The sequence below is a fragment of the Paenibacillus sp. sgz302191 genome (assembly GCF_057749925.1).
The window spans coordinates 289,314-346,367 of the sequence record NZ_JBYLHY010000001.1 but is presented as its reverse complement, the minus strand read 5'-3'; the positions used below and the strand labels follow the sequence as shown (position 1 = coordinate 346,367).

Sequence of the window (57,054 nt, the reverse complement as noted above, 5' to 3'; positions counted from 1 at the left end):
AAGCTCGAATCAAACATTGAGCAAAAACAAATAGCGGCAGCCACCCGGTAACCGTAAACCCGCTTTACGGTTACCGTATTCTTATAGCGAAGGCGGATACGATTATGAATTCATCAACCACTTCCATCGCGTCGGCTGCACAATTGCAGGCGAGAGCGAAACGGCGTTACCGGCAAAACGGAATTGCCGCATTGTTTCTGGCCCCCTGGTTTATCGGGGTGCTTGTTCTGACGGTAGGCCCTATGCTGGCATCGCTTTATTTTTCGTTTACCGACTATACGATTTTAAACAGTCCGACATGGGTCGGCAGCTCCAACTACACGACGCTGTTCACTCAAGACCCGCTGTTTTTGACATCGCTCAAGGTGACTTTTATCTATGTATTTTTGTCGGTTCCCTTCAAGCTGGCGATTGCCCTTGGGGTAGCCGTGCTGCTGAATAAAGGCATCCGCGGCCTCGGCATATACCGGACTGTGTACTACATTCCTTCGCTGCTCGGCGGTAGCGTGGCCATTGCGATTCTATGGCGCAAAATGCTCGGCGGCGACGGCCTGCTGAACCAACTGCTGCTGCATGTCGGCATTCAAGCTCCGGATTGGGTGTCCAACCCGAAATATGCGCTGTATTCGATCATCATGCTATCGGTCTGGCAGTTTGGATCTTCCATGATCATTTTCCTGGCCGGTTTGAAGCAAATTCCCGTAGAGCTCTATGAAGCTTCGGCTGTCGACGGCGCCAAGCCCGCAAGGCAGTTTTTTTCGATTACGATTCCGATTCTTACTCCGGTTATATTCTTTAATCTCGTCATGCAGATCATCTCTTCCTTCCAATCGTTCACTCAGGCATATGTCATCAGCAACGGCACTGGCGGACCGATCAATGCGACCTTGATGTATTCCTTGTATTTATACAAAAAAGGATTTTCGTTTTTCCAAATGGGATATGCCTCGGCCATGGCCTGGGTGCTGCTCGTCATTATCGGCGTTATGACCGTGTTCGTGTTTAAAACGAGTCAATCCTGGGTGCACTATGAGGATGGAGGGAAATAGCTTATGGAAACGACAACGGGCAGACTGCCCATTCTCAAGCATGCGCTGATCATCGTCATCGCTTTCGTCATGCTGTATCCCGTGCTGTGGATGCTCGGCAGCTCCTTCAAGCCGGCCAACCAGATTTTCACGGAAACATGGATCTGGCCCCGGCAGTGGGTGCTGGACAATTACTCGAAAGGCTGGGCAGGCGCAGCCGGCAATCCGTTTTCCACCTTTTTGACCAATTCGTTGATCGTCTCTATATTCGCTGTGCTCGGCAACGTCATTTCCTGCTCCATGGCAGCTTACGCCTTTGCTAGACTTGACTTCCGCTTTAAGGCGCTGTGCTTCGGACTGATGCTAATGACCATTATGCTGCCGCATCATGTTACTTTGATCCCGCAATATATTTTGTTCAACAAGCTGGGCTGGGTGAACACCTTTTTGCCGTTAATCGTGCCCAAATGGCTTGCGACGGACGCGTTTTTTATTTTTTTGACGATCCAGTTTATCCGCGGTTTACCCAGGGAACTCGACGAATCGGCGACGATCGACGGCTGCGGACCGATCCGGATTTACACCCGAATCATCATTCCTTTGGCGCTTCCGGCGCTGATTACGACGGCCATCTTCACCTTTTTATGGACGTGGGACGATTTTTTCAGCCAGCTCATTTATTTGAGCGAAGTGAGCCGTTACACGGTTCCGCTCGGTTTGCGGCTGTTTCTGGATGCAAGCTCGCAGTCGGATTGGGGACCTATGTTCGCGATGTCCGTCCTGTCGCTGATCCCGTGCTTCGTTATTTTTATCGTCTGTCAAAAATACTTTGTCGAAGGAATTGCGACATCCGGCATTAAGGGCTAAAATCGAAAGTAATTTGCCAACAAGATTAATTGCCTACAAGAATGGATGATGCTTAGATGATGCGAGCGCTCTGGATGCAGATGAAGGCCGTTTTGAAGCGGAGCAAGCTTTCCACGTTGATGATTACCTGTTTTATATGCTTGAACCTGCTCGTGCTGATCGGCATTATCGGTCTGGCCTATCAGGCCTTTTCCGGGGTTACTTTTACCGAAATCAGCAAGGCCAGGCTTGCGCTGCTCAACGAAAGCACCCGCCGGGGCTTCGATTTTATTACGAACGTCTCCGGCATCGCCTACTCCACGGTAAGCAACAAGGAAATCGTCGAAAAGCTGGAGTCACCGCATCCGACCAAATTCGAAATCGTCAGCAACCGGCGGGACATATCGGACATTTTGCATCATTCGCTTGTGGTCAACAACGGCATTTCTTCACTTGAAATATATTCCGACGCCTTCAACGCCGCTCCCTACAGCGCCACGGATCTCGTCTTTCCGATCAGTCACATATCGGGGAAATTTTGGTTCGACAAACTGAAACAGGCGGACGCGATCTGGCTGTCGGAGCAGGAAAACGACGTGCCCAATTCGCTGATCGGCTACGTCCAGCATCTGTTCAACAGCAAGGGCGAGACGATCGGCTACGTGCTGATCCGCATGTCGGCCGCCGATGTGATGCACAAATTCGCCGACGTTCCGATGTCGCTCGACGGGCAGGTGCTGCTCGTCGACACAGCCGGCAAAGTGATCGTGCAGGTCAACGATTCGACGGCGTTCGATAAAGAGCCCGTGCTGGACGCCGGCTGGCTGTCCAAGCATTCGGACGGGCTTAGCGACGGCTCGGAAATTTATCAAAAGGGCGGCCAGTCATATTTGGTCATGTTCTCCAAGCCAAGCACGGTGCAGTGGCGGCTCGTCCAGATCATTCCGGTGAGCATGCTGCTGGCCAGCACTCAAAAAGCCGGCTGGTACGTACTCGGCATCGGCGGGCTCAGCCTGCTCGTCTCCGGCGTGCTGGCCTACGTGTTCGTCAAAAACATGATCACACCGCTGCGCCGGATGATGATCGAGATGAAAAAGCTGGAGCGCGGGGATTTCCGGGCCCAAGTGAAAAGCTCGTTTACCGAGGAATACGTCCAGCTGTCCTTCGGCTTCAATCACATGGTAACCCGGCTGCAGGACTTGATGGAGAGCGTGCGCACGGAAAGCAAGGCGAAGCGCGAGGCGCAGACGAGCCTGCTGGAAGCGCAGATCAAGCCGCATTTTTTATACAATACGCTGGATATGATCCACTGGCGGGCGCTGGATTACAACGCGCATGATATCAGCTTTATGATCAATCAGCTCGGCAAACTGCTGCATATCGGCTTAAGCGGGGGCAAGCTGTTCATCCGGCTGCGGGACGAGCTTGAGCACGCCCGCTGCTACGTCAGCATCCAGAAGGAGCGGCTGCCTTTTGCCATCATCTTTACCGAGCATATAGAGCCGCACATGAAGAGCTACTATATACCTAAAATTATTTTGCAGCCGATCATTGAAAATGCCGCCATTCACGGCAAGCCCAAAGATCCGGCCGAACCTCTCGAAATCCGGCTGGAAATTCGCGAAATCCAGGGGCCCGGCCATTCGAAAATGCTGGAAATCCGCTTAAGCGACAACGGCGAAGGCTTCCCGGAAGGTTGGGATATGGAGAAGTCCAAAGGGATCGGAATCCGCAATGTGCACAACCGCATCCAGCTGTTTTGCGGCCCGCGCTTTGGTTTGCAAATGTCCAACAGGGAGCCCCGCGGGGCTCTCGTCACGATCCTGCTGCCGGTCATCGAGAGCGAAGAGCAGTTAAAACAATGGTTGGATGGTGAGAATTCATGAGATCAATTTTGCTTGTCGATGATGAGGAAGCTATTCTCAAAGCCTTGTCCAAGCATGTCGATTGGGCCTCGATGAATATCCGCATTGCCGGAACGGCGAAGGACGGCATAGAAGCTTTTGAAGCTTACAAAACGCTCCGGCCCGATATGCTGATGACCGATGTGTTCATGCCGGGCATGGACGGCATCCAGCTCGTGCAATCGATCCGGGGAGAAAACGCGCACATCCCGATCATTATCCTGAGCGGCTACGAGGAATTCGAAAATGCGCGCCAGGCGATGCGCTGGGGCGTGAATCATTTTTTGACGAAGCCTTCCAGCGTAAGCGAAATTGAAGCGGTTGTGAAGGAAATTAACCAGGAGCTGGATGTGATTGAGCAAAAGCAGCGGCTGGAGGAGCACTACAGACGGGAAATCGGCCTGATGCTGCCCTACCTTCGGGAGAAGCTGTTTTTTGAAATTTTAACGACCCGCTATTCCCCTGGCGAGCTTCCACCTGAACGATTGGAATATTTGGAAATCCCCCGGCCGCAAAAGGTGATTGCCGTCAGCCTGCGCATCGCGCGCCCCTCCTTCGCCTCGAAGCTAAAGGAACGCGACTGGCAGCTGCTGAAATTCGGCGCAGGCAATATTGTCCGGGAAATGATCAAGGAAGAGCTTGCCGCCTATCCAAGCCTGAGCGGTCATGTGCTCGATTATTCCGATCACCTGTTTGTTCTGCCGCTGCTCAGCGGGACGGCCGATCAGGAAATTTTGTACGGCGCGGCTGAAATGATTGCCCAAAAGACGATCGAGAAAATCAGAATTTATTTGAAAATCGAAGCTTCCGCCGGGATCGGCTCGGTAAAAAACGGCCTGAACGAGCTGATCGACTCGTATCTGGAGAGCCGGGAAGCGCTCGAAGCGCTGGAGTTTCACGATTCCAGCACCGTGTACCAGTTCCGCGATTACGCCGAGTACCAGACGGCTGCGGATCATTTGGCGCCGCTGCTGCATCATTGGGGCGAAGCGCTGGCCGCAAAAGATTGGAACAAAGCCGGCGAAATCTGGCAGTCGATTTATGACCGCATGCTGGGCAGCCCGGGGATTTCCCTCACCGATATCCAAACGGTATGCGTGACCTTGTTCAGTTCCTTGACCCACTATTGGAACGATCAGTTTCCGCTGATCGAGCCGCCGCGCACGATGTCGCAATTTTTGCAGGAAATCCAGCAGCACTATACGCTGAAGCCTTTGGCCATGTGGATGAACGGTTTGGTGAGCGAGTGGATGCAGTGCGCGGCGCAGGAGCTGTCGGGGAAAAAGAGCAATCCGCTGGTGAGCAGCGTCAAACAGTATGTGGAGCAAAATTACATGCGGGAGATCAGCTTTGCGGCCATCGCCAAAGATTTGTTCGTCCATCCGAAATATTTGAGCGCGCTGTTCAAGCGGGTGACCGGGGAAAATTTCGTCACCTATTTGAACCGTTACCGCATCGGCAAAGCGATCGAACATCTGCAATCCGGCCAGCACATGGTCTACGAAGTAAGCGAAATGGTCGGCTTCAACAACACGACATATTTCAGCCAGGTGTGCAAGCTGATTACGGGCAAAAGCCCGTCCGATTTTTTCAAGCCATAGGCTTGCCGCCAGCCGCCGCCCAATGGCGGCACTGGCTTGTAAAGGCTCTATTACTGCATATACTGCATGCGATAATTCGCTAACAATGTACTCTCAATAGGCGCTTTTAGTGTGTTTAATTCTTGAAGCAGTGCTTCATATGTTTCTTGTTTCAATTCATATAAAGGCTGTGAATCATCTAATGATTGAATATAGGTTATTCGGAAACCTGTAGGCGGATGGGATGCATCCAGTCTTGAACCGGATGCTGCTTTGATACGTTTAATTCTTTCCAACTCTTTAGCGGGCATATTATGGATGTACTCCTGCAGCGTTTCAAAAAAATGGCCATCTTGCTTCGTATTGATCACCTTTAATACGGAAAATTGAAACATTTCTCGCAAATGCAGCTTGTGAAGCAAGGACATCTTGAATGTTTTACCTGCAGTTATTGCTGCATACTGATCAGCCAAATACTCGGCACGCTGGGAATTACGCCAGTTCAGATGGCAAAGGATATAAAGCCATAGTTCAATCACTTTGGTTGCGAACCAAAGTACGGCATTAGGAATTATCATAAAGATGCTGCCCCTTACATCAAGAGGACGCATTATTTCATGCCAACCGTTCAATGTATCAATGGCGGTGCCAACCACAAGTCCACGCTTCGAGTCCCCATTGATTCCATGAGCGAGTTCGTGAGCAACCAGTGCGACGAATTCTTGCTTATCAAGTATCAATAACAATGGCAGGCCGAGGCGTACGATTTTTTTTCGTTTAAATCCTGCTTGGTAAAATGATGCATTGAACTCCTCGTTGATGATAATTCCGGAAACCTTGTTCGAATTCATGCTGATTGCAATATCATCGATTACTTTATACAAAACCGGAAAGTCGGCTCTTGAGTGTGTGTTTCTTTCCAGCTTTGGCAATTGAGGTTTCGCATACCAAGCGAACAAAAGAATCACAAAGCTTAACAACATCATTATCCAGTTGGGGTAACTTTGCACAAGCAGGTAAACACCACTCAAAAATGCACCAATACTTAATACATGAACACAAGCTGCTAATAGCAGCGTGCATATTTTGCTCAATGACATAGAAGAAACTTGATGTTTTGATTCAATAAATGAGTTAAGCAAATTGAGACCAAGCTTATTCCCGATTGATAGATAAACTTTTTCAAATAGATCAGCAGGCTTAGTCAAGAAAGAATCAGCTTGCAGATTCCAGTTACAGTGTTCACACCACAGGGCATAACCTTTTGTAAATGCTATAGGCTTTTGACATTCGGGGCACTGCTTCTCAGATGTGGATTCTGACGATTTTGACATGGAAGGCTCCTTTCTCGACAGCAGATATCACTTCATCGAATTTCTATTTATGCCAAGCTTATTCCTCCCAAAAAGATTCAAACTTATAGAGACTTTTCTCATCCAAGAATTGAATAATAATTCGTTATTGTGTATATTTATTCATCATAAACAATTAGGAGGAGCCCCCATGTCTCTTGTCATAAGAAACGCCGAGCCGGATGACGTAAACAATTTAACCGAGTTAATGTATGAATACATAGTTGGTTTTTATCGAAAACCTAGACCGGACATTGAAAAGATACATCGTTTGATTCAAACTCTTTTAGAAACTCAACTGGGTATACAATTTGTAGCGGAAAAAGACGGAAAATTAGTCGGATTCGCTACGTTGTACTTTACATTCAGCACAATGAAAGCAGATAAAATTGCTTTAATGAACGATCTTTTTCTCATTGAGCCATACAGAGATACAGAAGTTGAATCACAATTGTTTTTAAAATGTCAAAATTACTCGCGGGAACACGGCTACGCTCATATGACTTGGATAACAGGTACTGATAATAAACGAGCTCAACGTTTTTTTGAAAGAATGGGGGGCGTTCAAGGGGATTGGATTAATTATTCCATAATCTAGGAAAGGCGTTGCGGTTCCGGGCCATATATGCGAATTAATACGCTGTTTTAAAGCCATCCGGCGGTCTTGAAACGTATTTCAGCATCTTCCATTACCGAGAGCATCTAACCGCCATAGAAAAGCAGATGGATGCCCTCGCTAATAAAATGGAAGAGTATACAATTATTCAATCCATTCCCGGGTAACAGCCCCGATCCCCGATCCCGACATCAATTCTAATCCAGTTTCACTTGGACCGGGTTCGTACGTGAAGTCGTGGTTCCATCCCCCAATTGACCGGAACTGTTCACGCCCCAAGTCCAGACGGTTCCGTCCTTCTTAACCGCAACGGTGTGGCTGAATGAGCCGGCGATAGCAACTACATCCTTCAAACCCTCGACACGCTTCGGTTCTGTCGGGAATGAAGTGGGGTTACTCTCAAGGCGGCCCCCCGACACCACGTTATTGGGCCCAAGTGTCCAGACGGTTCCGTCTTTCTTAAGTACGCTGGAGAAATCGATATCAGCGACGATATCGACCACATCCTTTAGACCCGGAACCGGTGTCGGCTCATAAATTTTCGGTTCGCTGAGGCCTAGTTGACCTGTATTGGTACCCCAACTTAAGACGGATCCGTCCTTCTTGATTGCAAATTGGCCGTACCCTCCGGATATTACTTTCGCTACATCCCTCAATCCGGGTATCGGTTCGGCGACATCATAAAACTTGTGCTCTTTAAGGCCGATTCGGCCAAGATCATTACTGCCCCAGCCCCAGACGGTTCCATCCTTCTTCAAAGCCAATACGGCATCTTGACCGACGAAGAAACTTTGAACCGCAATACTCGCGACATTGCTAAAGCCTTCGATTTGTGAAATTTTGGCAGGGTCAATGTTCAACAAGTTGGGAATTGACGTATCCTTATTCCATTGCCATACCGTACCGTCTTTCTTCAGAATGATCAATTTATTATTCGTTTGTGCGATGGAAACCGCATCATGGACGCCTTCAAGCTTCACTGGCTTTCCGTGGCCTGCAGCATATTCCGAAGACAAAGAAGGAATCGGCACCCAGACCCAGACGGTACCGTCTTTGAGCATGGCTGCTTGAAAGCCGAATCCGGCTTCAAACCTGCTTACATCGTGTAATTCGGGAAGTTGCTGCGGTTCCTTTCCTTTCTCGGAGTAGGAGCGGTTCGGATCCGGACTCGTCATCCAGCTCCATACCGTTCCATCCTTTTTAACAAACATACTGAGCCCTCCGGGATACACTTGGGCAATATCTTTCATCTGACCCACTCGGACAGGAGTGCTCCCATTCGGAGACCCTCCCCAGTACCAAATGTCTCCGTTGTCGTTATATGCAACGTCGACACCCCCTGTTTCTACATGCATGCGATCGGTAGCCTGCACTCCGGCGGGTGTCGATTCGGCATAGGCCGAAGAACCGAACGCAGCGGTCAGTACCGCGGCCAACAGCAATGGTCGTACAAACCGATTGTTACTTTTACTTTTTGCTTGCATGAAATGCTCCTCCTAATTGGGTGGTATAAATTCCCATAAGCAAAATCCAAATATTTAGACGCGACATATATGGAAAAAGTTTCATTGTAGTGAGTGCTCGTTCTCATGCAGAAGTAGATGCTATCGTAATCGATCTGAATTTTTCTTTCTTTTCCGCAAAAATGACCAGATGATATATGTACAAATCGAACTTATTAGCAGAGCCAAACTAATCAGGAAAAAACGATCGGCCAAATTTGTCGCATTGTTTTGTTGTATTAACATCTCTGGAGTTGGATCCTGGTAAGGGATTAATGGGTGTATATTCATACCGGTAATGAAAGTGAGTACAGATAAAGCAAATAAGGACAGCCAAGCGATCTTTAATATTTTCATTTCTGCTTCCTTTCAGAAAACGTTAAAATCCAGACCTTATTGTAGTTGACTAAGAAATTCCCGCGTTCTTTGATTGGTTTTCAAATCAGGTTTTGGTTCAAATGTTTATTGCTCTTCAATATGTTCTGAACCACCCAAATCTTCCGGAGGAAACCTATGAATATCGGATAATATTTTCGCAAAATAAATAAGTATAGACTGATTTACTTTCATCACCGGCGAACCATCGAAACTGGTTAACAACACTTGATTGGAATTTTTATCCAACCCCCAACCCATAGGCCGCGATACCGATAAACCTTGGTTGAACAACGCCTTCAACAGCTTATATTGACACTCAACATTTGGCTTTGAAGACCTATTCCATACTTTGAGCACAAAACTGGTTTCATCAAAACAAATCTTTGCCACTTCCGCCTCAAGCCCTGAATTTAAAGGGACTACGGTTAGTGAGCTGCTGTATTCTAAAAGCGAATCAACGAGCTGGTCTTTTTCTACCCAACTAATATCTCTGATTGGATTCATGGTATTTTTCCTTTCGCTAAGCGGATGCTGCTCCAAGCCTCGCAATCCCGAACGTGAAATAAAAAGCCAGGCAGCCTCATTTAATCCCATGGGAGTACAGTAAGATTCGGCCAGTTCGTTTTCCACCGAAGTACTTTCTTTTCGTATATCTCTTTTGTGATTTGGGCTTTGTTTGCCCTTACAATTAAACCGAATAAATCATTTAATCCAAAAGGCGCGTACAATCTCCATGTTTCGTTTTCATTTTTTCTCAATCCGATTGCAGTAGCTGTTGTAGGCCAAATATTAATTGCCTCTTCAAGCGAAAGATACGGAGCTATCGCGTAACCGAAATGTTGCTCATACCATAGATGGACACGCGCTTGATTTTTGACATCAACACTTATTGGAAGATCGCCGAATAGACCTTTGACTCGTTCTATGACCGTGCACTCCTTTTCATACGATAGGTCCGAGTCGAAATAGACAAAATCAATGTCTTTAATACCTCTATTAACCGGAAACCCGCATTGGCGGTTCCAAACACTTTGAGTTATGCAACCCGCGCCTATATAATAATGCTCTATTTTAAGTTCGGGAGCTTTTCTAATAACAGCATCCAAAACAGGATTCATCTGGATAATCGATATATTCATAGATCGCCCTCTCCTCCGGATAAGGGTATGATCCCGCACATGACTGTAAACGGTATGGGGACATTTTAGCATTTTAAAAAACAAGTGATTATATTTTTATATCATGTTAGCATTCGAAATGTAAGAAATATCATACAGAGAGGACAAAGAAAATATGAATCTTAAAGTCGAAACTCTTCTAAAATATCGCATCGCGTATGTGCGACAAGTAGGTCCCTATGGCCCTGGAAACATTCAAGCAATGGAAAAATTAAAAAAATGGGCCAAGGAGAAAAATCTGCTTGGCAAATCGGCCATACTGCTGGGAATTCCGCAAGATAACCCGGAAACGACACTTCCTGAAAACTGTCGATATGATGCTTGTATGGTCATTTCCAACGATTATCAAATGGATAATTCCATTTGCGAAAGTGAACTTTCCGGCGGAAACTATGTTACTTGCAAAATCAAACATACGGCAGAAGACATTCAAAAAGCATGGGCTGAAATTTTTCCGTCTTTACAAAACAGCGGATATCAAATTGACAACAAACCGATTTTTGAAAGATACACAGGCGATATGATTTACAACAATTATTGCGAGATATGTATACCTGTAAAACCGCCTCGTACACACTTATTCAACTAGCCTGCCTGGCCCTCCGAGCCAATCCGAGAACAAAATCCCCCTGCGGCTAGAGCTGGTGCATCTGCTTGGCAATGCAATGAGCAGAAAAGCCTGCAAAAGTGCATCCTTTTGCTCCATTATGCGCCTGCAGCGGGAAATTCCTGCAAATCTGCAGGCTTTTCCGCCCATACATGGGGTCTAGCCCCCTCATCAGCGGAAATTCCTGTACAATTGCAGGCTTTTCCCCAAAACCGACCGTTTCCATCAAAAAAACATGTACTTTCGCAGGTTTTTACGGTTGGAAGGTCGTTGTTGTTCAGGCAGTCAGGCCACTTCACAGACGGCGGCACCGTTCGCTGGACGGCAAAAGAACAAGCGGCCTTGGCAAAAGGGTGGCCAGCAATCTGTGAGTATCGTGACAGCTTGACGAAACGTTAAAAAGGGGTGAGCATCGTTCACCCCTTTTTACAACAAGACGCCTCGCTTGGAGGTGTCTTTCCACTCGGAGGCCGAGCCCCCGGCCGGCTTACCACTCTTCGAGCTTGAGCAGCGGCTCCGCCTTCAGGTCCAGCTCGGCGAACTCGCGCTTTCGCCACTTCAGAAACGCCGCGGCGGCAATCATCGCGGCGTTGTCCGTGCAAAGGCTCAGCGGCGGCACGAGCAGCGGCACGCCCAGCTCGCCGGCGCGCTCGGCCAGCCGGCTGCGCAGCCCTTTGTTCGCGGCGACGCCGCCCGCGAGCAGCAGCTGCCTGGCGCCGTATTCGCGTACGGCGCGGCTCGCCTTCTCCACCAAGACGTCGATGACCGACTCTTGGAAGCCTTTGGCGATTTGCGCGGTTTGCAGCGCTTCGCCGCGCATCCGGGACTGATTCACGACGTTCAGCACCGCGGATTTCAATCCGCTGAAGCTGAAGTCGTAGGAGTCCGCCTCGAGCCAGGCCCGCGGCATCTGGATCTCGTGGTCGGCTTCGCCGGCAAGCCGGTCGACATGAGGGCCGCCCGGATATGGCAGGCCCATGGCCCGCGCGACTTTGTCGTACGCTTCGCCCGCGGCGTCGTCGCGGGTCCGGCCGATGATCCGGAACTGCCCCGGGCCCTCCATATGAATGAGCTCGGTATGGCCGCCCGAGACGACAAGCGCAATCAGCGGGTACTCCAGTTCATGGGCGAGCTGATTGGCGTAGATGTGCCCGGCGATATGATGGACGCCGATCAAAGGCAGCTCCAGCGACAGGGCAAGCGCCTTCGCGGCCACGACGCCCACCAGCAGCGCGCCTACGAGCCCGGGCCCCTGCGTGACGGCTATCGCGGATAAGTCCCGCAGCGGCACTCCCGCTTCCTGCACCGCTTCCTGCAGCATCCACGTAATCGACTCCACATGCTTGCGGGACGCCACTTCCGGTACGACGCCGCCGTAGCGCTGATGCGTTTCGATCTGGCTGGACACGACGTTGGCCCGGATGATTTTGCCGTTCTCGACAATAGCCACCGACGTTTCATCGCAGCTCGTTTCGATCGCCATAATATAGACAGGCTTTGCGGAACCCGCTTCCTGTTGTACGTTCGTTTCCGTTGTCAATTGGTTCACCTATTCCATGCGGTCTCCGGCTTCGAGACCGTCGCTTCTTTTCTTGGACTTGGGCAGATCCGCCCACATAATGATCGCGTCCTCGCGGTTATCGGTATAATAACCTCTTCTTAGACCGACCGAACGGAAGCCGAGCTTCTCATACAGGCTTTGCGCCACAAAATTCGAAGCCCGCACTTCCAGCGTCATACGGATGGCGCCCAAGAAGGCCGCCGTCCGCATCATTTCGCGCAGCAGTCGCTCGCCGAACTTTTGCCCCCGGTACGTATGGCGAATCGCGATATTCGTCACATGGGCTTCTTCCATGATCAGCCACATGCCGCCATAACCGGCTACTTCGCCGGCGACGTCGAGAACCATATAGCGGGCGAACTGGTTGTTCGTCAGCTCATTGTGAAAGGCGCCCTCGGTCCACGGAGTCGTAAACGCTTCTTGCTCGATTTCGCAAATAAACGGAATATCTTCCAGACGCATGGAACGGAATTCGACCGAGGGTCCGGGTTCTTGCGAATGCTCATGCTGCCGCTCCATCGTCAATCCTCCCCTTTTTGCGCCTTTGCCAAAAGCTTGACTTCCGCTTCCGGCAGCTGCGTGTAGTTCGGGACAAAGGAATGAACGTCATCCTTTTCCCCATTTGCAAAGCGAGGAAAGGCCAAGCGGCCGATATACTCGGCTTCTATTCGGTATGCAAGCGTGCGAACCGTGCCGGTCGTCCACTGCTCCGTGAAACGCTCGATTTGAGCCGCAAAACTTTCTGTTTCGCCTACAAAAACAATTTGACCCGGGGCCTGTCCGGCTTCCGCGGCGAGGGCCAGCAGCTGTTCGGTCCACGCGCCCATCAGCCGTATGCCGTCAGGCATCATTTCCCGCCACACGTCCGGCCCGGCTTGACCCGAGCCCGCAACGCCGCGGTCTTCATAGACCGCCGTAAACGCCTGCGTCCGTCTGGCATCCATGAGCGGCACGATCCAGGCCGGCCCTTGCGCGCCGCGGCTCTCCTGCTCTTGGGCCAACGTGTGAGCGCCTCCAAGCGCCATCGCTTCGAGGCTGGAGACGCCGAGCAAATCAAGGCCGAGCGACCATGCCAATGTTTTGGCTACGGAAACGGCGATCCGGACCCCGGTATAGGAGCCCGGCCCCATTCCGGCAGCGACGGATTGCAAATCGCGCGGTCTTAGGCCGTGCGCCTCAAGCAGCTTGTGAATATGCGGAAGCAGCCCGATCGAGTGATTGCGTTCCGCCTGGGAATGCTGCTCTCCGACCAGTTCGCCGCCGCGCAGTAAGGCCACTGTCATCGAGGAGGTCGATGTATCCATTGCCAGACAATATCCTGAATTTTGTCGTGTCGTTTCTGTCATTGTAAATGTCCGTTCTCCTTCATTTGTCGGCACCAGGCCGTATACGGCTCTCCGTGCGGCGTCAGCCGGAACACGCGGGATGGATCGCCCGAATTTTCGATATATATGCCAAGCCTTTGCTGCGGAAGCAGATCTTCGATCAGCACCGACCATTCGATCAGCGTGACGCCGCCGCCGTAAAAATACTCGTCCAGCCCCAGCTCGTCGGCTTCCTCTTGCGAAATGCGATACATATCCATATGGTAAAAAGGGAGCTGCGCCCCCTCATATTCTTTCACTATCGTAAAAGTCGGACTATTCACGATTTCACTTACGCCGATGGCTCTGCCGAAGCCTTGGGAAAATCTCGTCTTCCCGGCCCCGAGGTCGCCGTCCAGTGTAATGACCGCGCCGGGCTCCAAATAAGGCGCAAGCAGCCGGGCCAGCTTTTCCGTATCGTCTTCGCTCAGGGATTTGTATGTGTACGCCGCTTGATCCAGCTTCCTCAACTCTTTCCTTCCGTTTCCTTGTACTGCTGCTCCTATTATAGTCCTCGTCCGCAGCCGCAGCAACTCCCAAATACATTTCCCGGTAAAATAGAATGGGTAGCAACTGCCGATTCTGTCAACCGGCGTTCCCATATATATTAAGCCAATTCTCAGTAAACATTCAACTGGCGTTCACCCTGCATTCATGTTGCCGTCCGATGTATATCCTGTGGGCTTTCCGCATTAGCGAATGGAAAAGAGAGGAGAATAATCATGTCCCTATCCATCAATCCTTACAGTACCGGTTCTTCCTATTCGACGACGCAGTCGGACAGCTCGAATACGGTCACAGGCCGCCATCACTCCCATCATCCGACCTCCAAAAGTTCAGCGGACAAAGAGCAAGGAACAGCTTCCGATTCCGTACAACTGAGCCCGGAGATGATGGATTATTTATCGGGCTGCCAGAACCAGGCTCCAGTATCGACAGGCAACTACGGTTCCGATTCCAACGATACGGCGCTGACGGCGGAGCAAAAGAAAATGATGTTGACCGACATGCAAAAGAGGCTGAGCTCGCTCTCCTCTTCCCAGACAAGCGATTCGAGCGGTAATGGCGCTGACGGCGCGACTGATGCCATTGCGACGGTCAAAAGCGAGCTGTCCGGCTTCGATGCCTCCAGTGCGACCGATTCCCAAGTATCGGATCTGTTCGACGAAGTGATGCAAACGCTGAAAAGCTCCCGCCCTTCATTCAATGGCGATAACGCTCAACCGCCCGCAGGCGGACCCGGACTGCCGCCGATGATGAAAGCGATGGGCGGGATTACGCCTCCTTTTGCCTGGGGCTTGAACGGCTCTCAGGAAGATTCCGAACAAAGCAATGACGCCGCTAATACGCTTACGACGGAACAAAAGAAATCGATTTTGGCCAACATCCAAAACAAGCTGAGCTCGCTTGACTCCATCGAATCAGGCTCAGGCGAGTCGGCCAATAGTGCTGGCACCGGCAGCGCGGCCAAAACGATCTATACGATCAAAAATGCGCTGTCAGGCTTCGATTCGTCAACAGCAACCGATCAAAGCGTATCGGATTTGTTCGACGAAGTCACGCAAGCGATGGAACAATTTGCTTAAAGCAACCGGATTCGCCGGATAGCCCACACTACATACGACGAGCAGCACAAAAAGCCCATCCGGAGCAAGGGATGCTATTCCCTGTCCGGCATGGGCTTTTGCCGTGTGCGCTTCTTTTTAGAACACTTCCTCCAGCTCCTCGACGGATACGACGCGCGAGTCGGCCGGATTATGCTCCGCATGTACTTTAGCCGAGTTTTTGGCGGAATCGACACTATCGATCCAGACGGGGACTCCGCTCAGCTCGACCGTAATTTTGCGGCCTTCAGCCAATATTTCCCGGGCACGGTTCACATTCATGACAGCTGCACTCCTTTTCCAAGCGTTTGTCTAGGGCTCATCCACAACAGATTCCGGATGATCCATCGTATCTGTCGTGGATTCTTCGATCAGGCCGTTATGCACCGTTACATTGCCGCCGCCCAACCCTTCGTTGATCATGCGGTCGATGTCCATGAAATAATCTTTTTGCCCCTGGTGGTCCAAATCTTTCTCTGCCTGCGGATTTTCAGCCATCCGACTATTCCTCCTCTATTTGTGTCCATGCTTCCACTTTTAAGTTGCCCCCACAGCGCAAAATCATGCCCGCCGCTCGCCGCTGTCTATCGTATAAAGCCTCTCATCCTGGAGAATACTGTATAAGAACAATTGATAGAATCAACCTTTTTTGGAGGGAGTCGGCATGCATACCGTTTGGAAAGGCGCGATCAGCTTCGGTCTGGTCCATGTGCCTGTGAAAATGTTTTCGGCGACGGAGGATAAAGACATCTCCATGCGTTATATTCACAAAGCTTGCATTACCCCGCTGGCTTATGTACGTAAATGCCACACTTGCGAGAGGGAAGTAGAGTGGGAAGAAATTACGCGGGGCTACGAGTATGAACCGGGGCGGTTTGTGCTTTTTGAAAAAGAAGAGCTTGAATTGATTTCCGGCGAGGCGAACAAGGAAATTAAAATACTGGATTTTGTCAATTTAACGGACATCGATCCGGTATATTTTCAAAAAACGTATTATTTGGCCCCTGGCGAGACCGGAGCGGGAGCCTACAATCTGCTGCTGGAATCGATGAAGCAGTCGGGCAAAATCGGCATCGCCAAAGTATCGATCCGCTCCAAAAGCTCGCTTGCCGCGATCCGCGTCATCGATAACTGCATTGCTATGGAGACGATCTTTTACCCGGACGAGATTCGCCCGATCAATCAAGTCCCCAATTTGCCCGAGCGGATTACGGTGAACGACCGCGAGCTGGAAATGGCAAAAATGCTGATCAACCAGCTCTCCACCCCGTTCGAGCCGGAAAAGTATAAAGACGAATACCGCAGCAGGCTGATGGAGGCCATTGAGCATAAAGTGGCCGGCGAGGAAGTGCAGGCGGCGCCGGAGCTGCAAAGAACGAGCGTGATCGATCTGATGGCCGCGCTTCAGGCCAGTCTGGATGCGGTGAAGCCGCTGGATGCGGAAAAGCTTTTGGCGCCTGAATCCGAGGCCACAGGGAAAGAGAAGGACGCCGCCAAACCGAAGCCGCGGACCCGGAAGGCGAAGTCGAAGGAAAGCATTACCTGAACATGAACACACATTCGTACGGCGGAACGTCTACAAAAGCCTGGATCGAAGGCTGGCGCAGCGTTCTTCCTTCTTGGTAGCGCCATTCGGTGTATTGGATTTTGACCGCTTTTTGCGGCTTTACCCAAAAGGCCCCTCTCATATCCGGATGGCTGTTGAAAAAAGGCTTCTGCATAATCACCGTCGGTTCCAGCTCTTTCGTAAGCCGGACCCACTCGCTTCTGGCCATTTTGCCTGTGCCTACGTGACCGATGTAGTACAGCCGCTGCTTGTCATCGTATACGCCGACCAAAACGGCGTTCACGACGCCGCCGTTCAGCGTATAGCCCCCGATGACGGCAATGATATCACCGTAATTTTTCACCTTGATCCAGCGTTGGTCTTTGCCGTCGGCGGCGTAGACGCTGTTTTTGTTTTTGCTGACGATTCCCTCCATCCCCTGCGACTTCATAAGCTGAAAAAGCTGGCCGCCGTCGGGAAAGGACGGCACTTTTTGCACGGATTCGTTCCCGGCGACAATCCGGTCAAGCAGCGCCAGGCGCTCGGTCAGCGGCCGGCCCGTCACCCATTCGCCGTTATAGTAGAGCACGTCGAATACCATATATGTGATCGGCACTGCCCGGCGTGCCGCTTCGAGCTTATCCGCCCGGCGAATGCCGTCCCGGCGCATCACTTCATGAAAGGATGGCTTGCCTGAAGCGTCCAGCGCGATAATCTCGCCATCCAGAATGACCGATTCGGCCGCGCAGTAAGCGGCGACGTCCGTCAGCTCCGGATAGTTCAGCGTCCGCTCGTTCCGTTTGCGATTGAACAGCCGGCAGCCGCTGCCGTCGTAATAGACGAGCATCCGGACGCCGTCCCACTTCACTTGATGAATCCACTCAGGGCCTTCCGGAGCGGACGCCCCCGATACAGGCTCGAAAGGAATGACCGGTTGAAATTCCATAGTACCTCCGCCATTTGACTCCTGTCATTTTCCATTAGACTCCGCCAAACCGCCCGCTTCTATACGTCCTGCACTGCTGCAAATGTATGGATAGCATGTGCAAAACCTGATCGCCGGCACACCGCCGGGAGCGTACGCCTGCAAAAGTCAGGCTGTTGTTGAGCAGCCCGATGGTGCCTTTGGCGCAGCCATGTGGCCGACCGGCCGCCGTCATGCGGCGCAACACCGCGCACTGGGAGCTGCCGCGAGTGCGCATTCATGAAGCGGGCAGGCAGCAGCCCGAAAACCTGCAAAAGTGCAGGTTTTTTCTGCAAATGCGGTTCATTTTGAGGAAAAACCTGCGATAGTGCAGGAATTCCTGATAAAAATGGGCCTAAACTCGTGAACATGCAAAAAAGCCTGCACTTTTGCAGGAATATTTCGCAACAGCCTCACCGACGAGGAAAAAACTGCACTTTTGCAGGTTTTCTTCGCGTGCTGCACGTTTTGCAGTTATTCTCAGACCGACCAGACCTGATTATTTCCATTCTGGGGGGACGTCTACGGCGACATGAGAGATTTTGCAGCTATTCATCGCGTTGCCGGACAACTGTGCTGCCGGCTCTAGTGTACTCGTTTTTCACCTTGCCGGCAGAAAGCTTCCAAAAAACAAAAAGACTGCCCGCAGGCAGCCTCTTGCATAGGAAAAATTATTGAATGAATTTTACTCTTTCTTCGAGCGGTTGGAACTGTTTTTCGCCTGATGTCACGGTTGGCTTGCCGAAAGGCATCTGCGCGATCAAGTTCCATTCGTTTGGAATGTTCCATGTTTGTTTAACTTCCGCGTCGATCAGCGGGTTGTAGTGCTGCAGGGATGCGCCCAGACCTTCCGCTTCCAGAGCCGTCCAAACGACGAATTGCAGCATGCCGGAGGAATGGCCGGACCAGATCGGGAAGTTGTCCGCGTATGTGGCGAATTGCTTTTGCAAGCCTTCGATAACCGTCTGATCCTCGAAGAACAGAACCGTGCCGTAGCCGCCGGCAAAGCTGTTCACTCTTTCTTCGGTCGAAGCGAAATTTTCGGCTGGAACGATTTTTCTAAGCGTTTCTTTCGTAATGTTCCACAATTTATCGGATTGTTCGCCGAACAGAACGACTACCCGGGCACTTTGAGAATTAAATGAGGATGGCGTATGTTTCACAGCTTCCAATACGATTTCCTGAATTTTCTCGCGCGATACGATCTCTTCTTTGCCCAAGCCATAAACCGAACGTCTTTCTTTTACAGCAGTGAAAAATGGTGTGCTCATTAGCCTTACTCCTCCGATTTCTATTAAAAAATGTGCATCTACAGTCAGTTAGCGGCCCGCAAATCCGTGCGCGCACTGCACCACACCGCCGGCTTTTTCCGGGCTTGTTCAATATAATTACGATTTCATATAAACTATCCTTTTGGATGTCGCTAACTAATTGTAATACACTTTTATTATTATAGATTCAAACCTTTTTGTCAACTTGTTTTTGAGAACATCCGATATTGGAAATACTAGAGCGAATCATTCCCCCCGAAAGGAGCCGCCGCAATGGCAGTTACAACGAAAGGTATTTTGCTTGTAGAAGGCCACGAGTTGACGATAACGAACCCCGGCAAACCTTTGTGGCCCGAGGCAGGAATTACGAAAGCCGATTATTTGGTCAAGCTGACCGAGCTCGCTCCGTTCCTGCTACGGTACTGCCGCAACCGGCATCTGACGACCATCCGCTTTCCCCATGGATACAACGACAAGTCGTTTTACCAAAAAAATGCGCCCGAACCGGTGCCAAGCTTTGTCAATCTGGCCCCGCTGGACGGCATCAATTACGTGAACCTCGACTCGGTCCCGACCTTGATCTGGCTCGGCAATCTCGCTTGCCTGGAATTTCATCCGTCCTTCCACCGCGTCGGCGAGATGCTTCCCGCAGAGTGGGTCATCGATATCGACCCGAGCCTGACGGAGGAGCCGCGGATTATGGAGGCCGCTCTGATCATCGGGGAAATACTCGATTCCCTGCGCATCCAGTCCATAGCCAAAACGTCGGGGGCCACCGGCGTACAGATCTATATTCCGATTCGCCCGGGCTATACGTTTGAGCAATTGCGGCGGATCGGCCATTTTGTCGGAGCTTATGCGGTAAAAAAACACCCCCGTCTCTTCACCATCGAACGGTTCAAGAAGAACAGGGGCGACCTTATTTACATCGATTATTTGCAGCACTGGTACGGAAAAACGCTGTCCGCTCCCTACACGCCGCGCGCCACGAAGCACGCTTCGGTCTCTACGCCGCTTTTATGGAAAGAGGTCCAACTGCGCCCGAAGCCCGGCGAGTTCAATCTGCATACCGTTACGGGCAGGCTGCGGCAGATGGGAGACCTGATCGAGCAGGTCCCGCCGCAAAATCTGGATGCCGTTCTCGAACGGCTGCAATAGCAACACTGCGGCATAAACAGCATCAACGGCATGCCGGCTTCAAAACAGCGGCGATAGCATCCGCGCCAAAACTTCCTTGCCCTTTTCCAACCGGGACCGCTTCTCGAACTCAGCGAGCTTCAGCTCCTCGCTTGCTTTCAGATCCTGCATGAAATCGTCCTCCAGCCGTTCGATCACCTCCCGGTCAAACATGACCGCATTTTGTTCGAAATTGCTGAAAAAGCTGCGCAAATCCATGTTGGCCGTGCCCACCGTAGCCATGATCCGGTCGATAAGCATCACTTTGGCGTGAATGAACCCTTTGCGGTACAAATAAAAGCGGACTCCGGCCTGCATCAGCTCGCGCAAATACGACCTTGACGCGTATTGAACCAGCCGGGAATCGGCTTTGAACGGCAAAATGATGCGGACATCGACGCCGCTGACGACGGCTGTTTTGAGCGCCATGGCGATGCTCGGGTCGGGTATGAAATACGGCGTCGTCATGTAAACCCGTCTTTTCGCGGCGACGATCCCGGCAAAAAACATTTCCTGAATGGAATCCCAATGCGCGTCGGGCCCGCTTGAGATGATCTGCACCAAAGAGGACGGCGGCTGCTCGTGTTCGGGAAACAGGGTATCCTCGGCCGGCCGCTTGCCGCTAACGAACAGCCAGTCGGTCAGGAACGTCTGCTGCAAGCAGTATACCGAATCCCCCAGCAGCTTCAGATGCGTGTCGCGCCAAAAGCCGAGACTGGAATCTTTCCCCAAATATTCATCCCCGATATTAATCCCGCCCAAAAAGCCCGTCAAACCGTCGACGACGACAATTTTACGATGATTCCGGTAATTAAGCCGTTTGTCAAAAAAGGCGATCAGCGGCGGCAGGAACGGGTGCACCTCCGCTCCCGCCTGTTTCAGCTTGTTTATGTACTCGCCCGCCAGCTTGTAGCTGCCGATACCGTCATAAATAATCCTTACTTTGACCCCCTCCCGCGCCTTGCGGATCAGCACCTCCTGAAACTTCGTTCCGATCCGGTCGTGCCTGATCGTGTAGAACTCGAAGTGGATATGCTTCTCCGCTTTTTCAAGCGCCTCAAGCATGGAATCGTAGGTAGCGTCCGCATTCGTCAGCACGACCACCCGGTTGTTGCGCGTAATCGGCGAGCCGGGGATGTTATGGAGCAGGCTGCAAAGCCGCGGTTCCTTGAACAGCTCGCACAGCGAGGCATCGGCCTGGCCGCCTGCCGGGGATACCTGACTCAGCAATTGATGCTGAAGTTCATCGATTTTGCGCGGACCTTTCCGGCGGACCATTTTGCGCTGCGTATATTCTTTGGCTAGAAAATAGTACATGACAAATCCGATGATGGGAAAAATAAACAGAACCAGCAGCCACGCCACCGTCTTCGAAGGCCTTCGATATTCGCCGATCAGGATGGTCGCCGCCTGGAATATGAAGAGCAGCAGCACCATAACGAGCCAAAACACGGCGTCATCTCCTTTGTCTCTCAAAATCCGGCTGAAACACTGCACGCTATGCTGTCGTGTTAGCTTATACCAACGGCTGATCGGCTATTCCAGTTTACGGATTTTGTGCCAGGAATCTGCCGGACGGAGGTGCCGGCTTCCAAAAATCGTAATAAAATCCTGCGATTCGAGAACAATATATGTGGATTCGTTCCAGCCTGCAACGGGAGGTATACCAACATGTCGGACAGATCCAAAGGGTTGATGAACCGCCTGCTGCGAAACCGCGTGCACGGCAAGCCGGACGATGCGCCGCATGATTTGGCGGAATCGCTGGACTACCAATTTATCGAAGATCTGAAAAAGACGAAGCTGTCACTTTTGCTGGAAGATAATCACGACTTCATTAAAGAGATTTTTCGGGATTGCTCGGATATCGTGGTGCGGGAGTTCGAGATTCATCCGAACGTTCCCGCGCTGCTGCTGTTCGTAGACGGGCTGGTCAACACGCAGCTGCTCAACGATACGATGAGGTCGCTGATGCTGTTTGGCGGCGGCGAGACGTCGATCGAGCGGATCGTCAACGTGACGCTGCCGGTCTCGCAAACCCAGGTCTCCGACAATTACGGAGACCTTCTCGTCTCGACGCTGAGCGGTGATACCGCTCTGCTGGTGGAAGGCAACGCGAAGGCGGCTTTGCTCGGCATTCGCGGCATGGAGAAGCGTTCGGTCAACGAGCCCGATACGGAAACCGTCGTTCGCGGACCGAAAGAAGGCTTCGTGGAAAGTCTGCGCACGAATACATCGATGATCCGCCGCAAGCTGAAGACGCCGAGGCTGAAGATGAAATCGATGACCATCGGCAAGGAAAGCAATACGAGCATCGTCGTCTCTTATATCGACGATCTGGCTACGCCGTCGCTTGTCGAGGAAGTCGTCAAGCGGCTGGAACAGATCCATATCGATTCCGTCATTGAATCGGGCATGATCGAGGAATTGATTCAGGACGATACGTACTCCCCGTTCCCTCAGATCCAGAACACCGAGCGGCCGGATGTCGTGACGACGGCGCTGCTGCAGGGCAGAGTGGCGATTTTGATCGACGGAACGCCGTTTGTGCTGCTCGTCCCTTTTGTTTTCGTGCAAATTTTGCAGGCCAGCGAGGACTACTATGAGCGCTTCCAGATCGGGACATTGCTCCGCTGGCTCAGGTATGTGTTTTTATTTCTGTCGTTGACGACGCCGGCATTGTATGTGGCGATCACAACGTATCATCAGGAACTGCTGCCGACGACATTAATGCTGAGCGTAGCGGCATCCCGCGAAGCCATTCCTTTTCCGGCGGTCGTCGAAGCTTTCATTATGGAAATCACGTTCGAAGCGCTGCGGGAAGCGGGCATCCGGCTGCCCAAAGCCGTCGGCTCCGCGGTCAGCATCCTGGGGGCGCTCGTTGTCGGACAAGCGTCCGTTCAAGCCGGCATCGTTTCGGCGCCGATGGTTATCGTCGTATCCATTACGGGCATCGCTTCCTTTACCATTCCCCGCTTCAACGGGGCGATCGCCATCCGGATGATGCGCTTTCCGATATTGATAGCAGGCGCCTTGTTCGGCTTTTACGGCATTTTTTTCTGCCTGATGCTTCTGGTCGGACATTTGGCCAATCTCCGCTCCTTCGGGGCGCCGTATTTGTCCCCGCTCGGGCCTCTATCGACCGGCGACCTCCAAGATGTGCTCATCCGCGCCCCATGGTGGAAAATGCAAAAACGTCCGGAATTCATGCCCATCCAGGATACGAATCGTTTGGACGGCGGTTTGAGCGAACAGATTCAACAGGACGGAGGCGTGGACGGAAGCAACATTCGGCATGAACATAGAGCGAACAGGGAGGACAAGCAAAATGGCAAATCGTAAACTGCCGCTCACGCTGGTTGCGACCTTCGCCTTAACCGCGCCTTTGCTGACAGGCTGTTGGGACCGCATCGAGACAAACGACGTTGCTTTTGTTTTAAGCTCTTCGGTCGATTTGGAGGAGGACGGGAGGTTTCGGGTAGCTTACCAGCTTCCGCTTCCCGGCTCCATGGGCGGAGCAAGCGGCGGCGGCGGCGGTACATCCGGAGCCAAAAGCTACTACATCGATTCGGAAGTGGGCAAGACCTTTCGGGAAGCTACCAGCAAGCTGCAGATGCGCATGTCCCGCAAGCTGTTCCTGGCGCACCGGCGGACGATCATCATCGGCGAAGCTTTGGCCAAACAAGGCATAGCCCTCATGTTCGACGTAGTCCCGCGGTCCACGGACAGCCGGATGACCAGCTTTCTCGTCATCGCCAAAGGCAAGGGCTACGAATTGCTCAATACAACGCCCAAATTCGAGCGTTTTCCGGCGGAAGCGATCCGCGAGCTCGCCAAATCGTCGCTCGCCATCCCTACCTCGACGAAAGACATCGGCCTCGCGCTCGCCTTCCACGGCGATCCGTTCATCTCTTACTTCGAAGAAAAGGACAGCGAAGGCACGAATCATAAGTCCAAAGAGGTGCAATTGGCCGGATACGCTCAGTTCAAAGGGGAGAAAATGGTAGGCGTATATAAAGACCGCGAGGCGCAAGGCCTCATGTGGCTGAGAAACAAGGTAAAAGAACATACGCTTACTTTTCCCGTAGAGGATGACAAATACATGAGCATATTGGTATCAAAAGGACGCACTGAAATTGTGCCGGTGATCAATGGAGACGAAGTAACGTTCGACTTGACGTTGGAAGCGATCGGCACCGTACGCGAGGATCGCTCCGAACAAGATTTAAACAATGCGGACAACGATCACAGAATCGAACGAAAGTTCGCCGATCAGGTGAAGAAGTGCGTTCAGGCAACCATCAAGCAGATGCAAAAGGAAGGAACGGATTCGGCGCAGCTCGGCTTGATCGTATGGCGCAGCCATCCGAAGGTATGGAAAGAACGTTTGGCGGAAAATTGGGAGGAAACTTTCAAGAAAGCCCGGTTCAACATTAAAGTCGAAGCTTCCGTTACGGAAACGGGACTCATCAATCAAAATGCGGTGAAGGATGGGATGAATCCATGAACCTCATATTTATGCTCGCTTTTCTTTTCATCGTAGCGCTCAGCGTTGCGATGGATTGGAAAATCCTCAAGAAAGAGAAAAATAGCGTGAAAACGTTATATGCGCTGCAGTTCGCCGGAATCGCCGTACTTTTCACATTCAAATATTTGCATATGCCCGTTTTTACACCGACCCGTTTCTTCATTCTTACGGTCGCCCCTTGGTTCAGCAGCTTGATTGGCATGTAATGCACGGAACTTAACACGGAAAGGGGTGAACAACATTTCCATGGACAGCAAACAAATCATTAATCAGCGGCAGGTCGCCTGGCTCTCCTCTTCCCTGCTCACAAGCTGGGGCGTCCTGAGTCTGCAAAATGTGCTCATTCGGGTAGGCGAGATGGATGCATGGTTCAGCTACTTACTGCCGGCTGCGTATGTGTTTCTTGTAGCCGCCTTTTTCGGTTATTTGACCAAACATTTTCCGAACATGCATATTTTTGAAATTTCGATGCTGCTGCTGGGAAGATGGGGAGGAACGGCCGTCAACCTGCTCATTTTGCTCCATTTTTGGCTGGCTGTCGTCCGCGACATTTCTTACATGTCCAGATTCAGCGCCACTTTATTGCTCCATAATACGCCATTGGAAATATTGGTCTTGCTCGCTTGTCTGATTCTCATTTATTACGGCAAAAGCAGCATGGAAGTCATCGTTCGCGTCAATGATCTGTTCTATCCTTTATTCGTCATCACTGTTGTCCTGATGCCGATCTTTTTGTCGAACGAATTGTCCCTTAAACTTGTGCTGCCGGCTTTGACCGTTCCGTTCCAGGCGATCGGCTCGACCAACATACTGGCTCTCGGGGGCGCAGGAGATATTTTCGTTTTAGGGGCCTTTTTGCACGGGCTTTACAACGCCGATCATATCCGTTCTGCGATACGCCATGGCACCGTGCTTGGCATCGTGATTCTGACTCTTGTCATTTTTACGATTCTGATTGTGCTCGGGCCGAAAATGCCCGGCAAATTTCTGTATCCGACGCATAATCTGATCCAGATGATTCATGTGACGGATTTCCTGGACCGGGTTGACATCGCTATCCTGAGCGTCTGGTTTCCGACGATCGTCTGCAAGACGTTGGCCATCTATACCGCCTTGCTGCTGGGGATCAGCAGCTTGTTGAAAGAGCGCAATTATCCGATCTTCAACAAGCAGGCGGCTTTGCTCATATGCCTCACTACCATCGTCTCGTTCCGAAGCACGACGGATATGCTCTCTTTTGCCAATTTCAGCTTCCCGGTCATCGTGCTCGCTTATCAGCCTTTGGTTATGGCTATCCTGTTTGCCGCCTCCAAACTTCACCGCAGGCAGACTGAGTGCGAACATTCGCAGCAGGCCCCCGGAGCCGACTCTTCAATGGAGCCCGAGACCAAGACTGCTGCATGGAGCCAGCGGTTCTCGTATACCGGGTGGATTTGGACGGGCAATGCGCTTATACTGCTGTGCGCGGTTTGCATCGGGGTCGGCCTTATGTTCGGCAAAACCTCCCCACGCGTCGCAATTTTCTGCGCAGTCGGCTACGCCATCTGCCTGACGCTTGCCGCCGTCACCACCTATATGGAAGTAAGCCAATTGAAGCAGTCGAAATCCAATACGTAGCTTGGCCGACAAAGACGGCACGTGTAGCGGTCCGCCGGCGAAGACCGCGAAGACGGCGGGCGGTGGGCTCGCGCGATTGGCAGGCATGCAGCGCACAGCAGGCCCGTCGGCCGAACGGCGGAGACGGGTGGCAGCAGCCGGCTCCGCTGCGCTTGGCCGGCAAAGACGGCGCGTGTGGCGGTCCGCCAGCGAAAACCGCGGAGACGGCGGGCGGCGGGCTCGCGCGATTGGCAGGCATGCAGCGCACAGCAGGCCCGTCGGCCGAACGGCGGAGACTGTGGCAGCAGCCGGCTCCGCTGCGCTTAGCCGGCAAAGACGGCGCGTGTGGCGGTCCGCCGGCGAAAACCGCGGAGCCGGCGGGTGGCGGGCTCGCGGGGGCGGGTGGCGGCAAGCGCGTGAGGGTGGTCCGCGGCAAAGATCGCGGGGTTCGGGGATGGCAAAACCCTGCGAAAGGGGCTGGCAGCCGAAAAACCTGCGAAAGTGCAGGCTTTTTCGATGCTAACGGCCCGTTTCTGGGAAATACCTGCAATTGTGCAGGAATTTCCGCTCAAAACGGGGCTGAGCCCTGCGCAAGAGCGAGAATTCCTGCAGATTTGCAGGAATATTTCGCGGCAGGCGTATTAAGCCGCAAAAAGATGCACTTTTGCAGGTTTTCTATGCCGCGCATGTGCCAATGATGCGCCGGATCTGGCCGGCGAGCAAAAACAGCTCGCCCTCGGGGGCGTAGCCGGCAGGCCTGCGAAGCCAGCTGACGGCGATGCTCCCCTGGCTGGCTGGCTGGCGGCGAGCCCCACGAAAAGGGCCAACAGCCGAAAAACCTGCGAAAGTGCAGGCTTTTTCGATGCAAACGGCCCGTTTTGGGGAAATACCTGCAATTGTGCAGGAATTTCCGCTTAAAACGGGCCCAGCCCTGCGCACGAGCGAGAATTCCTGCAGATTTGCAGGAATATTTCGCGGCAGGCGTATTAAGCCGCAAAAAGATGCACTTTTGCAGGTTTTCTATGCCGCGCATGTGCCAATGATGCGCCGGATCTGGCCGGCCAGCTCTCCCCTCGAGGCCAGCACAGCTGCAGTTATTTGCAGGCGCTGCACGGCCACCAGGAGTCTGTACGAAGACGCAGCGCGAGTGGCATATATGCAGCCGCGATTCACTGGGCACCAGAAGTCGACGCCTAGCGCCTGCCTTTCGGCGGACAATGAAAGCCGCCAAAAACTATGCAAGGAGAATGCAAAACCGTTATGAAATTAAAATGGAAGCAGGAAAACTTGACGCTGGTCATTATTCCCGAAGCCAACCGATCCGTCGTCAGGTTCCGAATTGCCAATATATATGCTTGTTTGGCCGCCGCAGGCAGTTTCATGCTGCTGACAGCCGCGCTGCTCGTCTACGCGCTCTATCTGCACGCAAACCAGCACGCAGGCGTGTTACAATCGCAGCTGCACGGCGAACGGCAGCAGCTCAACGCCGCTCTGGCCGCCAAAAATCAAGCTATCGACCAATTGCAAAACGAAGTCATCCGGCTCTCCCGCCAGACCGAGCAAATGAAAGCCGAAGTGGCGCGGATACAAAAGCTGGAGCGGGATCTGCTGACGCTCGCGCCGCCCGGGGCGGGTTCCGGCGCCCCGGCCGGGCTCGGCCTCGCGGCAAGCAAACCCGATATTTCCGTCTTCGGCACCGGCGGGTTGTACAACCCGGTGTCTCAGGCGGAAATATTGGAGCTCGGCGAACGGACGGCCGCCTCGCTGGCCGCGCTCCACGCCGATGCGAACAAGCTCCGGGCAAGCTTGACCGGAGCCCAGCACCGGCTGCGGCTCAGCCGTGCCGTCCCTTCGCTGTGGCCGACGGCTTCACAGCTTGTCACTTCCGATTTTGGCTATCGGAAGGACCCTTTTACCGCGCAGCCGAGCTTTCATTCCGGCATCGATATCGGCGCCAAAGCTGACGAGCCCGTGTTCGCCGCGGCTTACGGCAAAGTCGTCAGCACCGGCAGCGACCGGTTCCGCGGGAACAACATCGTGCTGGAGCATGGCGGAGGCTTGCGCACCTGCTACATGCATCTGAACAAAATTTTCGTCAACCCGGAAGATACCGTGGAAGAAGGAGCCGTCATCGGGCTCGTCGGTTCCACCGGACGCAGTACCGGACCCCATCTGCATTACGAAGTGACCAAAAACGGCAAAAGCACGAATCCGAGGCCTTATTTGAAAACGATACGAAAGGACGCGCCCTGACATGTTCAAAAGCAAAAAGCAAGCCCCGAATCCGAATACGACCGATACGCTCATCGGAGAAGGCACCTCTTTCGAAGGATGCATCCGTTCGGAGGCAAGCATCCGCATCGAAGGCCGGATCACAGGCGACATCCGGTGCTCAGGCGACGTCTTCATCGGCGAACGCGGCAGTCTGAAGTCCGATATTACGGCCCGGGACGTCATTGTGGCCGGCAGCGTGCACGGCAACGTTGCGACAAGCGGCAAGCTGATCATCACGTCGACCGGCTCCCTTTTGGGCAACATCAACACCTCTTCCATCACGATTGAGGAAGGCGGAGTGTTCCAGGGTATGAGCGTCATGGAAAAAAAGCTGCCGTCCCCAGCGGCCCAGACCGGCAGCGCCGCCAGCCCGGAGAGCCTCCCGGCACCGGCCGGAGAAAACGAATCCATGGACGGAGTTACAGTCGCCATTTAAATTCCTCCCCGCATCCGACCATTTGAGAGTTGTTTTGCCATCGCTGGCCGCATTCTCTATTGGGCTGTTTGCCACAGCCATGTTATAATGGTAGTTATTCCTTATTTCTGGCTGATGCAGGAGACATGCCGATGAAAGAACAGACGATTCTATTTGATCTTGACGACACGCTCATTCACTGCAACAAATATTTTGACTATGTCATCGACCAGTTCGTCGATCTGATGCTGACCTGGTTTTCCGGCAGGCAGCTGCAGCCGCAGCACATCAAGCAAAAGCAGTTGGAGATCGACCTGGCGGGCGTCCAAATCCACGGCTTCATGCCTGACCGCTTTCCCAAATCGTTCGTAGAGACGTATCAATGGTTCTCCGAAACGTACAACCGCCCGGCAAGCCCGCGCGAGGAAGCAATGCTGATGGATCTTGGACATACCGTATACGAATACACGGTCGAGCCTTATCCGCAAATGAATGAAACGCTGGAAACTCTGCAAAATGGCGGACACAAGCTGTTTCTGTATACAGGCGGAGACGCGTCGATCCAGATGAAAAAAGTGCGCGATTCGGGGCTGAACGCCTACTTTGACGACCGGATTTTTGTGACTGTGCATAAAACGAAGGAGTTCATGCAGACGCTTTTGCAGGAGCAGCGCTTTGACCGGCGGCATACCTGGATGATCGGCAACTCAGTCCGAACCGACGTACTACCCGCGCTTCACGCAGGCATCCATTCGATCCATATCCCAGCCCATCAGGATTGGGAATACAATACCGGAACGATCGATGTTGCGCCGCAGGGCGCTTTCTACCAGCTTTCCTCCCTGCAGGAAGTGCCGGGTGCGATTCACGATTATGTAAGGAAATATCCGGAAGGAATCGAATAAGCTTAGATTGACGCAAAAAACTGCGCATCCCGCCTGGGAGAAGCGCAGTTTTCATTTGTTACGCCGCTACGTCCCTTCTGCGGAATATTTCCCAGGAGAGCGCGATAAAAAGCAGATAGTAGAAAAGCAGCACTGTAATGGAAAAGCCCATCGTCATTCCATTCACAGGCGGTTGACCGTCCAAATACTGCGTCAGATCCGTGTTGGCAAACAAAAAGTATTTGCCCCAGCTGTAGCGCAGCAGCAGCGTTGTCACGATTTGTCCGGCCGTCATGATGAAGATGCTTAAGCCGATCGCCAGCGAGGAACTGCGGAATACCGTGGAGATCATGAACGAAAGAGTGACCACCATGATCAGTTCAACGAGCTTCAGACCGTATACGGACAATATGTGCCCCAGCATGCCGCTCTCATGGACGACACCGTCGGCGCCGGCCGTCAAGTAAGGCATCCCCAGATTGTGGACGCCGAAGAGAAGCCCGTTTATGATCAGCGCGCTGACGAACAAAACGACAAGCAAAAAGGCTGCGAACAGCAAGGTAGCCGCGTATTTGGACAGCAATATCTTCGAGCGGCTCGCAGGGCGAATCAGCAGCAGCTTGATCGTCCCCCACGTAAATTCGCCCGCCACCATGTCTCCGGCAATGATGACGGTAAACAACGTGACTATGCTTACCAGCCCGGCCGCCGTTTGCACGCCGCCCCACATCGTCGTCCCGACAGGCGGGACATCGTGATCCAGAGCATACTGGCTCAGCGCGATTTCTTTCCGTAATTCGTCCTTGAGGCGCGCCGGCATGCCGGGATTTACCATATCTTTTTTCTGTTGTTCGATCAAAAGCTGTGTGTTGGTCCGCCACTCCGATTGCTTCGCTTGCACGCCGTCATGAGCGAAAGCCGCCGCGAAGCCGACGAAAACGATCAGCAGCAAACAGAGAATCCACGTCCGCAGCCTGCAGTAAATTTTCATATTCTCGTTCTGCACCAAGTTAAGCAATCTGATCACTTCCCGTCATTTCCAAAAATTGATCTTCCAGCGATTTCGCCGCGGTCCGAATCCCGTAGACTTGAAGGCCAGCCGTTACGAAGCGCTTGTTCCACTCCGCTATCCGGGCTTTTTCCAGCACCATGACGAGCGAGGCGCCCCGCACCTCGAAGCCCGTTTCCGGCGATATTTGGGCAATCAGCGCAGCCGCCTTATCCAACGGCTCGACCTCGAAAGCGACCTGCATCGCTTCGCCGGTCTGCACGAACTCCCCGATCGGCCTGACGTCGACGAGCTTGCCGTTTTGGATAATCGCTACGCGGTCGCACATCAGCTCCATCTCGGCGAGCAGGTGGCTGGATACGATGACGGAGATCCCTTCCTCGCGGGTCAGTTTGCGCAAATGATCGCGCAGCTCGCGGATTCCGGCCGGGTCCAGTCCGTTCGTCGGCTCATCCAGAATGAGCACGGACGGCTTATGCAGCAGCGCCTGCGCAATTCCCAGGCGCTGGCGCATGCCGAGCGAGTAGGTTTTGACTTTATCATGAATCCGGTTCTCCATCCCGACGAGCGTAATGACTTCCTGAATTCGAGCTTCCTTAATGCCGGGAATCATTCTGGCATAATGGACGAGATTTTGGTAGCCGCTTAAAAATTTATACATTTCCGGGTTTTCCACAATAGCGCCGACATGGCGGATCGCCTCCTCGAAATGCGTGCGGATCGACCGGCCGCCGATAAGGATATCGCCCTCCGTGATCGACATGAGCCCTACTATCATGCGGATCGTCGTTGTTTTGCCCGCGCCGTTAGGCCCCAAAAAGCCGAACACTTCTCCCCGCGGCACGTCAAAGCTGAGCTGGTCGATGATCGTCTTGGAACCGATTTTTTTGGAAACGCGTCTGATTTGCACAATGGGTGCATCGGGATTTGCCGTTTTCATTAAATCCTCTCCTTTTTCAATTAAATCCATCTTAGCAAATGGTCTTTTCACGTTCCTAGTGGCGATCGTCATGCGGGAGTCACATGCAAAGTCATATGACAGCCATGACTGGGCTCACTATGGAAACCGGTTTTTTTTATGTACAATAAACATAAGGTCAACAACGCTGCAAAGGAGCTTGGGCATGGTCCAAAGAAGACAGTGGCATGGCGCGGAATGGTCTCTTTTTATTATATTGATAGGTACGACCGTTATTAGCCTGCTCTATATTCTGCTGCATTTAAACGAGTTCCAGCATGCTTCCGTATCGATTACTATCGTCGGCATCCTGATTAGCTATTTGCTGCCGCTGCTGTTTTGGCGGCCTAATTATATCAACCCCACTTTATACCCGATTGCCGTGCTTTTGACGAATGCGCCTATGCAAATCTATCTATCTTGGGCGGAAAAAGAAGCCTACTCTCTTATTAATTGCCCATTAATGATCATCGGATTCCTCACCGACCGAAAAAATGCATGGTGGATCGCGCCCATTTTTCTGCTGATCGTGCCTTTCTCTTATTTTTTCTTCCTGGAAAGCCGCAATCTATTAGCGGATGTGCTCGGCCAGACGATGAATGCGGCGCTCGCTTTTGCCATCGGAATCTCTCTGCAGCGGGTCGTCACTTCCAATGAAAAAACAGTGCGCCTGCTGGCCGAAAACCAGCATCAATACATGCTGATCCATGAGCAAAACAAGGCGCTGGAGCAATACGCTAACCAAATTGAACACCTTACGCTGCTGGAGGAACGCAATCGCATGGCGCGGGAACTGCACGACACCGTCGGCCATACGTTTACGTCCGTCATCATGGGGATGGATGCCGTCGCTTATTTGATTGAAGCATCGCCGGAAAAAGCCAAGGAAAAGCTGGACGTGCTGCGCAACGTTACCAGAAGCGGTCTGGAAGAAGTCCGCCGCAGCATTCATCAGATGGTGCCTGACGGCGGCGACATGCTGCTTTCTTACCAGCTTACCCACTTGACAGGCGAGTTCTCGCTGCATACCGGAACCCAGATCCGGTTCATGATGGACGGAGACGAATATGAACTTGCCAAGCAGACGCAGCTTTCGCTCATCCGCTGCCTGCAGGAATCGTTAACCAATGCCAAACGGCACGGCAGGGCTACGGCCATTGAAGTAAAGCTCGTTTACTGCCGCGACCAGGTGGCGCTCACCATTGAAGATAACGGTGTCGGCGCGGAACAATTGAAAGCCGGCTTCGGGATCAGCGCGATGCAGGAGCGCATCGCCGCCCTTCAGGGCACACTTCAGGTCCGCTCCGTACCCGACCAGGGAACGGTAGTTTCCTGTAAGATCCCTGCCAGGCGGCAGCCTGCTTTTTAGTTGTGCATGCCAGTGGTACAATATGTTCAGGAGGGTAAAGCGATGAACTCAAGCCCATTAAAGCTGCTCTTGGTCGACGATCAGGATTTAATTAGAGAAAGCCTCCATATCGTGCTGGATATGGACCCGGACATTACCGTAGTCGGACTTGCCGAGAACGGCTGCGCCGCCATCAAGCTGTGCGAAGAGCAGCAGCCGGATATCGTGCTGATGGATATTCACATGCCTGTCATGGACGGGGTCGAAGCCACGCGGCAAATTAAAACAAAATGGCCCGGCACCCGCGTTATTATCCTGACCACGTTTCAGGAAATCAACTATGTGATGGATGCGCTGGGCGCGGGCGCGGAAGGGTATCTGCTCAAGGCGATACATCCGAAAGATTTGGCCGCCGGCATCAAATGGGTGCACCAAGGCGGCACGCTGATCCCGCAGGACATCGCCAAAATGCTCGTTAAGCAAGCGCGGGGAGCTCAAACGTTCGAAGACCGCGATTTCGACGCCAAGGAAGTCGAGGAAACCGTCCGCACCGACGCGTACGGATTGAGCGACCGCGAAGTCCAGGTGCTGCACTGCATCGCCGACGGCCTGAGCAACAAGGAGATCGCCGAGAAACTGTACCTTTCCGAAGGTACGGTGAAAAACTATATCTCCAGCATCTACTCCAAAATGGACGTGCGCGACCGCATACAAGCGTCCAAAAAAGCTCACGACGAAGGCCTGCTGTAACACAAACAAAAAGCCAATTTCAACGATGGAAGGAACCTTTGCAGGGCGTCCGTCATGAAAATGGCTTTTTTGCTTTTATTCAAACAATCTTCCGAACAAAGATTTTTTTCTTTTTCGGGTTTTCCCGTACGTTTGCACGCGGGAAAATGCAGGCGGCTGTTCGCCGGCCGCCGGATTGGCCGCTTCAGCAGCCTCAATGTCCGCCGCGGACACTTCCGCTTCGGCATATTCCGCCGCAAGCTGCGATAGTTGGGACTGCTGCGGCTGCTCGATGCCTGCAACCGCCTGCTGCTGCCGTAAATAATGCTCAAGCTGGTATTTGAAATGCCTCAGCAGCTGCTCCTGCTCCTTTTGCTGCAGTTGGAATTGCCCCTGCATCTGGATTTGCAGCAGTTCAATCTGCTTGGCAAGCAGCAGCACCGCCTCATGCAAGGAATGGAGCCCGCGGCCGTTCTGATGCTCGTCAGCCTGCATGGAATTGCCGCTGTTAGAAAGCAGTGCGCTTAGTTCCGCCTGCGTAACGAAATCTTCCTTCTTCACGCGCTCACCCCATGGTTCCGCTCGATTCGGGCGGCTCGTGCTTGAGCCGGGGCCGCCTGTTCCTTCTATTTTACATGATTAGCCGAAAATGTTCACGCTTTGTTTCCCCTTAACCCAGAGGGCCGGCCCCACATGAAAAAAACCGGGCAGAAAATTCTGCACGGCTGCTGCGAGACGACAAAATGGAATGCCAAGCGCCGACTGCCATCGGGCCTAACCCGGAGCGGCCGCCGCCACGCAGCGCCCGCAGTACGCCTCAAATTCGCGATTGTTCGCTATCTACTAGCTACTTACTACTAACTATTATCTACTGTTTGTTTAAAGTAACGCTTTGTGAATAAAGATTAGTCCAGCTATCGTTCGTATTGTAGTAATACCAAATATTCGTACCGTCGTTCACCATGACATAATCCACAAGCCATTCGGCCTTATTTCCCGTCATGTTGTTCCATAACGTAACCGATTTGACAATGCCTACGTCGCTGAAAGAAAATGTGTACGTGTCCGTCGAATTTCGTTCAAAATCGTCATAGTACGGTTTATCCATTTTAACCATCGGAGAGTTCCCGAGACTGCCGTTGAGACCTATATAAATGTCGGCGTCCGTTCCGGCGTCGGCCACGTTTGCAGTATGGACGGTGATACTGTAATTTTTATCAGCAGCAAAAGCCGGCACCGCCAACGAAACCGTCAGCACAGGAACCGCCAAAAATGAAAACAGAGTCCGAATTGCATTGCGATTCATTCAATAAATACGTCCTTTCAATGGTTAAAATTGGTATATTTATTAAATATATTATTAATTATACTATAAAAGCTAGCGATTATGTGGGGATTCCATAATTTAACTACGACCCCGACGCCCGATGCGGGCGGCAAATGGGATATGGACGTGCTAAAAAGGCCGCCCCATACGATCAAAACAACCGTAAGGACAGCCTGTTCGAATACATACGCCCGGACTGTTCCGAGGTGGCAAGCCTTGGCACCGGGACTTGCTCCGGAAGCGGCAAGCCTGGGCAACCGGACTTGCCCCAAGGCAAGCCTGGGCAACCGGACTTGCCCCGTAGCGGCAAGCCTGGGCAACCCGGACTTGCCCCGTAGCGGCAAGCCTGGGCAACCGGACTTGCCCCGTAGCGGCAAGCCTGGGCAACCGGACTTGCCCCGTAGCGGCAAGCCTGGGCAACCGGACTTGCCCCAAGGCAAGCCGAGTGGTACGCCGCCATGTGCAGGCGCCGAAACGCGCGCCGGGATTCGTGCGCGTTAGGAAAAGGCACCGGTAATCAACCTCCTGTGCCTCATTATAGCGGCTCTATTGGCATGGCAGCCGGGAAAACCTGCGAAAGTGCAGGCTTTTTCCGTAAATGCGGTCCATTTGGAGGAAAAGCCTGCGATTGTGCAGGAATTTTCGATGAAAATGGGCCTAAGCCCATGTTCACGCTTAAAAGCCTGCACTATTGCAGGAATTTTTCTTTGCGAGCGTCTCATCGAGCAAAAAACTGCACTTTTGCAGGCTTTTTCCGAACGGAAGCCGGCGATGCCGCCTACAACAAAGGATGCTCTGCATTTTGCTTGTAGAATTATGGCAGATTTGACGCTCCCATCAGATAGCGGTCCACTTCGCGGGCGGCGGCGCGGCCTTCGTTGATCGCCCAGACGACGAGGCTTTGCCCGCGGCGCATGTCGCCTGCGGCGAAGATGCCTTGGGCGTTCGTGGCGAATTTGCCGTACTCGGCTTTCGCGTTGGATCGCTCGTCTCTATCGATGCCGAGCTGCTCCAGCACCGTATTTTCCGGACCGGTGAAGCCCATGGCGATAAGCGCCAGTTGGGCCGGGTACACTTTTTCGCTGCCCGGAACTTCTACCGGCACGAACTGGCCTTTCTCGTTCTTTTGCCACTCGATCAGCACCGTGTGCAGCTCCTTCAGGTTGCCATTCTCATCGCCGACGAATTTCTTCGTGTTGATGAGATATCGGCGCGGGTCCTCGCCCTGAACGGCGGCGGCCTCCTGTTGGCCGTAGTCCACCTTCAACACTTTCGGCCACTCCGGCCAAGGATTGTTCGCCACCCGCGTCTCCGGCGCTTTGGGCATGATTTCAAACTGCGTGACGCTTTTGCACTTGTGGCGCAATGAAGTGCCCACACAGTCCGTTCCGGTATCGCCGCCGCCGATCACGATGACATCTTTGCCCTCGGCCGTGATGAATGCGCCGTCGGCGTGCTCGGAATCGAGCAAGCTTTTTGTATTTTTTCCCAAAAATTCCATCGCCAAATGAATGCCGCCCAGCTCGCGGCCTTCGATCGGCAGATCGCGTCCTTTGGTCGCGCCGCCGCACAGCACAATCGCGTCGAATTCCTCCTGCAGCTTTTCTACCGGGTAGTTCACGCCGACATGAGCGCCGGTAATAAACGTAACGCCCTCCGCTTCCAGCAAATCGACGCGGCGCTGCACGTATTTTTTATCCAGCTTCATGTTCGGAATTCCGTACATGAGCAGCCCGCCTATGCGATCGGCCCGTTCGAACACCGTTACCCAATGGCCGGCTTTATTGAGCTGCGCAGCAGCCGCCAGACCGGACGGACCTGACCCGACGACGGCCACTTTTTTGCCTGTGCGGACTTCAGGCGGTTCAGCTGTGATCCAGCCCTCGGCGAAGCCTTTGTCGACGATCGCTTTTTCGATGCTTTTGATCGTAACGGGCGTATCTTTCAGCCCAACCGTACATGAGCCCTCGCATGGAGCGGGGCAAACGCGCCCCGTAAATTCAGGAAAATTGTTCGTCTTGTGCAGGCGGTCCAGCGCTTCCCTCCATTGCCCGCGGTAGACCAGATCGTTCCACTCGGGAATCAGGTTGTTGACCGGACAACCGGCGGCCATTCCGCTGATCAGCTTGCCCGTATGGCAAAAAGGAATGCCGCAGTCCATGCATCTGGCGCCTTGCGTCCGCAGCTTTTCCTCGGTAAGAGGAACCGCAAACTCGTTCCAGTGGCCGATACGCTCCAGCGGGGCAGCTTCGGACGCTACTTCACGGCTATATTCCATAAACCCAATTGGTTTGCCCATTGTGTTTCCTCCTAAGAGCTTTCCGTTAGGAAAGCTGGCTTCGTAAGCATCTGCTGAACTTCCCGCAGGAAAACTCTCTTCGTAAGCATCTGCTGAGTTTTCCGTAGGAAAACTATCTTCGTGAGCATCTGCTGAGTTTTCCGCAGGAAAACTGGCTTCGTAAGCATCTGCTGAGTTTTCCGCAGGAAAACTGGCTTCGTAAGCATCTGCTGAGTTTTCCGTAGGAAAACTGTCTTCGTGAGCATCTGCTGAGTTTTTCCGTAAGGAAAGCTTTCTTCGTAAGCTTTCGCTGAGCATTCCGCAGGAAGGCCGGCTGCGTAAAAGAATGGCGCCGGCCGCGTTCGTTAACGCCGAAAACCTGCGGAATTTCGCGGACTGTCCGAAGAACTCAGCAGAAGGTATATATCTGCAAAATGATAGTAATCATGCAGCGTAAGCGGCAATATATGCGGTCATGATTCATCCGGTATGCACAAAAGTAACTCCGTCGGACAAACTCCTAATTGCCGCCGACGCGCGACACGTCCTTCATGTTCGCCTCAAAAGCGACCATAACCGCTTCCTGCTGGCTGAGTCCGGAACGTTTCACCTTCTCGATCGCTTCGAACATCCGTTTGTAGTCCTTCGGAATAACCTTCACAAACTTCCAGACGAATTGTTCCCAGTTGTTCAACACGTGATGGGCAACCGAACTGTCGGTAAACGTGGCATGATGCTGAATCATCGTCTTCAGCTCATTCATTTCGTAAGTTTCTTCCAACTGTTCGAGCAAAACCATTTCCCTGTTCACCCTGCCGGCAAAATCGCCCTGCTCATCGAGCACGTAGGCAATGCCGCCCGACATGCCTGCGGCAAAGTTGCGGCCCGTTCGCCCCAGCACGACGACGCGCCCTCCGGTCATGTACTCGCAGCCATGATCGCCGACGCCTTCCACGACTGCACGCGCGCCGCTGTTTCTCACGCAGAAGCGTTCGCCGGCTATGCCGCGGATGTAAGCATCCCCATCGGTCGCGCCGTAAAAAGCGGTGTTGCCGATGATGATGTTCTCCTCCGGCACGAATACGGACTTGGCGGGCGGGAAAATCGCCAGCTTGCCGCCGGACAATCCTTTGCCGACGTAGTCGTTGGCATCGCCTTCCAGCGAAAGCGTGATCCCCTTCGGCACGAAAGCGCCGAAGCTTTGGCCCGCCGAGCCGTTGAAATGCAGGCGGATCGTATCGTGCGGCAGCCCTTCCGCTCCATAGCGGCGGGTGACTTCGCTGCCGAGAATCGTGCCGACGACACGATTCGTGTTGGCGATCGGAAGGATCGCATGCACATGCTCCTTCCGTTCCAGCGCAGGCTCGCAGATGGCCAGCAGCCGCGTCATGTCGAGGGAACGGTCCAGGCCGTGATCCTGCTCGATTTGGCAGAAGCGCCCCACGTCTTCGCCGGCTTCCGGCTGGTGCAGCAGCGGCGACAAGTCGATGCCCCTCGCCTTCCAATGCTCGACGGCCTGCCTGGACTCCAGCGCGTCGGTGCGCCCGACCATTTCTTCGACGGTGCGGAAGCCGAGCTCCGCCATAATCTCGCGCACATCCTGCGCGATAAAAGTCATGAAGTTCACGACATGCTGCGGGTCGCCGGCAAACTTTTTGCGCAGCTCCGGGTTTTGCGTCGCGACGCCGACCGGGCAGGTGTCCAGATGGCATACGCGCATCATGACGCAGCCGATCGTGATGAGCGGAGTCGTCGCGAAGCCGAACTCCTCGGCGCCCAGCAGCGCCGCCACGACCACGTCGCGCCCGCTCATCAGCTTGCCGTCGGTCTCGACGGCAATCCGGCTGCGCAAGTTGTTGAGCACGAGCGTCTGATGCGTCTCGGCCAGCCCCAGCTCCCACGGCAGTCCGGCGTGGCGGATGCTCGTCTGCGGCGATGCGCCCGTTCCTCCGTCGTAGCCGGAGATCAGAACGACGTCCGCCTTGCCTTTCGCTACGCCCGCAGCGATCGTGCCGACGCCGACTTCGGAAACCAGCTTCACGCTGATCCGGGCGCGCGGGTTGGCATTTTTGAGATCGTGGATCAGCTCCGCCAAATCCTCGATCGAATAAATGTCATGGTGCGGCGGAGGCGAGATCAGCCCCACGCCCGGAGTAACCCCGCGAACCTCGGCGACCCAGGGGTACACCTTCGATCCCGGCAGCTGGCCGCCCTCGCCGGGCTTGGCGCCCTGCGCCATCTTGATCTGAATCTCGTCGGCGTTGACGAGATAATGGCTCGTGACGCCGAAGCGGCCGGACGCCACCTGCTTGATCGCGCTGCGGCGAAGATCGCCGCTTGCGTCCGGCGCGAAGCGCTCCGGATGCTCGCCGCCTTCGCCGGTATTGCTCTTGCCGCCGATGCGGTTCATCGCTATCGCCAAAGTCTCGTGCGCTTCCTTGCTGATGGAGCCGTATGACATGGCTCCGGTCTTGAAGCGCCGCAAAATCGACTCGATCGGCTCCACCTCTTCGATCGGGACCGGCTCGCGCCCGTCCTTGAAGCTGAGCAGGCCGCGGAGAGCCATATATTTCTCATCCTCCCGCCGGATGAGCTTCACAAAATGTTTGTACATCGCATAGTTGTTCGTCCGCACCGCCGTCTGCAGTGCATGCACCGTCTCCGGCGTATACAAATGCTCCTCGCCGTCCTTGCGCCACTGCAGATCGCCGCCCGTATCCAGCACGCGGTCGCGTCCCTCCTGCCCGGAGAAAGCGCGGTTATGGCGAAGCAGCGCTTCCTGCGCCACCACGTCGATGCCGATGCCGCCGACCGGGGTAAACGTCCATGTAAAATACCGGTCGACGAACTCCTGGCTAAGCCCGATCGCTTCAAAAATTTGCGCCCCGCGATAGCTTTGGATCGTGGAAATGCCCATTTTCGCCAAAACTTTGACGACGCCTTTCGTCGCCGCTTTCAAATAATTGGCCGTCGCCTTCTCCATATCCACGCCGGCCAGCTGTTGGCGGCGGACCATGTCGTCCAGCGTCTCGAGCGCCAGATACGGATTGATCCCCCCTGCGCCATAGCCGAGCAGCAGCGCAAAATGATGCACTTCCCGTGGTTCGCCGGATTCGACGAGCAGACCGACTTTGGTGCGCGTGCCTTCGCGGATCAAATGGTGATGCAGCCCCGACGTTGCCAGCAGCGCCGGAATCGGCGCGTTCCCGCCGTCAACGCCGCGGTCGGACAAGATCAGCAGCGTCGCTCCGTCCTGAATCGCCCGATCGGCGGCGGCAAACAGCGCCTGCATCGCGCTTTCCAGACCGGAGGCTCCCTGTGCGGCGTCGAACAAAATCGGAAGCGTAACGGTTTTGAACCCTTCGCGCTGAATATGCCGCAGCTTCGCAAGCTCCCCGTTCGTCAGGAAAGGCGTCTTCAGACGAATCTGGCGGCAGCTTTCCGGCTCGGGGGCGATCAGATTGCGTTCAGGCCCGATGGTCGTGCCCTGTGCGGTAATGATCTCTTCGAAGTTCGCGTCGATCGGCGGATTCGTGACCTGCGCGAACAACTGCTTGAAGTAGTTGTACATCAATTGCGGCCGATCCGACAGCACGGCAAGCGGAGCGTCGATCCCCATCGAGCCGACGGGATCTACGCCTGTTTTGGCCATAGGCTCCAGCGTTTTGCGCAGCTGCTCGAACGTATAGCCGAAAGCCTGCTGGCGCTGCAGCACGGTATCGAAATCGGAGCCGGGCACCGCCTGCGCGTCCTCCAGCTCCTCCAGGCTGACCAGGTGCTTGTCGAGCCAGTCCCGGTACGGCTGTTCGCCGGCGATCCGGGTTTTGATCTCTTCGTCGGACACGATGCGCCCTTCGACCGTATCTACAAGCAGCATGCGGCCGGGCCGCAGGCGCTCTTTGTGCACGATGCTCTCGGGGGCTATATCGAGCACGCCTACTTCGGAAGCGAGCACGATCAAATCGTCGCTCGTCACGTAATAGCGCGACGGACGCAAGCCGTTGCGGTCCAGCACCGCGCCGATGATGCTTCCGTCCGTGAAGGCTATGGCGGCCGGGCCGTCCCATGGCTCCATCAAAGTGCTGTGATATTCGTAAAACGCTTTCTTTTCGTCGTCCATCGTTTCGTGCTTGGACCAGGGTTCGGGAATCATCATCATCGCCGCATGAGGCAGCGAACGTCCCGCGAGCATCAGAAATTCCAGCGTATTGTCAAACATTTGTGAATCCGAACCGGCCGTATCGATTATCGGAAGAATGCGTTTGAAATCTTCGCCGAACAACTCGGAATCGCACATCGCCTGGCGCGCATGCATCCAGTTGACGTTGCCGCGCAGCGTGTTGATCTCTCCGTTATGAATCAAATAGCGGTAAGGATGCGCGCGCTCCCAACTTGGAAACGTGTTCGTGCTGAAGCGGGAATGAACGAGTGCAAGCGCGGACTCCACTTTGTCATCCTGCAGCTCCAAGTAATAAGCATCCACCTGCCCGGGGGTCAGCATTCCTTTATAAACTATAGTACGGCTGGACAAGCTGGAATAATAGAACGGAATATTGCTGTAAGATGTTAAGATAGCGTTTTCAGAAAGCTTGCGGATGACATACAATTTGCGTTCAAAATCGAGGTTGCTTGCGGTGTCCCCTGCTTGGCCGATAAAAACCTGGCGAACGAAAGGCTCCGCCGACTTGGCCGATTCGCCGAGCGAGCTGTTATCCGTCGGAACCGTTCTCCAGCCGAGGAAGAACTGACCTTCTTCGTTCACGATGCGTTCGATCATATTTTCGCACGCTTGTCTGGCTTCCAAATCCTGCGGCAAATAAACCATGCCGACCCCGTAGCTGCCTGCCGCCGGAAGCTTGATATTGTCCTGCTTGCATGCCTCCCGGAGATAAGCGTCCGGAATTTGCATCAGGATGCCCGCTCCGTCGCCGGTATTGGTTTCGCAGCCCTGGCCCCCGCGATGATCCAAGTTGCAAAGCACCTTAAGCGCCTGCTTGACGATTTCGTGCGATTTGACGCCTTTAATATTGGCCACGAAGCCGATGCCGCAGGCGTCATGCTCGAACTGAGGATCATACATTCCCTGTTTGGGAGGTAATCCGTTTCTTTTCATGTTGGGCAACCTTTCTTTTCCTGATTTTTTCTACCGGGTTCATCGGACAGACTCTATGGTGTGCTTTAACGCAGTAAAATCCTATTTTCATTTTATATTATCATCTGGTTTCCTATTGATCAATTGAAAAAATTGAAAAGAATGGATTTTCAGACTATTAAAAATAATTCTTTTTCAAGGTGCGGTTAAGAGGCCCTTACCACACTTTCAAACACCGGGACTTAACGGCTATGCGGCCGGGCGGCAGTCCTATTTTCGGAAACCGGCATTTGCCCCTTCATCCGCGTCCCTGCTGCTTAAAAGGCATGTTTTGCGATTGTATTTCATACGCTCATGATAGCGAACCTTCTCTATTTCATGCTATGATAGCTTAAGCCGCTGCAATGAAACGCCCATCCAGAATCACACCCTAGGAGGACCCTGTTTTGAGTATTCAGCACACGTTTACTTCCGGTACGATTTGGGAGCCTCTATACCGTTTGGAGATTCAAGCTCACCCGGTAGAGATCGCGCTCTTCCGGTCGCAGCCGGTTCGGCGTTTGAAGTTTTTGCATCATTTCGGCGCCTCTGCGCTGTTTTCGCCCGTGACCCATTCCCGATTCGAGCACACCGTCGGCGTCTGGTCGCTCATGGCTCATTTTTTCCCGGACGATCTGCAGCTGCGGGTTGCCGCTCTGCTTCACGACATCGGGCATCTGCCTTTTTCCCATGCGATCGAGCGCACGATCGGATTCGATCATCATGAGCGCACCGGGCAGCTGCTGACAAGCGGCGAAGTGGAGCAAATTTTAGTGAAATACGGCATGTCTCCGGCTTCCATCGTATCTTTATTGAATCAGGACAGCCCGTTAACCAACAAAACGACCCTTATGGGACTGGATCACCTAGACAGCTTTTTAAGAGATACTTATGCCGCCGGACGCCATCTGCAGCCGCCTTCCGAGCTGATTAGAAAGCTGCGGATACGCGGCCATTATTTGGAAGCGGATGCCGATACCGCTATGGGTCTCATCCACGCCGTCGTGGAAGATCACCGGATCTTCCTGCAGCCGGAATTTTTGGCGATGGATGCGCTGCTGGCCAAAGCCGCGACGCTCCACTGCGGGGCCTCGCCGGACGCGAAAGAGCGGATTCCCGCGCTCACCGACCATGAATTGATTCAGGAGCTTTTGCAAAGCGGCGACAGTCAGGCCGGGGAAATCATGAATGTGCTTATGTACGAGCCCCATCGGATTCGAATCGCCTACGAGCCTGTGCCCGGCAGCATTCAAGTCAATATTCGCAAGCTTTATAAAAAGCAGCCGCTGATCGCAGGCAGGCCCGCTTCGGAAGCGAGCATCGACGCCAGACGAAAGCTGGACGAACTGGACCGGCTGGCCGCGACCTACTTTTTTACCATTTGACAGTGCATTTTCTTTCATTTTATTTACGTAGAGAGGACTGGCCGGGTTGGCAAAATTATATTTTCGATATGGAACGATGAACAGCGGCAAATCGATTGAAGTGCTGCGGGTTGCCCACAATTATGAGGAGCAGGGCAAAAAGGTGCTGCTGTTCACCCCGGTAGTGGACGACCGGTTCGGCGTCGGCAAGATCACCTCCCGCATCGGTATGTACAAAAGCGCCATCGTCGTCGACGATCAGCTCGATATGATCCGAATGGCGCGCGACGAGCGGCCGAACTGCATTTTGGTCGACGAGGCCCAGTTTCTGAATAAAGAGCAGGTGGGACAGTTGATCGATATCGTGGACGATTTGGACATTCCCGTCATCGCTTACGGGCTTCGCGCCGATTTCCTCGGGCAGCTGTTTGAAGGAAGCAACGCGCTGCTCGCAGTCGCCGATACGATTGAGGAGATTAAGACGGTCTGCTGGTACTGCGACAAAAAAGCGATTATGAATATGCGGTGCAAAGACGGAGAGCCTATATTCCACGGCGAGCAAATTCAGATCGGGGGCAATGAGAGCTACGTGCCGGTATGCCGCAAATGCTATGCCGCAAAACGAAAGCTGGCAACCCCGTTAGTGAAGGGCCAGGCCCCGGAGTGAACGTCTAATCTTGTACAGTCTGATCGCGAAAAGCCGGTTACGGCTTGATCGCAGAGAAAGGTGAGTGCCTTGCGCAAAAAACGGATCCTGCTTTTATCCGAGGGCTTCGGCAAAGGACATACTCAAGCCGCGCACGCGCTGTCCGTGGAGCTTAGGCAAAGCTCCTCCGAAATTATTACGCGCGTGATCGAGCTCGGCGCCTTTTTGCATCCGACGCTGGCTCCCTTGATTTTTTCGGCATACCGCCGTACGGTGACTACACAGCCCAAACTATATGGTATGATCTACCGCCATCAGCATAAAAAATCGCTGAATCGCGTCGCAGGACTTGCTCTGCACCGGCTCTTCTACTCGCAGACGAAAGCCGTGATCGAGCAGTTGAAGCCCGATATCATCGTCTGCACGCACCCTTTTCCGAGCATTATCGTATCCCGGTTAAAGCGAGCCGGCCTATCCGTGCCGCTCTTTACGGTCATCACCGATTACGACGCGCACGGCACCTGGATCGACCCGGCCGTAGACAAATATCTCGTCTCGACGAATACGGTCAGAGAGCGGATGATCGAACGCGGCGTTCCGGCGGTGCAAGTGGAAGTTACCGGCATCCCCGTGCATCCGAATTTTCGCCGCCAGCACAGCAAAGAGCAAATCCGCAGCGAGTTCGGCCTGAAGGATATGCCTACGGTCATGGTCATGGGAGGCGGCTGGGGCATTTTCAAGAAGGATGAAAAAGAAGACCTGCTGACTTATATCGCCACCTGGAAAGATCGCGTTCAGCTGCTCATCTGCCTGGGCACGAACGAAAAAGCGCGCCAGCAGCTTCTCGGGGAAACGGCTTTCCGGCATCCGAACGTCCATCTGATCGGCTTCACGCAGGAAATCAACAAGCTGATGGACATCTCCGATCTGCTGATCACCAAGCCCGGCGGCATGACCTGCACCGAGGCGATGGCCAAAGGCATCCCGATGCTGTTCTACAGCCCTATTCCGGGGCAGGAGGAAGAGAACTGCCAATATTTCCAAGAGCAGGGCTACGGGCAAATGATCACATCGCTGGAAATGATCGATCACTGGTTCGGGCTGCTGCTGGAGCAGTACCCGCTTCTGCTGCAGCGCCGGTCGGACATCCGCTCCCGCCAGCAGTTCCGGGCGCAGGATTGCTCCAAAGCGATCATTCACCATTTGAAGCTGTCCGAGAATCGCCCCTATATACAGTCATCAACAAAAACACCGCTCATACAATGGTATTAACCATTTGTAAGGCGGTGTTTTTTTATGGAGCCCGTTCAGCGGTTCGGCAAACAGTTCATCTTCGCTTATTTGCTCGTCTGGTTCATCGGCAGCCTCTGGATGATGGCCGTGCTCGGCAGCGGAACGCTGCAAGGGAAGCTGCTGGGCATCGATGTGAAGCTGTACCGCGACTACGCTTCTTTCGGCTTCGCCGGCGCGCTCGGCGGGGCGCTCTACGGGCTGCGGATGTTTCATGAGCATTATCACAATCTGACCACACAATGGATTTATTGGTATGTGATGCGCCCCATGCTCTGCTTCGGTTCGGCCATCGTCACGATCGTGCTGTTCAAAAGCGGCATCCTGCTGCTGCAGGTAGGCGATTCCATGGCAGCGCGCATCAGTGTCGCCTTCCTGACCGGGTACGGCTACGGGAAGTTTATGGAAAAGATCCGCGCGCTCACCGATACGTTCTTCAACGGGAACGGGAACGGGAACGGCGGGGGTGGCGGAAACGGCGGCAATGGCAGCAATGACGGCGGCGCGAACGGCAGCGGAAAAAGCGGCGATGGGGACCAGCCGCCGCGCTGAGGCCGTCAGCGGGAAGCTTGCCCCGCCGGAGCCGCCTCTCGGCGGGCATCCGCGTGGTACAGCTCCTTCATGATCGTTTCGATCGCCAAAGGCGCGATCGCCATATCGTGCACGCCGTACGTTTCATTGATCTCCGCGATAAAACGCTTGAGCGGCAGCGTCTCCGTGTCGATTTCCAGCTCCAGCTCGCAATCGCCGCCTCTGCTCAGCAGGCGGATGCCTGCCTGCAGATCGCTGTCGCGCAGCGGCTTCTCCGTCGTAATCCGCACCATCTTTTTGCTGCCGAGCCGCCCTCTCAGCGACTGCAAGCCATCGTCGAAGACAATCTCCCCGTGATTGATGACGATGACGCGCTCCGCCAAAGCTTCCACATCGTCCAGATCGTGTGTGGTCAAAATAAACGTCGTCCCTTTTTTATTCATGCTGCGGATAAAATCACGGATGTTCTCCTTGGCGATGACATCCAGCCCGATGGTCGGCTCATCCAAAAAAACGAGCTTCGGCTGATGCAGCATCGCCATGATGAATTCGCATTTCATCCGCTCCCCCAGCGAGAGCTGCCGCGTCGGCTTGCGGATAAGTCCGGTTACGCCGAGCAGGGACGATAATTCCTCCAGCGTATCCTTGTAAGGCTTGTCGGGTACGCCGTAAATCGATTTGTTCATATAAAACGCATCGATCGGCGGTATATCCCACAGCAGCTGCGATTTCTGCCCGAAAACAGCGCCGATATGCCGCACATATTCGCGCCGCTGCTTCCACGGCACATACCCGAGCGCCCGGACTTCGCCGGACGTCGGATGGAGAACGCCGCTGAGCATTTTGAGCGTCGTCGATTTCCCTGCGCCGTTCGGCCCGAGGAACGCCACCATCTCCCCCTGCCCGACCTGAAGCGAAATGCCGCGCACCGCGCACACTTCCTTCATCGGCCGATGAAACACATTCACGAGCATTTCCTTCCAGGTGTGCCCGCGCTCATAGGTCGTATATGTTTTCGTCAAATCCCGCATCTCGATCATACAATCTCCCTTTCCTTATCCGCCTGCGCTCGTATAGTGGCGCAGCATGCGATGCCAGAAGCCCAGCGTCAGAGCGAGGAACAGCAGAGCGGCAGCTGTCATCAGCCATGTTTCCGCACCCGCCTGGCCGAGCAGAGCCTGAGCCGGAATAAAAGCAATCAATGCGATCGGCATCACGTAGGTCAGCAGGTTTTGAAACGACTTGGCGAAAATCGTCCCCGGATACATGCCAAACGCAGTGACCGCATCGAAAATATCGTAAACCCGGCTGCTGCCCACCCATTTGAACAACAGCGCGGACATGACAAACGAGAACGAAGCCAGCACGGTCAGCGACACAAACAGCATAAGGGCAAAATGCAGCCATTCCGCCGCCGTCGGCGCCTTAATCCCCGAAAGCGCATAGCCGAACAAGATCGCCCCGCCGAACAAACGGCCAAAATCGTCGACATCAAGTCCGTACAGCATCGACATGAATAGTACCGGGCGCGGCTTCAGCAGCAGCAAATCGAACGTGCCCTCGCGGACATGCCCGAGCGTCGTGCCGATCATTCCGAAGAAGAACGGAAAGGCGATTCCTTTGGATAAAGCGAAAATAGCCTGAATAAGCATCGCTTCATGCAGTGTCCAGCCCGGAAATGACGCCCCCGACTTATACACAAGCACTGTAATCAAAGGCACGATCAGGTCGCCCGCCACAAGCAGCGCGATGCTCAGAAAAAAATGGCTGCGGTACGCCATCTGCTCGCCGAATTTGGTGCGGATCACAGCCGCAAAGCAGGCGGCAAGTCCTCTCATACCCCCACCCCCGTGAACCGCCGCAGCGCCGCATTATAAAGAACCAGCATCAACGCGCCCATCAACGCCACCGCAATCGCCTGGAGCGCGACGGCTTGCGCGAGCGGCAGACGGATGCCCGCCAGCTCGTAATCGCCGATAATGACCCGCGTCGGCAAGTAAGCGATGAACTGAAACGGCAGGAAAAACAGCACTTTTTGCAGCGCCTCCGGAAAAAAGGAAAGCGGCACGAACACGCCCGCCGTTATATCCTTCAGCAGCAGCATCACACGGCGGATGCCTTCCGCTCTGACGAGCCAGAAAGCCGTCAATCCCACCATGTAATTGATGATGAAGTTCATCAGAAAACTGAGCGCAATCGACAAGACCGCCCAACCGGGATGAACCGGAATCAGATCGACTTGAAAAACGAACAGGAACAAAAGCCCGATCGGCACGAACTCGATCCAGAAGCCCAGCGTGCGATGCCCCAGCTTTTGGGCCAGGGCGAACAGCCAGTGCGGCATCGGGCGCAGCGCGAACGTCACGAACTTCCCCGTTCGGACGAGCATCTGCAAGTTCCAGTCCGCAAAATCGAAAATCAAATAATGAATGACGGCGGAAATACCGTAGTAGGCCAGCATTTGATGCAGCGTCAGGCCATTGATCTGCTCGCGCCCTTCATACACCGCATGCCAGATAAAATACTGAACCAAATAAAAGACAGGCCCGACAAGCAGCGAAACGGCCATATGCGACCGAAACGCCGCCCATTCCTTGTAAGTGGCGAGGCCTACTGCGGCAATCGACTGCGGAAGCGTTCTCATGGATGCTACTGCCACCCCGACCAAATGATCGTCTGCGGCGAAATGACGGACTCGGCCGACCACTCCGACGCGGACGGTGTGAAGAACACGATAACGGCTCTTTCCCTGGGGTCGACGATCAGCTTGCAGCGCCCGGCCCCTTCATGGCCGAACGAGCCCGGCGACACCCACTCGTCGCCGCTCGGCATCCAGGGGCCGAGCCCGAACGGAACATCTTCAAGACGGTTTCCCCAATGCACGCCGCCGATTTTGCCAGAGGGCTTCCGGAGCATGCGCTCCACGGATTTGCGGGATAAAATTTTAACCCCACGCCAGGTTCCCATGCCCAGCAGCATATTCCCGAATTTGCACAAATCTTCCGGCGTAGAATACAATCCGTACCCGCCGCGGGGCGGCATTGCAAGGTGGGCGTAAGGATCGTTCCCATCTTCTTCGTCTTTCAAATGCTTTTCATCCCAGTCGTTGACCGTACACACTTCAGAGCGAAGCGATTCGGGCACCTCGTAAAAAGAGCGCGTCATGCCAAGAGGCTCCACGATATGAGTCATCACATAGCTCTCAAAAGGCATCCCTGACGCTCTGGCGACAATCTCCGCAAGCGCGGCATAGCCGATAGTGGAATACGCGTAAGCTTCGCCCGGCTCATGGAGCGGCTTCCCGGACAACATCGCGCGAATCCATGCCGTTCGGCGCAATCTCGCAAGCTCGTCCTCGCTTTTCTTTTCAGAATCGCGGTCAGGATCGAATGCGAACAGCACCGACCACCAGCCTCGCGAGTACGGCTCCGTATAATAGCCGCCATCCGCCGAAAGTCCCGACGTGTGGGATAGCAAATGCCAGATTTGTATCCGCTCGAATAAAGGATGCTTGAACTCTTCGATCCAGTTGGAAACCCGCTGATCCAGAAACAGCTTGCCTTGCTCGATCAATTGAAACACGGCGGTCGCGGTAAACAGCTTGCTGACTGACGCCGACTTGCGGATCGAATCGATGTTGAACGGCGCATGGTTGTCGTCTTTATGCGACAATCGGCCGAACGCTCCGCCGGCAAATATCTCTCCGTCCCGCATCAACATGTAGGAGGCGCATTGGATGCTCTTTTTATCGATTAGCTGTTGAAAATGATCGTTCAGCCGGTTGATGGCTTGAGGTTCATACCGCGCCTCTTCCGGACTGATATGGCTGAATGACATTTGTGTAAGCATGAGAGGTGTTCACCTTTCTTCCGCGGTTGACCGCTTTATAGTAGTCCCGACCATGCGATCGCACGGGGAGTGACGACGGATTCGTCCGTGTAGCCTTTAATGCTGGGAACGAAGAATACGAATACCAATTGTTCGACCGGGTCGATGTACAAGCCGCAGTGTCCGAAGCCTTCGTGGTTGAACGTGCCCGGCGAGCACAGGTCTTTGCCGTACAGCGACCAGCCGAGGCCGAACGGGTAATCTTTTTTCCTGTCCCCCCATCCGTTGTGCGGGATTCCTTGCAGATGATTTGTCGTCTGGATTTCCACCGCCCGTTTGGACAATATCCTCGTACCGCCCCATACGCCCCCGTTCAGCATCATTTGCCCGAACCGCCACAAATCTTCCAAGGTGGAATAAAGACCGTTGCCGCCGCGCGGCGGTCGTCCCTCGAACGGCTGGGGATTGTACAACTCCCCCCTTTCCCATTCGTCGACATAGCACACTTGTTCGTGCAGATGCCCGGGAACTTCAAAGAAGGTGTGCTTCATCCCCAGCGGGGCGGCGATTTCATCGATGACGTACTGCTCATACGGCTTTCCGGACACCCGTGAAACGACTTCCGCCAAAATGACGTATCCGGCCGAGCAGTAGATCCACTCCTTGCCAATCTCATTTTGCAGTGGCCCGCTAAGCAAAAGTTTGATCCAATTATCGGTCAGGCCCGATTCTTTGGCCTGCCTGTACCACCATTCGTACCACGGCAGCCCGTAGGGCTCGGCATAAAAGCCCGGATCAGCGGAAAGACCGGATGTATGCGTAAACAAATGAAATATACTAATATCCCGATGGAGCCCCGTATCGAATTCGGGCACGATTGAACTTACTTTTTGCGACAAGTGCAGCTTCCCCTGATCGATCAACCGGTGAATGGCAGCCGCCGTGAATACTTTTGTAATCGAATACACCTTGCGGATCGTTCCCGGCTGCAAAGGCCCGCTGTCCGGCTGCCACGTCTGCCTGCCCATCGATCGGTGCGCGAACACCCGGCCGCCGCGCGCGAGCAAGTAGCCCGCAGCCTGAATAGTCCCGATGTCAATCAAATGCCGGTAGTGCTCATCAAGCCGTTGCAGAGCCGAAGCGTCAAATCCCGCTTCCTTCGGGCTTATGTCCGTCCAACCGTTTCCTGTTGCAATAAGCTGCTCCATCGTACACCATCCTCGTCGTTTGTTTGGATAATCATGGAAATGTAAGACCTTACTATTGTAAGTGAGCGTTAAGACCGATGTCTATCCTATTTCTTGGTTAAAATAAAAAAATCCGGGTTTCCCCGGATCCTTTCGTTGACATGCCTGATTATGAAATTACCGTTCTACAAGAACGTCGGCGCTGAATGCTCCCTGTCCGTCTTCGTCCCAGGAAAGCTTGACCAGCAGACGGTCCGCCCGGAAAGAATAATAGGACGACATATACACGGCCACGGCATCGATGACTTCCCGTTCATTCAGACGGTACTGCCTGCCGTACAACAAACCTTTGGCGGAAAACCCCTGCCGTTCGTTATAGAAAAGCTCCACCTCATGAACGTTGTGCGGGGCGCTTCCCTCCACTCTCCCGCGGTTATCCTGAGCGGCGATATACACATGAACGGAGTCCAAAACATCCTGTTGGTCCAATAATATTCTCATCGTTTAGTAGCTCCTTCTGCGCATCTTTCTGTACACATACATGATCAAACCGACAATCGCCCCGATCACAATCAAATCCATAATCAAAGACAAGAAGGAGAACGATTGGTGCACGTAACCTCCGCCGGAAGCCGGGTAATAGCCGCCCCACGGATGCATCATCGAGCCGAGCATCGACCCTGCCGCGAAAGCTCCTACTACCGGCCAGAAGCTGCTGACCCGCGTTCCGGACGGAACGGTTTCCGAGTAAGTGCTGCCTCTGCTGTAAGTTCTGCCGTTGTTAGGATTAATCGAGCTTCCGCTTGTTACGCTGGACGAAGGACGCTGGTACCCTGTGCTGCCCGACGTGCTGCTGCTAGTGCTTGAGCTTGAATTGGAACTGGACATGCTCGGTACGGTCGATTTACTGGACGATCCGCCGCTGAAACCTGAGGAGGTCGAGCTGCTGGACGAACCGGAGCTGGAGCTGGAACTCGAGCTAGAGCTGCTGCTGTCGGTCGATGTGCTTGGCGACGTTTTGCTGCTGGAACCGCCGCTAAAATTGGAGTTCGACTTGGAGCCGGAGCCGGTCGAGAACGAACCCGAGCGTGACGACGTGCTGGGCGCGCTGCTTTTCGCGTCAACCATCGATGTATTAGCGACTAATAAAAGAGCCGTCAAAATTGCAATAACTTTTGTTTTCACTTTTTGTCTCCACCTTGTTCTTAAGACTTATCTATTCTATTTTATACCTTATACTACGGCGACACAAATCGAGAAGTTTCATCAAAGTTTCCACAAAGTTATTGCGGCTTGGCAAAAGTATGCGCCTTGGTCCAACTCGCCCCGCCGTCTTTGGTTGTATACATGACGGACGGCTCCTTGTTGTCCGTGGTGATCCACCAGCCCCGTTCGGCATCGGCCATTGCCAGCAGCATCTCTCCGTATCCGCTGAATGACGCTTTCCCGTTCGTCCACGTTTTGCCGCCGTCCTTCGTCCAGCCGATCGTATTTTGTCCGTTGTCGCAAGACGGGCATTGGCCGCCCATGAAGGCAACCTGGCCGTTCATGACATAAAGCTGGCCGGGCTTCGTCCCCGTATTCGACGGACCGTCGTTGTAGCCAAGCGGGAACCCGGGCGCGGGCCCTCCTCCGGCCGTCGAATTGGCGATGACGGTCTGCCATGTTTTGCCGCCGTCTGCTGTGTGAAACAAGGAGTACGACGTTTGCGTCATCCCGGAACCGCCGATGAGCTCGATCCATGCGTCATTCGCGCCCGCCGACCGGATGACGGCTCCATTGAGCGGCGCTGCCGATTGCCGCGACATGACCTTGTGCCACGTACGGCCGCCGTCCTGCGTACGCTGCACTTCGATGGCGCCTTGGGCCTGCACGGCCGCCCAGCCGTTCTCTTTATCGTGAAAATAAGCATCCCCCACGATATTCGCAGGCACGGCAAGCTGGGTCCAGCTTTTGCCGCCGTCTAAGGTCTTTGCATTCGCACTGTAGGCTTCCTGTTTGGAAACAAAGTGCAGGAAGCCCTGGTTGGGCGCTTTTCCGGCTTTGCTCCAATGCTTGCCGCCGTCGGTCGTACTCAGCAGCTCCGTGTTATCGCCAACGGTCGCCCACGCCTCCTGGCCATTCAAGGCGAACAGCTGCTTGACCGCGCCTGCGCCTTGGTACTGCATTTGCCAATGCGCTCCGCCGTCATCGGTTCTGGCGATCCAGCCTTCGCCGCCGGCCCAGCCGGACTTCGCATCGGCGAGTCGAACCGCCGTTACTTTGCCCATTTGAGTCTGGGCGGGCACCCTGGGAGCCGGGCTTTCGGCGGCGCTCACTGGAGGCGCGCTCGAAAGGGCCGTCGGCTGCGGAGATGCCGATTGACCGGCGGCGGGGCGGGCATCCGGATGCTGCGTTTCCCCGGCAGTCCCGACCGTTTGTTCGCACCCTGCAAGAAGAATGGCCATGATGGCCGTGTACATAAATATTTTCAGCTTCATTTCATATTCCCTCCTTATACTCGTATAGACGATGCCAACCATCAAAAAGTTATAGGCAAAGCTGCACTAGTATGTTACCGAATTCCGTGAAACATGTATTTTTTTCCAAATTCTGCTCGTACCATGTGGACATCCTGTAAAGGGCTTACTGATTTTCTGTCCAAATAAAATAGGCATGACTCGAAGATTTGACGAATACAATCGAAAACAAGGAGGGAGACTTTGTTACGGAAAGGAAGGATATCGGTTGAAGTTCATCTGGGGTAAAAAGGAACTGACCTTAATGATTATTCCGGGCGCCAACCGTCGAACCGTACGAATCAAGCTTCCACAAAGCAGCCTTTATGTGGTGCCCAGCGTCATTGCACTTGTGCTGATCGGTTTTTTTGCAACCATTTACTTGATGAATACCTACTTCAATGAAGCGACGACCACGATGCAGGAGTCGTTTGATGGACAAGAGCGTCAATGGATCGATCAAATTTCCCTTAAAAATGGCGAGCTTGAACAGCTGCAAAACAATTTGATCGACCTGTCGCAGAAAGCCGAGGAATTCAAAACGAAGCTGGAAGAAATCAAAAAGCTGAATCACGTCGTCCAACTGATGAGCCAGACCGGAGGGACAAGCACGAAAAGCCCGACTCCATCCGGAACAAGAAACGATGTCGGAGGTGAAGAAGTGCCCGTCAGTTCCGGGCAAGTATTTCAGCTTGTCGCCAATACGAAGCAAGGGCTCAGCTCGCTTGTCGGAGACATTAACCAGCTCCTGAGCAATCTGACGGAATCCGAGGCCAAACTTGCGGAAGCGGAGCGGCTCCGCAGCATTACGCCTACGCTGTGGCCGATCGTCTCGCACACGATCACATCGGGCTTCGGCATCAGACGGGACCCTTTTACGCAAAAACCGACCATGCATACGGGCATCGACTTTGACGGGGAACTGGGCGATCCGGTCTATGTGACGGCGGCCGGCAAAATCATCGAATCCGGCTATGACGATCAACACGGCAATCATATTATTGTCGATCATTCGCGCGGGCTGGAGACGGAATACATGCACATGAGCAAGCTGCTCGTCAGGCGGGGAGAAACCGTAACCAAAGGCCAAAACATCGGTCTTGTCGGAACAACCGGCCGCAGCACGGGAACTCATCTTCATTACGAGGTACATAAGAACGGCGTCCAGATCGACCCCACTCCTTATCTCATTTCCGATAGAAAGGATGAACGCTAATGTTCAAAAACGGCAAAGTAAGAAGCATCGATGCCAAAACGACCGATACGTTAATCGGCGAAAGCACGATTTGCGAGGGTAAAATGATTTCCGAGGCCAGCGTGCGCATCGAAGGCCAGTTCAACGGCGATATCGAATGCGCCGGGGATATTACAATCGGCGAAAATGCCGTCGTTCAGTCGAACATTCATGCCCGCGATGTCATTTTAGCCGGTAAAGTCAAAGGCAACATCTTTACCAAAGGCAAGCTCATCATAACGAGCTCCGGCATATTGATCGGCAACATCGACGTGCGTTCTGTCGTGATTCAGGAAGGCGGCATTTTTCAGGGCAGCAGCCTGATGAGCGCTGCATCCGCCGAGCGCAGCAGCGGCAAAGTGATCGACGCCAAAGCACATATGCAGCAAAAAAGCGAGCAGCAGGCCGCCGGCGCGAACTAAACGCCTGATCGGCTGGCGCGAAGCACGGTAACACAAGTAGTCGACCAACCGCCGTCATGCAGCGCAACACCGCGCGCTGGGAGATGCGCGCGGTGCGAAAGGCGCACATAAGCCGATGACATGCCGAAAAGGGCTGTCTCGAACTAACTTTCACCCATTGTGGCGGACGTTGAGCCAACTTTCACTCATCGTGGCGGCCCGTTGAGCCAACTTTCACTCATCGTGGCGGCCCGTTGAGCCAACCTTCACCCACCATGGCTGCCCGTTGGGCCAACTTTCACCCACCATGGCTGCCCGTTGGGCCAACTTTCACCCACCATGGCTGCCCGTTGGGCCAACTTTCACCAACCGTGGCGGACGTTGGGCGGGGTTAGTTTGGGGCGGCCCCTTTTTTCGGGACTGCACAGCCGCTCGCTCATGAGCCGGCGTGGCAAGCCTGCGCACCTTCGCAAGCGGCGGGCAAGATGCGCGGTGGGCTAGACGCAAAGCCTGTGGCAGCTGCGGGGGCAAGCCAAAAACCTCCGATTGTGCACGATTGTGCAGGCTGTTTAGTGAGAAAACGGACGGACGTACCTCCTTAAACGTGTAGAAAACTTGCGAACAATTAGATTGTTTATCAGCGACGGACGGGTTGCATCTCTTGCTCGGTTGTGAAGCTGAAATGGGGGGGGGGACAACGCGGCTTGAAGGGAGAAAACCTGCAAAAGTGCAGGTTTTTTCCACAAAAATGGTTCATTTTGGCGAAAAGCCTGCGATTGTGCAGGAATTTTCGACGAAAATGATCCTGAGCCCACGTTCGCGGTGAAAAGCCTGCACAATTGCAGGAATATTCCGTAGTCGGCGTATCCCTCGAGAAAAAGATGTACTTTTGCAGGTTTTCCTCGCGCAGGCGGATTGTGCGACCGGTTCTGACGTGTGGGTTGCCGGGTCAGCCTGGATTGTGCGGCCGGCTCTGGTGTGTGGATTACCGTAGCAGCCTGGATTGTGCGGCCGGCTCTGGTGTGTGGATTACCGTAGCAGCCTGGATTGTGCGGCCGGCTCTGGTGTGTGGATTACCGTAGCAGCCTGGATTGTGCGGCCGGCTCTGGTGTGTGGATTAC

General features: G+C 53.8%; 54 protein-coding genes (1 of these 54 cut by a window edge). 27 read left to right on the top strand and 27 right to left on the bottom strand.

Annotation, left to right across the window (positions count from 1 at the left end):
- From AC3G2T_RS01460 to AC3G2T_RS01440, 5 genes are all read left to right on the top strand, one after another.
- Positions 1 to 34 carry the end of an ABC transporter substrate-binding protein gene (locus AC3G2T_RS01460; RefSeq protein WP_488434279.1) on the top strand. It extends 1,325 nt beyond the left edge of the window, so only the last 34 of its 1,359 coding nucleotides appear in the window; its start codon lies off the left edge, out of view; it ends in the stop codon at positions 32 to 34.
- 70 nt (positions 35 to 104) lie between these two features.
- Positions 105 to 1,049, top strand: coding sequence for a carbohydrate ABC transporter permease (locus AC3G2T_RS01455; protein WP_488434278.1), 945 nt, complete (start codon positions 105 to 107; stop codon positions 1,047 to 1,049).
- Between the two features lie 3 nt (positions 1,050 to 1,052).
- A complete protein-coding gene (locus AC3G2T_RS01450) occupies positions 1,053 to 1,895 on the top strand; it encodes a carbohydrate ABC transporter permease (RefSeq protein ID WP_488434277.1) in 843 nt (280 codons plus the stop codon).
- A gap of 56 nt (positions 1,896 to 1,951) precedes the next feature.
- Positions 1,952 to 3,760 (top strand): sensor histidine kinase, encoded by a 1,809-nt coding sequence (locus tag AC3G2T_RS01445; RefSeq protein WP_488434276.1) that lies wholly within the window; start codon positions 1,952 to 1,954, stop codon positions 3,758 to 3,760.
- Entirely contained in the window at positions 3,757 to 5,379 is a 1,623-nt protein-coding gene (locus AC3G2T_RS01440) for a response regulator (protein WP_488434275.1), read from the top strand. Before AC3G2T_RS01445 ends, AC3G2T_RS01440 begins: the two co-directional genes overlap by 4 nt.
- Positions 5,380 to 5,429: 50 nt before the next feature.
- On the opposite strand, the gene AC3G2T_RS01435 is transcribed toward AC3G2T_RS01440, so the two are convergent.
- Positions 5,430 to 6,692: a M48 family metallopeptidase gene (locus AC3G2T_RS01435; protein WP_488434274.1), complete on the bottom strand. Its 1,263-nt coding sequence runs from the start codon at positions 6,690 to 6,692 to the stop codon at positions 5,430 to 5,432.
- A 169-nt stretch (positions 6,693 to 6,861) separates the two neighbouring features.
- Between AC3G2T_RS01435 and AC3G2T_RS01430 the strand changes: the two genes are divergently transcribed.
- Positions 6,862 to 7,308 (top strand): GNAT family N-acetyltransferase, encoded by a 447-nt coding sequence (locus AC3G2T_RS01430; RefSeq protein ID WP_488434273.1) that lies wholly within the window; start codon positions 6,862 to 6,864, stop codon positions 7,306 to 7,308.
- 215 nt (positions 7,309 to 7,523) lie between these two features.
- Here the strand turns inward: AC3G2T_RS01430 and AC3G2T_RS01425 are convergent, their stop codons facing one another.
- From AC3G2T_RS01425 to AC3G2T_RS01415, 3 genes are all read right to left on the bottom strand, one after another.
- Positions 7,524 to 8,810 (bottom strand): RCC1 domain-containing protein, encoded by a 1,287-nt coding sequence (locus AC3G2T_RS01425; protein ID WP_488434272.1) that lies wholly within the window; start codon positions 8,808 to 8,810, stop codon positions 7,524 to 7,526.
- Positions 8,811 to 9,290: 480 nt separating this feature from the next.
- Positions 9,291 to 9,836, bottom strand: a complete 546-nt coding sequence (locus AC3G2T_RS01420; RefSeq protein WP_488434271.1) for a phosphotransferase — start codon at positions 9,834 to 9,836, stop codon at positions 9,291 to 9,293.
- The gene (locus AC3G2T_RS01415; protein WP_488434270.1) at positions 9,791 to 10,345 is read right to left on the bottom strand and encodes a nucleotidyltransferase family protein; all 555 of its coding nucleotides are present in this window, start codon (positions 10,343 to 10,345) and stop codon (positions 9,791 to 9,793) included. The genes AC3G2T_RS01420 and AC3G2T_RS01415 overlap by 46 nt, the downstream gene beginning before the upstream one ends.
- 154 nt (positions 10,346 to 10,499) lie before the next feature.
- Here AC3G2T_RS01415 and AC3G2T_RS01410 point away from each other — a divergent pair, with 154 nt between their 5' ends.
- The gene (locus AC3G2T_RS01410) at positions 10,500 to 10,973 is read left to right on the top strand and encodes an AraC family transcriptional regulator (protein WP_488434269.1); all 474 of its coding nucleotides are present in this window, start codon (positions 10,500 to 10,502) and stop codon (positions 10,971 to 10,973) included.
- A gap of 505 nt (positions 10,974 to 11,478) precedes the next feature.
- On the opposite strand, the gene tsaD is transcribed toward AC3G2T_RS01410, so the two are convergent.
- Genes tsaD through tsaE form a run of 4 tightly spaced genes read right to left on the bottom strand, consistent with a single transcriptional unit; the run spans position 11,479 to position 14,377 of the window.
- On the bottom strand, positions 11,479 to 12,531 hold the full coding sequence (gene tsaD / locus AC3G2T_RS01405; RefSeq protein WP_474682254.1) for a tRNA (adenosine(37)-N6)-threonylcarbamoyltransferase complex transferase subunit TsaD: 1,053 nt from the start codon (positions 12,529 to 12,531) through the stop codon (positions 11,479 to 11,481).
- 9 nt (positions 12,532 to 12,540) lie between these two features.
- Entirely contained in the window at positions 12,541 to 13,071 is a 531-nt protein-coding gene (gene rimI / locus AC3G2T_RS01400; protein ID WP_488434268.1) for a ribosomal protein S18-alanine N-acetyltransferase, read from the bottom strand.
- Positions 13,072 to 13,073: 2 nt separating this feature from the next.
- A complete protein-coding gene (gene tsaB / locus AC3G2T_RS01395; protein ID WP_474682252.1) occupies positions 13,074 to 13,856 on the bottom strand; it encodes a tRNA (adenosine(37)-N6)-threonylcarbamoyltransferase complex dimerization subunit type 1 TsaB in 783 nt (260 codons plus the stop codon).
- Positions 13,857 to 13,894: 38 nt separating this feature from the next.
- Positions 13,895 to 14,377, bottom strand: coding sequence for a tRNA (adenosine(37)-N6)-threonylcarbamoyltransferase complex ATPase subunit type 1 TsaE (gene tsaE, locus AC3G2T_RS01390; protein ID WP_488434422.1), 483 nt, complete (start codon positions 14,375 to 14,377; stop codon positions 13,895 to 13,897).
- Between the two features lie 261 nt (positions 14,378 to 14,638).
- Here tsaE and AC3G2T_RS01385 point away from each other — a divergent pair, with 261 nt between their 5' ends.
- Complete coding sequence (locus AC3G2T_RS01385; protein ID WP_488434267.1) at positions 14,639 to 15,502, top strand: hypothetical protein; 864 nt, start codon at positions 14,639 to 14,641, stop codon at positions 15,500 to 15,502.
- 117 nt (positions 15,503 to 15,619) lie between these two features.
- Here the strand turns inward: AC3G2T_RS01385 and AC3G2T_RS01380 are convergent, their stop codons facing one another.
- Both AC3G2T_RS01380 and AC3G2T_RS01375 read right to left on the bottom strand, forming a co-directional pair.
- The gene (locus tag AC3G2T_RS01380) at positions 15,620 to 15,802 is read right to left on the bottom strand and encodes a small, acid-soluble spore protein, H family (RefSeq protein WP_474682250.1); all 183 of its coding nucleotides are present in this window, start codon (positions 15,800 to 15,802) and stop codon (positions 15,620 to 15,622) included.
- Between the two features lie 30 nt (positions 15,803 to 15,832).
- Complete coding sequence (locus AC3G2T_RS01375; RefSeq protein ID WP_474682249.1) at positions 15,833 to 16,018, bottom strand: hypothetical protein; 186 nt, start codon at positions 16,016 to 16,018, stop codon at positions 15,833 to 15,835.
- Between the two features lie 166 nt (positions 16,019 to 16,184).
- Between AC3G2T_RS01375 and ku the strand changes: the two genes are divergently transcribed.
- Complete coding sequence (gene ku / locus AC3G2T_RS01370; RefSeq protein ID WP_488434266.1) at positions 16,185 to 17,066, top strand: non-homologous end joining protein Ku; 882 nt, start codon at positions 16,185 to 16,187, stop codon at positions 17,064 to 17,066.
- Here the strand turns inward: ku and AC3G2T_RS01365 are convergent.
- Together AC3G2T_RS01365 and AC3G2T_RS01360 are read right to left on the bottom strand one after the other, a co-directional pair.
- The gene (locus AC3G2T_RS01365; RefSeq protein ID WP_488434265.1) at positions 17,059 to 18,012 is read right to left on the bottom strand and encodes an ATP-dependent DNA ligase; all 954 of its coding nucleotides are present in this window, start codon (positions 18,010 to 18,012) and stop codon (positions 17,059 to 17,061) included. The genes ku and AC3G2T_RS01365 overlap by 8 nt on opposite strands.
- Positions 18,013 to 18,701: 689 nt before the next feature.
- The gene (locus AC3G2T_RS01360; protein WP_474682245.1) at positions 18,702 to 19,301 is read right to left on the bottom strand and encodes a nitroreductase family protein; all 600 of its coding nucleotides are present in this window, start codon (positions 19,299 to 19,301) and stop codon (positions 18,702 to 18,704) included.
- A gap of 273 nt (positions 19,302 to 19,574) precedes the next feature.
- Between AC3G2T_RS01360 and ligD the strand changes: the two genes are divergently transcribed.
- Positions 19,575 to 20,459, top strand: coding sequence for a non-homologous end-joining DNA ligase (gene ligD / locus AC3G2T_RS01355; protein WP_488434264.1), 885 nt, complete (start codon positions 19,575 to 19,577; stop codon positions 20,457 to 20,459).
- Positions 20,460 to 20,498: 39 nt separating this feature from the next.
- Here ligD and cls read toward each other — a convergent pair whose 3' ends face one another.
- Positions 20,499 to 21,929, bottom strand: a complete 1,431-nt coding sequence (cls, locus tag AC3G2T_RS01350; protein WP_474682243.1) for a cardiolipin synthase — start codon at positions 21,927 to 21,929, stop codon at positions 20,499 to 20,501.
- A 219-nt stretch (positions 21,930 to 22,148) separates the two neighbouring features.
- Here cls and AC3G2T_RS01345 point away from each other — a divergent pair, with 219 nt between their 5' ends.
- From AC3G2T_RS01345 to AC3G2T_RS01310, 8 genes are all read left to right on the top strand, one after another.
- Entirely contained in the window at positions 22,149 to 23,819 is a 1,671-nt protein-coding gene (locus AC3G2T_RS01345) for a spore germination protein (protein WP_474682242.1), read from the top strand.
- Complete coding sequence (locus AC3G2T_RS01340) at positions 23,806 to 24,984, top strand: Ger(x)C family spore germination protein (RefSeq protein WP_474682241.1); 1,179 nt, start codon at positions 23,806 to 23,808, stop codon at positions 24,982 to 24,984. Before AC3G2T_RS01345 ends, AC3G2T_RS01340 begins: the two co-directional genes overlap by 14 nt.
- Positions 24,981 to 25,211: a hypothetical protein gene (locus tag AC3G2T_RS01335; protein WP_474682240.1), complete on the top strand. Its 231-nt coding sequence runs from the start codon at positions 24,981 to 24,983 to the stop codon at positions 25,209 to 25,211. Before AC3G2T_RS01340 ends, AC3G2T_RS01335 begins: the two co-directional genes overlap by 4 nt.
- Before the next feature lie 40 nt (positions 25,212 to 25,251).
- The gene (locus tag AC3G2T_RS01330) at positions 25,252 to 26,622 is read left to right on the top strand and encodes a GerAB/ArcD/ProY family transporter (protein ID WP_488434263.1); all 1,371 of its coding nucleotides are present in this window, start codon (positions 25,252 to 25,254) and stop codon (positions 26,620 to 26,622) included.
- A gap of 62 nt (positions 26,623 to 26,684) precedes the next feature.
- On the top strand, positions 26,685 to 27,299 hold the full coding sequence (locus tag AC3G2T_RS01325; RefSeq protein ID WP_488434262.1) for a hypothetical protein: 615 nt from the start codon (positions 26,685 to 26,687) through the stop codon (positions 27,297 to 27,299).
- 562 nt (positions 27,300 to 27,861) lie between these two features.
- Positions 27,862 to 28,854: a peptidoglycan DD-metalloendopeptidase family protein gene (locus AC3G2T_RS01320; protein ID WP_488434261.1), complete on the top strand. Its 993-nt coding sequence runs from the start codon at positions 27,862 to 27,864 to the stop codon at positions 28,852 to 28,854.
- Between the two features lies 1 nt (position 28,855).
- Positions 28,856 to 29,311: a bactofilin family protein gene (locus tag AC3G2T_RS01315; protein ID WP_488434260.1), complete on the top strand. Its 456-nt coding sequence runs from the start codon at positions 28,856 to 28,858 to the stop codon at positions 29,309 to 29,311.
- Between the two features lie 131 nt (positions 29,312 to 29,442).
- Positions 29,443 to 30,195, top strand: coding sequence for an HAD family hydrolase (locus AC3G2T_RS01310; RefSeq protein ID WP_474682235.1), 753 nt, complete (start codon positions 29,443 to 29,445; stop codon positions 30,193 to 30,195).
- A gap of 58 nt (positions 30,196 to 30,253) precedes the next feature.
- On the opposite strand, the gene AC3G2T_RS01305 is transcribed toward AC3G2T_RS01310, so the two are convergent.
- Together AC3G2T_RS01305 and AC3G2T_RS01300 are read right to left on the bottom strand one after the other, a co-directional pair.
- A complete protein-coding gene (locus tag AC3G2T_RS01305) occupies positions 30,254 to 31,201 on the bottom strand; it encodes an ABC transporter permease (RefSeq protein WP_488434259.1) in 948 nt (315 codons plus the stop codon).
- A complete protein-coding gene (locus AC3G2T_RS01300; RefSeq protein ID WP_488434258.1) occupies positions 31,185 to 32,123 on the bottom strand; it encodes an ABC transporter ATP-binding protein in 939 nt (312 codons plus the stop codon). Before AC3G2T_RS01300 ends, AC3G2T_RS01305 begins: the two co-directional genes overlap by 17 nt.
- Positions 32,124 to 32,307: 184 nt before the next feature.
- Between AC3G2T_RS01300 and AC3G2T_RS01295 the strand changes: the two genes are divergently transcribed.
- Both AC3G2T_RS01295 and AC3G2T_RS01290 read left to right on the top strand, forming a co-directional pair.
- The gene (locus tag AC3G2T_RS01295; RefSeq protein WP_488434257.1) at positions 32,308 to 33,510 is read left to right on the top strand and encodes a sensor histidine kinase; all 1,203 of its coding nucleotides are present in this window, start codon (positions 32,308 to 32,310) and stop codon (positions 33,508 to 33,510) included.
- Positions 33,511 to 33,552: 42 nt separating this feature from the next.
- Positions 33,553 to 34,239, top strand: coding sequence for a response regulator (locus AC3G2T_RS01290; protein ID WP_474682231.1), 687 nt, complete (start codon positions 33,553 to 33,555; stop codon positions 34,237 to 34,239).
- 75 nt (positions 34,240 to 34,314) lie between these two features.
- Here AC3G2T_RS01290 and AC3G2T_RS01285 read toward each other — a convergent pair whose 3' ends face one another.
- From AC3G2T_RS01285 to gltB, 4 genes are all read right to left on the bottom strand, one after another.
- The gene (locus tag AC3G2T_RS01285; protein ID WP_474682230.1) at positions 34,315 to 34,779 is read right to left on the bottom strand and encodes a hypothetical protein; all 465 of its coding nucleotides are present in this window, start codon (positions 34,777 to 34,779) and stop codon (positions 34,315 to 34,317) included.
- Positions 34,780 to 35,086: 307 nt separating this feature from the next.
- The gene (locus AC3G2T_RS01280) at positions 35,087 to 35,524 is read right to left on the bottom strand and encodes a PLAT/LH2 domain-containing protein (protein ID WP_488434256.1); all 438 of its coding nucleotides are present in this window, start codon (positions 35,522 to 35,524) and stop codon (positions 35,087 to 35,089) included.
- Between the two features lie 835 nt (positions 35,525 to 36,359).
- Entirely contained in the window at positions 36,360 to 37,844 is a 1,485-nt protein-coding gene (locus tag AC3G2T_RS01275; protein WP_488434255.1) for a glutamate synthase subunit beta, read from the bottom strand.
- 499 nt (positions 37,845 to 38,343) lie between these two features.
- The gene (gene gltB / locus AC3G2T_RS01270; protein WP_488434254.1) at positions 38,344 to 42,936 is read right to left on the bottom strand and encodes a glutamate synthase large subunit; all 4,593 of its coding nucleotides are present in this window, start codon (positions 42,934 to 42,936) and stop codon (positions 38,344 to 38,346) included.
- 425 nt (positions 42,937 to 43,361) lie between these two features.
- Between gltB and AC3G2T_RS01265 the strand changes: the two genes are divergently transcribed.
- The 4 genes from AC3G2T_RS01265 to AC3G2T_RS01250 all read left to right on the top strand — a co-directional run bounded on the left by AC3G2T_RS01265 (position 43,362) and on the right by AC3G2T_RS01250 (position 46,806).
- On the top strand, positions 43,362 to 44,339 hold the full coding sequence (locus AC3G2T_RS01265) for an HD domain-containing protein (RefSeq protein WP_488434253.1): 978 nt from the start codon (positions 43,362 to 43,364) through the stop codon (positions 44,337 to 44,339).
- Positions 44,340 to 44,385: 46 nt separating this feature from the next.
- Positions 44,386 to 44,985, top strand: a complete 600-nt coding sequence (locus AC3G2T_RS01260; RefSeq protein WP_474682225.1) for a thymidine kinase — start codon at positions 44,386 to 44,388, stop codon at positions 44,983 to 44,985.
- A 69-nt stretch (positions 44,986 to 45,054) separates the two neighbouring features.
- Positions 45,055 to 46,236, top strand: a complete 1,182-nt coding sequence (locus AC3G2T_RS01255) for an MGDG synthase family glycosyltransferase (protein WP_488434252.1) — start codon at positions 45,055 to 45,057, stop codon at positions 46,234 to 46,236.
- A 24-nt stretch (positions 46,237 to 46,260) separates the two neighbouring features.
- Positions 46,261 to 46,806: a hypothetical protein gene (locus AC3G2T_RS01250; protein WP_488434251.1), complete on the top strand. Its 546-nt coding sequence runs from the start codon at positions 46,261 to 46,263 to the stop codon at positions 46,804 to 46,806.
- A gap of 5 nt (positions 46,807 to 46,811) precedes the next feature.
- Here the strand turns inward: AC3G2T_RS01250 and AC3G2T_RS01245 are convergent, their stop codons facing one another.
- The 7 genes from AC3G2T_RS01245 to AC3G2T_RS01215 form a co-directional block, all read right to left on the bottom strand.
- Positions 46,812 to 47,825 (bottom strand): ABC transporter ATP-binding protein, encoded by a 1,014-nt coding sequence (locus tag AC3G2T_RS01245; protein ID WP_488434250.1) that lies wholly within the window; start codon positions 47,823 to 47,825, stop codon positions 46,812 to 46,814.
- Positions 47,826 to 47,840: 15 nt separating this feature from the next.
- A complete protein-coding gene (locus AC3G2T_RS01240) occupies positions 47,841 to 48,623 on the bottom strand; it encodes an ABC transporter permease (RefSeq protein WP_488434249.1) in 783 nt (260 codons plus the stop codon).
- Entirely contained in the window at positions 48,620 to 49,429 is an 810-nt protein-coding gene (locus AC3G2T_RS01235; protein WP_488434248.1) for an ABC transporter permease, read from the bottom strand. The genes AC3G2T_RS01240 and AC3G2T_RS01235 overlap by 4 nt, the downstream gene beginning before the upstream one ends.
- A 5-nt stretch (positions 49,430 to 49,434) precedes the next feature.
- On the bottom strand, positions 49,435 to 50,634 hold the full coding sequence (locus AC3G2T_RS01230; RefSeq protein WP_488434247.1) for a serine hydrolase domain-containing protein: 1,200 nt from the start codon (positions 50,632 to 50,634) through the stop codon (positions 49,435 to 49,437).
- A gap of 35 nt (positions 50,635 to 50,669) precedes the next feature.
- Positions 50,670 to 51,821 carry a serine hydrolase domain-containing protein gene (locus AC3G2T_RS01225; RefSeq protein WP_488434246.1) on the bottom strand — a complete coding sequence of 384 codons (1,152 nt, stop codon included), beginning with the start codon at positions 51,819 to 51,821 and terminating at the stop codon, positions 50,670 to 50,672.
- A 156-nt stretch (positions 51,822 to 51,977) separates the two neighbouring features.
- Positions 51,978 to 52,301, bottom strand: coding sequence for a DUF2653 family protein (locus AC3G2T_RS01220; protein ID WP_488434245.1), 324 nt, complete (start codon positions 52,299 to 52,301; stop codon positions 51,978 to 51,980).
- A 3-nt stretch (positions 52,302 to 52,304) separates the two neighbouring features.
- Positions 52,305 to 52,475 carry a hypothetical protein gene (locus AC3G2T_RS01215; protein ID WP_488434244.1) on the bottom strand — a complete coding sequence of 57 codons (171 nt, stop codon included), beginning with the start codon at positions 52,473 to 52,475 and terminating at the stop codon, positions 52,305 to 52,307.
- Between the two features lie 103 nt (positions 52,476 to 52,578).
- On the opposite strand from AC3G2T_RS01215, the gene AC3G2T_RS01210 reads away from it, so the two are divergent.
- A complete protein-coding gene (locus tag AC3G2T_RS01210; RefSeq protein ID WP_488434243.1) occupies positions 52,579 to 53,151 on the top strand; it encodes a hypothetical protein in 573 nt (190 codons plus the stop codon).
- On the opposite strand, the gene AC3G2T_RS01205 is transcribed toward AC3G2T_RS01210, so the two are convergent.
- Entirely contained in the window at positions 53,084 to 54,280 is a 1,197-nt protein-coding gene (locus tag AC3G2T_RS01205; RefSeq protein WP_488434242.1) for a hypothetical protein, read from the bottom strand. The two genes, AC3G2T_RS01210 and AC3G2T_RS01205, sit on opposite strands and share 68 nt — an antisense overlap.
- A 247-nt stretch (positions 54,281 to 54,527) precedes the next feature.
- Between AC3G2T_RS01205 and AC3G2T_RS01200 the strand changes: the two genes are divergently transcribed.
- A complete protein-coding gene (locus AC3G2T_RS01200) occupies positions 54,528 to 55,514 on the top strand; it encodes a M23 family metallopeptidase (protein WP_488434241.1) in 987 nt (328 codons plus the stop codon).
- A complete protein-coding gene (locus AC3G2T_RS01195; protein WP_474682213.1) occupies positions 55,514 to 55,954 on the top strand; it encodes a bactofilin family protein in 441 nt (146 codons plus the stop codon). The genes AC3G2T_RS01200 and AC3G2T_RS01195 overlap by 1 nt, the downstream gene beginning before the upstream one ends.
- The last annotated feature ends 1,100 nt before the right edge of the window (positions 55,955 to 57,054 follow it).

Excerpts from the sequence above, each read along its gene's own strand:
- AC3G2T_RS01455 (WP_488434278.1), top strand. The coding sequence starts at position 105 with ATGAATTCATCAACCACTTCCATCGCGTCGGCTGCACAATTGCAGGCG.
- ku (WP_488434266.1), top strand. The coding sequence starts at position 16,185 with ATGCATACCGTTTGGAAAGGCGCGATCAGCTTCGGTCTGGTCCATGTG.
- AC3G2T_RS01205 (WP_488434242.1), bottom strand. The coding sequence starts at position 54,280 with ATGAAGCTGAAAATATTTATGTACACGGCCATCATGGCCATTCTTCTT.
- AC3G2T_RS01310 (WP_474682235.1), top strand. The coding sequence starts at position 29,443 with ATGAAAGAACAGACGATTCTATTTGATCTTGACGACACGCTCATTCAC.
- AC3G2T_RS01235 (WP_488434248.1), bottom strand. The coding sequence starts at position 49,429 with ATGAGAACGCTTCCGCAGTCGATTGCCGCAGTAGGCCTCGCCACTTAC.
- AC3G2T_RS01335 (WP_474682240.1), top strand. The coding sequence starts at position 24,981 with ATGAACCTCATATTTATGCTCGCTTTTCTTTTCATCGTAGCGCTCAGC.
- AC3G2T_RS01440 (WP_488434275.1), top strand. The coding sequence starts at position 3,757 with ATGAGATCAATTTTGCTTGTCGATGATGAGGAAGCTATTCTCAAAGCC.
- AC3G2T_RS01225 (WP_488434246.1), bottom strand. The coding sequence starts at position 51,821 with ATGGAGCAGCTTATTGCAACAGGAAACGGTTGGACGGACATAAGCCCG.
- AC3G2T_RS01410 (WP_488434269.1), top strand. The coding sequence starts at position 10,500 with ATGAATCTTAAAGTCGAAACTCTTCTAAAATATCGCATCGCGTATGTG.
- AC3G2T_RS01340 (WP_474682241.1), top strand. The coding sequence starts at position 23,806 with ATGGCAAATCGTAAACTGCCGCTCACGCTGGTTGCGACCTTCGCCTTA.
- AC3G2T_RS01230 (WP_488434247.1), bottom strand. The coding sequence starts at position 50,634 with ATGCTTACACAAATGTCATTCAGCCATATCAGTCCGGAAGAGGCGCGG.
- AC3G2T_RS01375 (WP_474682249.1), bottom strand. The coding sequence starts at position 16,018 with ATGGCTGAAAATCCGCAGGCAGAGAAAGATTTGGACCACCAGGGGCAA.
- AC3G2T_RS01435 (WP_488434274.1), bottom strand. The coding sequence starts at position 6,692 with ATGTCAAAATCGTCAGAATCCACATCTGAGAAGCAGTGCCCCGAATGT.
- ligD (WP_488434264.1), top strand. The coding sequence starts at position 19,575 with ATGGCAGTTACAACGAAAGGTATTTTGCTTGTAGAAGGCCACGAGTTG.
- AC3G2T_RS01450 (WP_488434277.1), top strand. The coding sequence starts at position 1,053 with ATGGAAACGACAACGGGCAGACTGCCCATTCTCAAGCATGCGCTGATC.
- AC3G2T_RS01220 (WP_488434245.1), bottom strand. The coding sequence starts at position 52,301 with ATGAGAATATTATTGGACCAACAGGATGTTTTGGACTCCGTTCATGTG.
- AC3G2T_RS01240 (WP_488434249.1), bottom strand. The coding sequence starts at position 48,623 with ATGAGAGGACTTGCCGCCTGCTTTGCGGCTGTGATCCGCACCAAATTC.
- AC3G2T_RS01345 (WP_474682242.1), top strand. The coding sequence starts at position 22,149 with ATGTCGGACAGATCCAAAGGGTTGATGAACCGCCTGCTGCGAAACCGC.
- AC3G2T_RS01290 (WP_474682231.1), top strand. The coding sequence starts at position 33,553 with ATGAACTCAAGCCCATTAAAGCTGCTCTTGGTCGACGATCAGGATTTA.
- AC3G2T_RS01380 (WP_474682250.1), bottom strand. The coding sequence starts at position 15,802 with ATGAATGTGAACCGTGCCCGGGAAATATTGGCTGAAGGCCGCAAAATT.
- tsaB (WP_474682252.1), bottom strand. The coding sequence starts at position 13,856 with ATGGATACATCGACCTCCTCGATGACAGTGGCCTTACTGCGCGGCGGC.
- AC3G2T_RS01360 (WP_474682245.1), bottom strand. The coding sequence starts at position 19,301 with ATGAGCACACCATTTTTCACTGCTGTAAAAGAAAGACGTTCGGTTTAT.
- AC3G2T_RS01430 (WP_488434273.1), top strand. The coding sequence starts at position 6,862 with ATGTCTCTTGTCATAAGAAACGCCGAGCCGGATGACGTAAACAATTTA.
- AC3G2T_RS01385 (WP_488434267.1), top strand. The coding sequence starts at position 14,639 with ATGTCCCTATCCATCAATCCTTACAGTACCGGTTCTTCCTATTCGACG.
- AC3G2T_RS01315 (WP_488434260.1), top strand. The coding sequence starts at position 28,856 with ATGTTCAAAAGCAAAAAGCAAGCCCCGAATCCGAATACGACCGATACG.
- AC3G2T_RS01445 (WP_488434276.1), top strand. The coding sequence starts at position 1,952 with ATGATGCGAGCGCTCTGGATGCAGATGAAGGCCGTTTTGAAGCGGAGC.
- AC3G2T_RS01245 (WP_488434250.1), bottom strand. The coding sequence starts at position 47,825 with ATGATCGAGATGCGGGATTTGACGAAAACATATACGACCTATGAGCGC.
- AC3G2T_RS01300 (WP_488434258.1), bottom strand. The coding sequence starts at position 32,123 with ATGAAAACGGCAAATCCCGATGCACCCATTGTGCAAATCAGACGCGTT.
- AC3G2T_RS01295 (WP_488434257.1), top strand. The coding sequence starts at position 32,308 with ATGGTCCAAAGAAGACAGTGGCATGGCGCGGAATGGTCTCTTTTTATT.
- AC3G2T_RS01275 (WP_488434255.1), bottom strand. The coding sequence starts at position 37,844 with ATGGGCAAACCAATTGGGTTTATGGAATATAGCCGTGAAGTAGCGTCC.
- AC3G2T_RS01330 (WP_488434263.1), top strand. The coding sequence starts at position 25,252 with ATGGACAGCAAACAAATCATTAATCAGCGGCAGGTCGCCTGGCTCTCC.
- AC3G2T_RS01320 (WP_488434261.1), top strand. The coding sequence starts at position 27,862 with ATGAAATTAAAATGGAAGCAGGAAAACTTGACGCTGGTCATTATTCCC.
- AC3G2T_RS01195 (WP_474682213.1), top strand. The coding sequence starts at position 55,514 with ATGTTCAAAAACGGCAAAGTAAGAAGCATCGATGCCAAAACGACCGAT.
- AC3G2T_RS01365 (WP_488434265.1), bottom strand. The coding sequence starts at position 18,012 with ATGGAATTTCAACCGGTCATTCCTTTCGAGCCTGTATCGGGGGCGTCC.
- AC3G2T_RS01250 (WP_488434251.1), top strand. The coding sequence starts at position 46,261 with ATGGAGCCCGTTCAGCGGTTCGGCAAACAGTTCATCTTCGCTTATTTG.
- AC3G2T_RS01415 (WP_488434270.1), bottom strand. The coding sequence starts at position 10,345 with ATGAATATATCGATTATCCAGATGAATCCTGTTTTGGATGCTGTTATT.
- AC3G2T_RS01215 (WP_488434244.1), bottom strand. The coding sequence starts at position 52,475 with ATGCTCGGCTCGATGATGCATCCGTGGGGCGGCTATTACCCGGCTTCC.
- rimI (WP_488434268.1), bottom strand. The coding sequence starts at position 13,071 with ATGGAGCGGCAGCATGAGCATTCGCAAGAACCCGGACCCTCGGTCGAA.
- AC3G2T_RS01280 (WP_488434256.1), bottom strand. The coding sequence starts at position 35,524 with ATGAATCGCAATGCAATTCGGACTCTGTTTTCATTTTTGGCGGTTCCT.
- AC3G2T_RS01425 (WP_488434272.1), bottom strand. The coding sequence starts at position 8,810 with ATGCAAGCAAAAAGTAAAAGTAACAATCGGTTTGTACGACCATTGCTG.
- gltB (WP_488434254.1), bottom strand. The coding sequence starts at position 42,936 with ATGAAAAGAAACGGATTACCTCCCAAACAGGGAATGTATGATCCTCAG.